We start from the raw sequence: 55,322 nt of genomic DNA on the forward strand, positions 1-55,322 counted from the left end.
GCCGGCAAGGCGCTCCCGCAGGACGTCATCGACCGGTCCCTGAAGAACATCGTGTTCACCGTTGACCCGCTGGCCGGAGCCTTCAACAAGCTGCTGCAGGACGGCGTGGACGCCGGCACCACCAAACTGGCCGACCTCAACGGCATCTTCGACCTCACCACGCTGAACGGCGTCACCGGGCAAAAGACCTCCGCGGCCGGACTCGGCAAGGACTGACCCTCAGGCCAGACCGGCAGTTCCAGTTCAATACAATCCAGTTCAATACAAAGAGGAGATCCGGCGGGAACATTCCCGCCGGATCTCCTCGCTGTTTGTGCTGCACCAGGGGTGAACCAGTCCGCCTGCTGTTCTGAATTCTGCGCCTACAGCGCGCCCTGAAGTTCGTCGAGGACGTAGGACGCCTCGTGGGCCTTCAGCAGATAATGGAAGACAATCGCCGCGGGCGCCGCCTGACTGCCGGTGTATTCCGCCGCCGTCCACGGTCCCCCGGCCACAGCCCCCGCCCAGGCATGGGCCTCGTCCCAGTGGACACCGGCCGGACCGCGCTCGGAAACAAGACGCAGGGCCACCGAAAATCCCACCTCAGCAGGGCCGCCCGAAGCCTGCCGCTGGGCAAAGCCCACGATGTCCACTGACACACCCGGCGTGGTCAAGGACGGCCGGGGCGCCATGGCCGTGGCGGCGCCGTCCAGGCCGCCGGTACCGATGTCCTGACAGGTCAAGGCACACACCTGGTCGCGGAACACAGTCAGTTCCTCGCTGCACTGTGCGCGGATCCTGCGAGCCAAAGCGGTGATCATCGGGACTCCGTTCTTGTCTGTACTTGTGGACCAAACCAACCACTCGGACGGTTAGTCCACAATGCACAAGGACACGGACGGACTCAGGACGCAACACGGCTTAACGAACGGCAGTATGGCGTAAAGAAACGCAGGGCGCAGGCCACCGGCGCAGGCAGCCGGCGGCCGGGATCTAGAGGCGCATTCGTGCCACGAAGCGGAACCTGTCGCCCCGGAAAACCGACCGGGTCCACTCAACAGGACTGCCCTCCGGGTTGAAGCCGAGCCGGTGCACCAGCAGCATCGGGGCCCCCATTTCGACATCCAGCAGCCGGACCTCATCGGGGCCGGCGAGCTTGGTCTCCACCGTGTCCTCCACTTCAATGATGCGGATTCCGTAGTCCTCGCTTAAGGCGGAATACAGCGATCCCCGGGTCTCCACGTTGTGCGCAAGGTCCGGCAGCGCTCCGGCGAGGAAGGCTGTTTCGTGGGCGAGCGGTTCGCCGTTGACCAGCCTGATGCGCTCGACGCGATGGACATCGGTCCCGGGATCCACTCCCAGTCTCCGGGCGGTGACGGGATCGGCGGCCACCGTGCTCATATCCAGGATTTTGGCCGACGCCGTGAGCCCCTGACTCGCCGCGTCGTCGGAAAACGAGGTGAGCTGGCGGACATGCGTGACTTTCGGCGGCGCGACAAAGGTGCCCCGCCCCTGTGTTCGGTCGAGGCGGCCCTCGGCCACGAGTTCCCCGATCGCCTGGCGGACCGTGGTGCGGGACGTCGAGTACTGCTCGGCCAACGCCCGCTCCGTGGGAATCAAGGTGCCCGGGGCTGCGTCCTCGATGAGCGCGAGGATCTGCTCCTTGAGCACGTAGTACTTGGGCAGCGCAGCGGCGTGGGTCTCCATGACTGCGATATTACCTATTGACAGGAAAATTGGTCTACGCCAAAATGGAGAAAATTGGTTTATACCAATTCAGGCACTCGCTTAATGAGAACCCAAACCCCTCCCCTAGGCAGACAAGGACCCAAAGATGTCGTTCCTGCAAGACCTTCGCCAGACGCCCCGTCTGGGCCTCCTGGTCGGCGGCACCGCCGCCACCATCGGGATCATTTACGGCTACGATCTTTCAAATATCGCCGGCGCCCTGCTCTTCATCACCAAGGAATTCCAGCTCTCCACGAGCCAGCAGGAACTGGTGACCACCGCCGTCGTCGTCGGTGAAGTCCTCGGCGCTGTACTGGGCGGCTGGCTCGCCAACCTCTTTGGCCGCAAGGCGTGCATGGTGGGAGTCGCCGGCGCCTATGCCGCCTTCGCCATCCTGAGCGCATTGTCTGCGGACGTCCCCATGCTGCTCATTGCCCGGCTCCTGCTGGGCCTGACGATCGGCATTTCCGTGGTGGTGGTGCCCGTGTTCGTGGCCGAATCCGCGCCCCCGAAGGTCCGGGGCGCCCTGCTCGTCGCCTACCAGGTGGCCACCGTCATCGGCATCATCGTCGGATACCTGGCGGCCTATGCCTTGTCCGCCACCGAAAACTGGCGCCTGATGCTGGGCCTGGCGGCCGTCCCTGCGGCAGCGGTCCTCGCCGTCACGCTCCGGCTCCCTGACACCGCCCGCTGGTACATGATGCGCGGACGCACCGAGGATGCCCGCCGCACACTGTCCTCCATCGAACCGCACACCGACGTGGACGCCGAACTGGCCGACATGCAGCGCGCCATCGGCGACGAACGCGGCGGAGGCCTGCGGGAAATGCTGCGCTCCCCGTACCTCAAGGCCACAGTCTTCGTGGTCGGGCTGGGCTTCTTCATCCAGATCACCGGCATCAACGCCGTGGTCTACTACAGCCCGCGGATCTTCGAAGCGATGGGCTTCACGGGCAACGCCGCCCTGCTTTTGCTCCCTGCCCTGGTCCAGGCCGCCTCGCTGGTTGCCGTCTTCGTGTCGCTGTCCCTGGTGGACAAGGTGGGGCGGCGGCCCATTCTCCTCGGCGGCATCGCGATGATGATCGTCGCCAACATCATTCTCGTTGCCGTCTTCATGGCGGGCCGCGACTTCGGCGGAGCCCTGACCGTCATCGGATTCCTGGGCGTCCTCCTGTTCACCGTCGGCTTTACGTTCGGATTCGGCGCGCTGGTCTGGGTCTACGCCGGGGAATCGTTCCCGGCACGCCTGCGGTCCCTGGGCGCCAGCGCCATGCTGACCTCCGACCTCGTGGCCAACGTCATCGTCGCAGCGTTCTTCCTCACGATGCTGCAGCGCCTGGGCGGAGCCGGGACCTTCGCCGTGTTCGGCGCCCTCGCCGTCGCCGGGTTCATCTTCGTGCACCGCCTCGCACCGGAAACCAAGGGCCGAAACCTCGAAGAAATCCGGCACTACTGGGAAAACGGCGCCCGCTGGCCGGAGCAGACCGGCAGCAAGCCGGCGGCCAAGTAATGCCCCGCGTCCTCGGCCTGGATATCGGGGGCTCTAAGACCCACGCCATCCTGGCGGGCAACGCTGTCAATGACAACGCCGACGACGGCGGGCAGGCTGTCGTCGAGTGCACCGGCGGCAGCGCGAACATCACCTCAGTCGGAGAGCCGGCGGCTTCCGCCGCACTGGACGGCCTCGCCCGCCGGCTCGGCGCCGGAAACCCTGACGGCCACGGAATCCACACCGTCTGCGCCGGCGCTGCCGGGGCAGACACTCCCGAGAGCCGGGACCGGCTCGCGGCCATGCTCTCGCGAAGGTTCCCGGAAGCCCGGATCCAGGTGGTCCACGACACCCGCATCATCCTCGCAGCGGAAAGCCTGGACGCCGGCACGGTCCTGATCTCCGGCACCGGTTCCGCCGCCTGGGCACAGAGCGCGGACGGCCGCGAAGCCAGGGCGGGCGGCTGGGGGTACCTGCTGGGCGACGAAGGAAGCGGCTACGCCGTCACCCGCAGCGCCGTTCGCAACGTACTCACTGAACACGACGCGGGCAAGCCTCCCGGGCCGCTGTCGGTGCGCATCCTGAAACGGACCGGCGCCGCCGAACCCCTGGCGCTGCTGGACCTCTTCTACCGCAACCCGGAACGCCGGTATTGGGCCGGCCTTGCCGGCACAGTGTTCGACGTGGCTGCCATGGGGGACGTGGCCGCCAACGCCATCGCCGAGGACGCCGCCCGGCAACTGGCAGCCTTGGCCGTCGCCGTCAACGAGCGGCTGGGCGGCCTTCCGGGATCCGATGGTCACGGGTCCGGCGCTCCCGGATCAGCAGGTCCACCCGTCCTCCTGGCCGGCGGGATGCTGGTCAACCAGCCGCTCCTGGCCGGCCGTGTCCGGGCGTTTCTGGAAGGACGCGGGCTGACCGACGTCAGGGTCCTGGACCGCGCCCCCGCCTGGGGCGCCGTGAAGCTGGCCCAGGAACTGGCCAACTCCACCGGCGCCGGCATGCCCCACCGTTCGAACCATTCCATCCACTCTCCGGCCTAAAACCATCGCTTCACCATCCATTCGATCAACAGGAGATCCCATGACACCGCCGAACATCACTTTGCCCGCAGCCGGTTCCACCCTTCAGGCGCCGGGGGCGCTGATGGCAGCTGAAATCCTCGAGCAGCCCGACGCCCTCACCCGCCAGCTCGACGTCAGCCGCGCCGACATCCGGCGTCTTGCCGCCACACTTCGCGCCTCAGACGTCCGTTACGTCCTGCTGGCCGCCCGGGGCACGAGCGATCACGCGGCCCTGTACGCGAAGTACCTCATCGAAACGGTGCTGGGGCTGCCCGCCGGGCTGGCCTCGCCGTCGAGCCTCACCGTGTACGGCGCTGAACCGAAGATGAACGGCGTCCTCTGGCTGGCGGTCAGCCAGTCGGGCGGGTCCCCCGACCTGGTGGACTCCACCGCCGCCGCGGCGCGCGGCGGCGCCGTCACCGTGGCCGTGACCAACGCGCCGTCGTCGCCACTGGCGGGTGCCGCCCAGCACCATGTGGACATTCTGGCAGGGCCGGAACGTGCCGTGGCCGCCACCAAGAGCTACACGTCCCAGCTGCTGGCGCTCTGGCTGCTCATCGATGCCTGGGCCGGCGGGGAAGGGGCCGACGCGTCGGTCCTGCCCGGCCACGCCGCCGACGTCCTCGCCGGACCGGAGATACTTGAGGTGGCAGACCGCTACCGGTTCGTCAATCACATCATCACCACGGGGCGCGGTTTCTCCTATCCCACGGCACGAGAGGCGGCGTTGAAACTCATGGAGACGTCCTACCTGGCAGCCCATGCCTTCTCCGGAGCGGACCTCCTGCACGGGCCGTTCGCGATGATTGACGAGGACCGCCCCGTCATCGCCATCGCTTCGCCCGGCGCCGGCGGCCGTGCCCTGCAGCCGGTGCTGGAACGGCTGGCTGAGCGCGGGGCAGACGTCTGCGTTGTCGGCGACCCCGCCGCAGCCCGGCCACTGAACCATCTGGTGCCCCTGCCGGCGGTGCACGAGCAGCTTGCTCCAATCCTTGAAATCCTGCCATTGCAGCGCCTGGCCCACGCCATGGCCGCTGCCCGCCACCGCGACCCCGACGCACCCCGGGGGCTGCGTAAAATCACGGAAACCTGGTGAGTACCACGCTCATTTCCGCAGCCCGTGTCATCGCACCCGGCGCGGTCCTCGAGCCTGGCTGGGTGGAAACCCGGTCCGGCCAGATCAGCGCGGTAGGTGCCGGGTCCCCTCCCCGCGAACCCGACGCAAGCTTTCCGGAAGGGACTGTGGCACCGGGCTTCATTGACGCCCACATTCACGGCGGCGGCGGCTTCAGCTTCAACGATCCGGACCCCGCCGCAGCAGCCGTCAAGATCGCCGCAGTACACCTGGAGCACGGCACCACCACGCTGATGGCAAGTCTCGTCACTGCGCCTTTGGCAGAGCTTAAGACGGCTGTTGCCGCCCTGGCGGGCCTGGTGGAGGATGGCGTGCTGGCCGGAATCCACCTCGAAGGACCCTGGCTCAGCCCCTCCCACCGCGGCGCGCACACCAAAGACCTGCTGCAGTTGCCGGACCCGGCCAGCATCGACCGGCTGATGCTGGCCGGCCGGGGCACGGTACGGATGGTAACGGTGGCACCCGAGCTTGAAGGGGGTCTGGCGGCGATCCGGCAGATCACCGGCCACGGCGCAGTCGCAGCAATCGGCCACACCGGTGCCGGCTATGACCTTGCCCGCCAGGCGATCGCCGCAGGGGCCACAGTGGGGACCCATGTGTTCAACGCCATGCGGCCCTTGCACCACCGTGAACCCGGGCCCGCACTGGCACTGCTGGAAGACCCGAACGTCTTTGCAGAGGTGATTGCGGACGGCGTGCACCTGCACCCGTCGCTGGTCCGCTTCATCTCGGGAAGCCCTGCCCGGGCAGTCTTCGTCACCGATGCGATGGCGGCGGCCTGTGCTTCTGAGGGGACGTACCAGCTTGGCGGGCTTGAAGTCCATGTCGCCAACGGCGAGGCGCGGCTGGCCAGCAACGGCGCCATCGCCGGCAGCGTGCTGACGCTGGACGCCGCCATCCGGCACGCGGTAAACCATGCCGGCCTCCCGCTCGCCGACGCGGTCCGCGCGGCAACCCAGAATCCGGCGGACATGCTGGGGCTCTCCGACGTCGGCCGTCTTGAACCGGGCAGGCGCGCGGACCTGGTGGTGCTCGATGAGGGCCTCAAGGTTGCCGCGACCATGAAGTCCGGCACCTGGTGCCGGCCCGCCGCTCCCGTCAGGCGCCGCCGTTCCGGACGTGCTGGATGAGCGCGTCGAGGATCGGCACCTGGCCTTTTACCAGCTTGGTGCGGGCGTCGGGCTCTGTGGCCCATTTGGCGTCGTCGATCTCCGGGAAGCTGCGGACTGTGCCGGATCCCTTCGGCCATTCCAGCGAAAAGGTGTTGCTCACGATTTCCCCGGGCGCGAAGTCGGACTCGGCTGTAAAGACGGTGACGACCTTGCCCGAGGGTTGCCGGAAGGAGCCCAGCTGGATGTAATCGGCGGAGGGTGGAGGCGCGCCCATCTCCTCGGCGAACTCACGCTTCGCCGCCACCATCGGGTCCTCGTCCTCGAGGTACTCGCCCTTGGGAATTGACCAGGCGTGCGCATCCTTATGGGCCCAGAACGGGCCGCCCATGTGGGCTATCCAGAACTCTAATTCGGATCTGACCGTCCGCCGGTACAGCAGAATGCCTGCGCTCCAGACCGTCATTGGCTAACCGCGGTCAGTCGTTCTCAGCTCCCTGGTTCAGGACCTGGAAGTCCGGGCCGAGGTTCACTTCGACTTCCGAACCGCTGTTCAGCTGGATCTCCACTTCATAGGCAGAGCCGGGGTCGCGGCCGCCCTCCACGTCGGTAACCGTGCCCGGCCCCACCTTGGCCAGGGCGGCCTGGATCGCCTTGTCGCGGTCGGTCTGGCTCAGCGGGCTCTGGGTGCCTCCGGTCGTGGCCTTGTCATCGTCGAAGGGGTTCCCGGCCGCCGCTGCAACCGTTGCTCCTCCAAGGGCTGCTGCAGCCAGCGCCCCGCCGACAATCCACGCTGTTCTTTTGCGCATGGCAAGGACTCCTCTCACGCTTTTTTCCAGTGTGCGCCCGATCCACGGCATGCACAACGACGGCTTTGTTGCTCAACGGCTGTAGACGCCGGTGATCGTCGCCGAACCGAGCAGGTGTTTCGCCAACTCAGTTCCCAGGCTCGCCGGCCGCGCACCCGCCCGGGTGTCGAGGTCCTCCACACCCAGCGCATAGACCGTGACAATGTAACGGTGCGGGCCGTGCCCGGGCGGCGGCGCGGCACCAAGGTAGCCCCGGAATCCGGCGTCATTCTTCAACTGCACCACGCCGTCCGGAAGCTGCTGTCCGCCCTCGGCCCCTGCCCCCTCCCGCAGCGAGGTGACGTCCGCCGGAAGGTTAAGAACGGCCCAGTGCCAGAACCCGCCGGCACCCGGTGCGTCCGGATCGAACACGGTAACGGCGTAGCTTCTGGTCCCTTCGGGCGCCCCGCTCCAGCTCAGCTGCGGCGATTCATCCTGCCCGCCGGCGTGCATCCTGCCGCTGCGTTGGGCGGGCGGCAGTGTTTCACCGTTCCGGAATGATTCGCTGCTGAGCCCGAACGACGGTACGTCCGGCAGGTCTGAAAATGGACCGGAGGATGTCATGGCTGCCTTTCAGATGGTGGGAACTTCTGCTTCCTCTGCTGCTTCTTCGATGCGGTTGAGTTCCGCCCTGGTGGGCGGGTTGGCGCCGGCACGGGACACCGTTACGGCGGCGGCGCGGCTCGCGTGGGCCAGGAGCGCAGCGAGGCCCTCGGCCGGCAAAGCCCGCAGGTCCGCCCGGTTCTGGGCGCCGTCCAGTCCGCGGTCCACCACCCCGGAGAGCAGCGCCGCCATGAAGGAGTCACCTGCCCCGACGGTGTCCGCCACTTCCACCTTGGGCGCAGCGAACTCAGTTTCACCTGCCGCCGTGATGCCCCACGGTCCGGCCGCACCGCGCGTCACCACCACCATGGCCGGCCCTTCCGAGCCGCCCAGCGACAGCCAGCGGCGGGCGGAATCAAGCACGTCCGCACCAGGGTACAGCCACGCGAGATCCTCGTCGGACGCCTTGACGATGTCTGAGAGGGTCACGAATTTCTCCGCCTGGCGGCGGGCGTAGTCTGCGTCGGTGATGATGCTGGGCCGGCAGTTGGGGTCGAAGCTGATGGTCGCCGCCGGGTGGGAATGTTCGACGGCGGCCAGTACGTCAGCGGCGCCCGGCGCCAGCATGGTGGCAATGGAGCCGGTGTGCAGCAGGGTGGTGCCCTGCAGCATGAAGGGCAGGCGCTCCGCGAGGCCGGGAAGCTCCCAGGCGAGGTCGAACGTGTAGGTGGCCGCGCCGTCGTCGTCCACTAAGGCGGTGGCCACGCTGGTGGGCAGGGAATCCGGGGTCTGCGGGAGCATGACGGAGCTGGCCTTCAGGTGCGCAGCGACGGATTCGCCGTAGGCGTCGCGGCCGTAGCGGCCGACGAACTGCACGGGATGGCCCAGGCGGGCGAGCCCCACGGCGACGTTGAGCGGGCTGCCGCCCACGTGGGCTTCGATTCCGGAGGTGCGCTGGACCACGTCAACGAGGCCCTCGCCTATAACTGTGAGCATGGTCATACTCTGCCAGAGAACGCCGCCCGGCGCTCTGTCCGTCCGGGCACAAACAGCGCGGCGGACTGTTGGGCCCGCCGCGCTGTTGCGGTCACTGGCTGTCTAGGACTTCTTCTTTCCCGGCAGCGCGAGTTTGAAGACCTTGGCCCACGAGGAACCCACCTGCTTGAGCAGCGGTCCCGTGGTGTACGGCAGGCCGTAGCGCTTGCAGATTTCCTGCACCTTCGGGGCAACCTCGCCGTACCGGTTGGACGGCAGGTCCGGGAAAAGGTGGTGCTCGATCTGGTGGGACAGGTTTCCGGTCATGAGGTGCATGAACTTGGAGCCGGAGATGTTGGCCGAGCCGATCATCTGCCGGACGTACCAGTCGCCGCGGGTCTCGCCTTCCACCATTTCCTCGGTGAACGTGTCCGCCCCTTCGGGGAAGTGGCCGCAGAAGATCACCGCATGGGCCCAAACATTGCGGACGGCATTGGCGGTCAGCGTGCCGTACAGCGCCTGCTTGCCCGAGCCGGTCAGCATGGCGACGGCCGGAGTGGCGGCGTAGTCCTTGGTGAACTGTGTGACTACCTTGCGGCCCAGGGCCTTGAGGTCACGCTGCATGGCCTCCTTGGTCTTCTTGCCCTCCTGGTAGTCCACCAGCTCGAGGTCGTAGATGGCGATTCCCCATTCGAAGATGGGAGCCAGGATGGCGTTGTACAGGGGGTTGCCGAGGTTGTGCGGCTTCCACGGCTGGTCGGCGTCCATGCGCAGGAGGTTGTATCCGACGTCGTTGTCCCTGCCCACCACGTTGGTCCAGCGGTGGTGGAGGTCGTTGTGGGTGTGCTGCCACGAACGGGCCGGGGTCACGAAGTCCCACTCCCAGGTGGTGGAGTGGATGTCGGGATCGCGCATCCAGTCCCACTGTCCGTGCAGGATGTTGTGGCCGATCTCCATATTTTCCAGGATCTTGGCGACGCTCAACAGCGTGGTGCCAGTGATCCAGGCGGCCTTGTTGCGGCCCATCAGGAGGGCTGCCCGGCCGGAGATTTCCAGGCCCCGCTGGACCTTGATAACGCGCCGGATGTAGGCGGCGTCGGACGCACCGCGCTTGGCGAGGACCTCATCCTTGATGGCGTCCAGCTCGCGGCCGAGCTCGGCCACCTGCTCGTCGGTAAGGTGAGCGGCCGCGGGCGGTCGCACGAGCGGGCTCCCCGACGTGGCCAGGGCTCCGGGACGGGGTTTGGCCGTCGGCCCGTTGATCGACGTCGATTCTGCGGCTGTGCGGTCAGATATTGCTGTCATGCTTTGTTGCTCCTCAGATCTCGAGGTTAACGGGCCCGGCGGCTGCCGAGACACACGTCTGGATTAGTTGGCCCGGCTCACCATGGACCTCGCCGGTGCGAAGGTCGCGGACGTGGCCGGCGCGCAGCGGCGTGAGGCAGCTGTGGCAGATGCCCATGCGGCAGCCGCTGGGCATGAGGACGCCGGCGTCTTCGCCCACATCCAGCAGCGGGGTGTTCCCGTCCGCCTCCACTTCGCGGTCGGAGGCTTCAAAGGTGACCAGTCCGCCGTCGTGCCCGGCCCCGCCCAGCAGGCTGGTGTTGAAGCGTTCGATGATCAGGTTGATAGGGTCTGCCGCAAACGGTCCCGGCGCCGCCTCCACGTGGGCGGCCGCTTCGGCGGACCACAGCGCCTCGGCGTCGTCCAGGAAGCCCTCGGGGCCGCACGCATAGGCGGCGCGCTGGCGCCAGTCCGGGCAGAGGTCCTCCAGCTGGGCGGGGGATCCGAAGTCCATGCGGCCGCGTTCGCCGGTGTACCAGTGGGTGACGCGGAAGTTGGGGAACTGGTCCGCGAGTTCGGAGAGCTCCTCATGGAAGATGCTGTCCTGCGGGGTCCGGGCCGAGTGGATAAGCACGACGTCGGCATCCGGGCGGTGCGGCACCAAGGTGCGGATCATGGACATGACGGGGGTGATACCGCTCCCCGCGGTGAGCATCAGCAGCGGCCGCGGGTGCTCCGGCAGGACAAAGTCGCCCTGCGGCGGCGCCAGGAACAGCACATCTCCGGGACGCGTGGTCCGGACCAGGACGCCGGACACCGCGCCCACGTCACTCACGGTGATGGCAGGGTCCTGCCCGGCGGGAGCGCTGAGCGAGTAGGAGCGCCAGTGGCGCACGCCGTCGAGTTCCACGCCGATCCGGGCCCACTGGCCGGCCTTATGGGCCTTCCAGCCGCGCCCGGGACGGAAGTGGATGGTGGCAGAGTCCGCCGTTTCCGGCACAACTTTGGTGACGACGCCGCGCAGCTGGCGGGCCGAAAAGACTGGATTAAAAAGCGCGAGAATATCCTCCGGCGCCAACGGGGTGGTCAAAACAGACGCGGCGCGCGCCAATTTACGGAGCCGAATCATGCTGTCCACCACCTGTTGGATTCACCCATTTGTATCTCCTAGTGAAACCGGTGATCGTAATATACAAAACTACCTCAACCCCCGCTATAAGAGTCCCGCAAGCCGGTGCCACTAGCAACCGGGCCGCCGGAACGTGAAAATTTACCCATCAGACATAAATAGTAAGTGTACTTACCGCGCGACGCTCAAGGCCCAGCAGAACCTATTGGCAGGGCTGGTACGCCGCCTCCAGAGTGCTGCTTTGCGATCTACCCCCTGGCTCTGCAACGAACAGACATCGGCGGAGTTCCCGCTCTCTGTCGGATGACCCTCTGCGCGTCATGGCGAAGCCCGGCCGCCGGGATGCGTTGCGCATCAGGTACCGGGGGCCGGGCTTCTGCCTGGACGTGCGTTGAGTCAGTCCTTTTGGACGGTCCGCGTCCGGACTGTCCGTGTCCGGACCAGGGCCGTCGCGCCCGCACCCAGCCCGAGTGCTCCCGCTGTGATGCCAAGGATGCCGAAGGTGTTGTCCGGAGCGGGCGTGACCGGCGCGGTTGCGGATGCGGCGGTGGTGTCGACGACGGCCTCTGCCGGGGCATGCTCGTCGGCTGCCGCGGTGGTGACGAAGGAGGGAACGGGATGGTTGGGTTCGGCCTGGCCGGGAGTTTCGGCCTCGTTCCAGTTGACGACGGTCCCGTCGGAGTACGCCTGTGCTACCGGCAGCGACACGGTGGTGCCCGCAGAGGGGAGCCGGCCAACGGAGATGGAGAAGGTCTGGTATTCGTGCTGCCCGAGCTGATGGGCGGCGTCCGCGGTCCAGGTGACAGTGGAGGCGGCCTTGGTGATCGTGGCCCCTTCCACGGTGACGGGTGCGGGGAGCTTCGCTTCGGCAACTTTGGCCGACCAGCCGTCCAGGGGCTTGACCGAAACCGACGTGAAGGGCGTGCCCGTGGGGAGGGTGACGGTGAGTTTGGTGGTCTTGGCCGTCTCGGATTCGTTGGGAACCTTGAAGGTCAGCTGGGAGAATCCGCCGGCGGAGGTGGACTCCGGATCGACGTGGACGTGGGCGGAGGCGGCACCGACGCCCAAGGCCATGAGGCCGGCTGCGGCGGCGAGGACGGTGACGGTTTTCAGGGCGCGCGGGGTTGCGGTGTTCATGACAAAGCCTTTCGGGGGTGCTGCCGCTCTCGGACGGAGGACAGCGCGGTGATGGGTGAAGGGAGTCTGCGTCCCGTGCACCCAGCCCCCGTTTTCGAAAGGTCAGGGCAGAGCGCACGGGGCGGCCGCGGGCGGCCCCCGGAGGCTGTTGGTCCGCAGGTTCCGCCAAGGCGCGGGCACGAAGGGCCGGCCTGCGGCCAGGGTCCGTTGGCGGACGGGAATGACCACCGAGGGTTGGGGCAGCTGCACGAGGGGGCGGAGCCAGGCCAGGAGTAACCAGAGTGCCACCTCGCCCCGGCGCAGCAGCCAGGCGGTCACCAGCAGTGCGAAGACGTGGCAGGCGAGCATGGGCGGCGAGTCGGAACCAATGCCGAGGTGAAGCGGCATGGAAGCCGGCCCGGCGGCAGGGCACCCCATGACCATGGCCTGTCCGTGATGTGACATTTGGCCAGCGAGCGACGGCAGGCAAACCGCCGGGGCTGAAAAGGAGGTGAAGGCGTCGTGGAGCAGCAGTTGCCCGGCTCCCAGCACGCCCAGCAGGGTCAGGAAAGAAAGCTCCCGCGCCGCAAGCCACGCCACAGGTATCAGCAGGAGCGCGGCCAGAACGGCAACGGTCCCGGGAGCGGGAAGCGCGCCGCCGCCGAGGACATGCCCCGCGGCGGCCACGGACATCGTCGCGGCCGTGATGAGGACCGCACGGAAGAGGCGCAGTGAATGACGTAGTTCCATCCGCGTCTCCTCCCCTGGGTCCACAACGGTATGACAAGGCTGACGGTAGGCAGGTCAGCGTGGAAAAACCTTGGACGGCTGATGGCCATTCGTTCCGGTGACCGCCCCGGATTGGTGGTTCGCAAAACTTGTGCGGGCCGTACACTGGGGCGGAAATACTCCCTGATGACAGAGGATGGTGCGCCATGGGTTTCCAGCATTGGAGGAAGCGGGTGCGCGTCCCTGTTGGCGGCCTCGTCCTTGCGGCGCTGGTGGCGCTCCTGTCGTTGGCCCCGCTGACGCCGGCTGCCGCGCACGATGTGATCGAGGCGGCGGAGCCCGCTGACGGATCCGTTGTTGCGGCGGTCCCGGCGGCGGTCCGGCTGACGCTCAACAATCCGCCGATCGCGCTGGGTTCAGAGATCCTGGTCAAGGACGAAAGCGGGACGAGCCAATCCGACGGCCCGGTGGTCATCGTGGACAACCACGTCGACCAGGCGGTGAAGCCCGGCGCGCCGGCTGGCCGGTACACGGTCGTGTGGCGTGTGGTGTCCTCGGATTCACATCCGATCGAGGGACGTTTCAGTTTCACGGCAGGACGCACGAACAGCACCGCGCAGCCCGGAACCGCGGAACTGTCCTCACCCTCCGCCGCTGCCCGGAAACCCGGCGAGGCAACAGGCTTTCCGTGGATCCCGGCCGCGGGGGGAACGGTGCTCGCCGCCGGGCTGCTCGTCACAGGCTTGTACGTGCGTCGTCGCCTGACCGGCAACGACACCGCTGAAGAGCCGTAGGCCCCCGGAGCGGTGCAGCGTCATGATTGCCGTCCGGCGCGGCCCCTGAAACGGGTCTGGCAGTAGAATTTGTGCCACCGCTGCTGTGACCGTTGATCTTCCGGAAAGGACCGCCGATGATGCCCCGTGCCTCGTTCCGGCTTTTCCGCACCGGGCTGATCGGGTCAATCGTCCTAGGTTTCGCGGCCGGTGGGCACCTGGGCGGCGGGGGCCTGCTTCCGCAACCGGCCATCCTGGCGGCTTTGTGTGCCGTGACCATGGTCCCGGTGGCTGCGCTGACCCGATTCCGGCTGTCGTTTCCGGTACTGACCGGCCTCCTCGGCGCCGGACAGCTCTGGCTTCACTGGGCCTTCAACACCCTGTCCGCCGCGTCGCCCCCGGCCGGGGTTCCACAGGCTCTTCTTGCCGGCCACGCCGCGCACCCGGGGACATCCCTGGTCCACGAGACGTTGATGGCCACGCCGATCCATTCGTCCGCGCCCGACGGCTTCATGTTTGCCGTCCACACTGTGGCGACGCTGGGCGCCGCGCTTCTCCTGGCCCGCGGCGAACAGGCCCTCGGGATCCTGGCCTCCTGGCTGCGCCCGTTGCTGCGGCCGCCCGAACCTGCCGCCATCGTTCCGGCCAGGATTCCCGGGCCCTGCACGGTGACCGCCATCCTTCGCCCGGCTCGCCTTGGGCTGCGGCTGCCCACCCGGCGGGGTCCTCCCGTGTTCGCGCCCGCCGCCTAGAGCCAGCCCCTTTCATCCACGGACAGGGGCCGACGGCGGCGCTTCGCCGCTGTCCCGGGCCGCCGCACCGGCCGCCCGTTCCTGATCCGTTTTTACTTGTGAAAGGCACTCCCGCCATGAAGACCTCCGTTCGCCGTACCCTCAAGACTGCTGCCGCCACCACCATGGCCGCAGGACTCCTGGCCGCCGGCGCCGCCGCCGCCACAGCGCACGTCACCGTCGATCCGTCCGCGACCGCCGAGGGCGGATTCACCAAGCTGACCTTCAGCGTCCCGAACGAGTCCCCCACCGCCAAGACCAACCGGCTCGAGGTCAAGCTCCCCACAGATACGCCGCTGACCTCGGTGTCGGTCAAGCCCATGGACGGCTGGAAGGCCCAGGTCATCACCGCCAGCCTGCCCAAACCGGTGAAGGTGGACGGGGCCACCATAACCAAGGCACCCTCAAGCGTCGTCTGGACTGCCGACACTGCACACCAGATCGGGCAGAACGAATTCCAGACCTTCACCCTTTCCGTGGGCAGGCTTCCCGGCGCCGGAACCACCGTGACCTTGCCTGCCGTGCAGGGCTACACCGACGGGACCACCGTCAACTGGTCCGACAAGGCAGAGGCCGCACACGATCACACCGCGACGGCCTCCTCAACGCCGGCGACAGAGGAGCAAGAGTCCCACCCGGCGCCGTCCTTTGTCACGACAGCAGGCGAAACGGCTGAGACGGCACATTCAGCCACCGAGGCCTCGTCAACGACTCCTGCCGCGGCAACATCGTCCAACGGCGGCGACGTCGCCGGCTGGGTCGGACTCGCCGCCGGACTGATCGGCCTCGCCGCCGGCGGGACCGCCCTGGCCCGCACGCGGACTGCCAGGACCAGCTGACCCGCTGACCCGCGCCGGCACTGCCCGCCGGCAATCGCTTCAACGAAACCGCCGCTGGCCTCGCCGGCGGCGGTTTCGCTTCCAGAAAGCGGTTCACCGCTGCACCTAAAGTCCGAGCAGCTCCTGCACGAGTTCCCGGCATTTCCGGTAGGACGAGGCCTTCGGGTCGATCAGCGCGAAGTGGTCGCCCGGGACTTTCACCACCTGGACCGGTGCCCCCGCGGCTCGGGCCGCCGCGGCATAGGCTTCGGACTGGCTCATCGGAACGGTGTCGTCGTCAAGGCCATGGACCGCGTAGACCGGCACGTCCAGCGGAACCGCGCTCATGGGGTCCGCATATTTGTGGCGCTTGGGATACTTTCCGGCCGAGCCGCCCATCAGGTTGGTCACAGCCCCGTTGCTGAGATCAAGCCAGTCGGCCTGGGCGAGGTTGAGCAGCCCGGACTGGCTGACCACTCCCGTCAGATGCACGGCCTCGCCATTGAGGTTCCGCAGGACCTGCCGGTCAGCGTCCGGGGTGCCAAGTCCTGCCAGCCGGTCCCGGCCGGCGGCCCAGACGGCGAGGTGGCCGCCGGCGGAGTGCCCCAGCGCCACCACGCGGCCAAGGTCAAGTCCGTGCTCGTCCGCGATTCCGCGGAGTTTGTCGATCCCCGCCAGCACGTCCTCGAAGGTGTGGGGCCAGCCGCCGCCGTTGCCTGCCCGGCGGTATTCCAGGTTCCAGGCCGCCATCCCGTGGGCCGCAAGGTCCTTGGCCAGTGGCTCGCCCAGCTCGGCACCGTACTGCGAGCGCCAGTAGCCGCCATGGATGACCACCACCACGCCGCGGAATGCCGGACGCCTGGGGTTCCGGGACGAGGACGGCGGCGGCGTTTCCGGCAGGAAGAGCTCGCCCCATTGGCTGGGGTGGTCACCGTACTGGTACTTCTGCCGCTTCACTGCATCCTCCTTGGGTCCCGGTGGGCAGGAGGCGACCAGCGCCTCCGGCGTCACCACTGCCGCGGTGCCCGGCAGTCCATGGGAAAGCGGGGTCCGACGGCGCACATCAGCCATGTGCCGAGCCTACAGTGACGCCGCTCCCGGCGCGCGGAAGGGTGAGCCGCCCGGCCGTCCGCGCGTTGAAGACCGCCGACAACCTGACCGACGACGGCAGCAGCGGGTGGTGTCACACCTGCGACTGTCGCACGCCCTTGATAGTTTGGGAGCATGGCAAGCAACTGGGATCGCCTGGACGTCAGTCAGCGCGACTCCGTGCAGGAAAACGTGGAACTCTATGAGCGCGTCCGGCCTGCCCTGAAGCTTGTCACCCGCGAGGTCCTGCTGACTCTCCGGACCATGCTTAAGGACACCGAGGTCACGCCGCTGTTCGTCACCGGCCGCACCAAGACCGTGGAGTCCTTCCGGGAAAAAATCTCGCGGACTGAGGAGTCCCTGGAGCCGGATGGCCCGAGGGTGCTGAAGTTCCCCGATCCGTTCCGCACGCTCAATGACATGGTGGGCGTCCGCGTCATCACCAAGCTGCCCACGGAAAACGCCGTGGTGGCCAACCTCATCAAACGGCAGCGCCAGCTGTTCGACTGCCGCGGCGACCGCGAGAAGGACATCGGCTCCATTGAGTCCGGGACCTACGGCTACTCCAGCCGCCACCTGATCCTGCGGACCATCCAGAACGAGGCCGTCAAGGAGTACCAGCACGTCTTAAACTCCGAAGCACAGCCCAACGGCAGCTACTTCTTCGAATGCCAGATCCGCACGGTGTTTGCGCACGCGTGGAGCGAGATCGAGCATGACATCCGCTTCAAGGCCGAGGACCCCCGGGCATGGACTCCGCATTTCGACCGCCAGTTCACGGCCACGGCCGCCATGCTGGAAACCGTCGAGAGCGCCTTCGCGGACCTGCATGAACGCTACGAGGAGGTCCGCGGCTACTGGGATCTGGAGGGTGAGGGCGCGGCGCAGCTCACGCCCAACCGCATCCGCGACGTCTGGCGTACGCTGCTGCCGCACGTAGACCGAAAAGTGGATGACGACTGGGGCTGGGCCGCCGAACTCATGGCAGCCCACGGCCTGAACCAGACGGTCCAGCTCGCCGGCCTCCTCAGCGCCAACCGCATCACTGAGGTCCGCAAGGCCCTGGACCACCGCTACTCCCCCGGCCCGGACCGGCTGCTGGATGACCTCCTCCTCTGGCAGTACGGCACCAAACACATTGACCTCACTGCAGAGGCGCCCGACGCCGTTCCACACCCGCGGCGCGACAGCCTCCTGCGGCGGCTGAAACAGATCGAGCGCTACCGCCAGACCAAGAAGTAGGGACCCATGAAACCCGAACAGCTCCAGTCCGTCCGGGCAACACTCCGCTCCCCGCGCCGCCTCAAAACCGAGGCGCTGGCAGGCCTCGTGGTGGCCCTCGCCCTGATCCCTGAGGCCATCGCCTTCTCGGTGATCGCCGGGGTGGATCCCCGGATCGGCCTGTTCGCCTCCTTCACCATGGCCGTGACCATCTCCTTCGTGGGCGGCCGGCCCGCCATGATCTCGGCAGCCACGGGTGCCGTGGCCCTGGTGATCGCCCCGCTGATGCGAAGCCACGGGCTGGACTACCTGATTTCCGCAGTGATCCTGGCCGGCGTGTTCCAGATCCTGCTGGCTGCCCTCGGCGTCACACGGCTCATGCGCTTCATCCCCCGCTCCGTGATGGTGGGGTTCGTCAACGCGCTGGCCATCCTCGTATTCATGGCCCAGCTGCCTGAACTCATCGGTGTCCCGTGGCTCGTTTATCCGCTGGTGGCAGCGGGGCTTCTGATCGTCGTCGGCCTTCCCCGAATCACGACGGCGGTGCCGTCGCCGCTGGTGGCGATCGTGCTGCTCACCGTCGTCACCGTCCTTACCGGCATCGAAGTCCCCGCCGTCCAGGACAAGGGGCAGCTGCCGGAAAGCCTCCCCTCGGTATTCATCCCCAACGTTCCCCTGACCTGGGAGACGCTCCAGGTGGTCGCGCCCTTTGCACTGTCCATGGCGCTCGTGGGACTGCTGGAATCACTCATGACAGCCAAGTTCGTGGATGACATCACGGACACTCGCTCCAACAAGACCCGTGAATCCTGGGGGCAGGGCGTGGCTAACATCCTCACCGGTTTCCTGGGCGGCATGGGCGGCTGTGCCGTGATCGGCCAGACCATGATCAACGTGAAGAGCTCCGGTGCGCGGAGCCGGATCTCCACCTTCCTGGCCGGCGTCTTCCTGCTGGTGCTGGTGGTGGTGTTGGGCGACGTCGTGGGGCTGATCCCCATGGCCGCCCTGGTGGCCGTCATGATTTTCGTTTCGGCTATCACCTTCGACTGGCACTCGGTGGCTCCGAAGACCCTGAAGCGCATGCCGAGGTCCGAGACCGCTGTCATGGTGATTACCGTGGCCACCGTGGTGGCGACGCACAACCTGGCGATCGGCGTCGGCGTCGGGGTGCTCGCGGCGATGGCCATGTTCGCCCGGCGCGTGGCCCACTTCGCCACCGTTGAACGGACCGAGGTGGAGCTGAACGGCAGGACCGTGGCCACGTACACCGTAGACGGCGAACTGTTCTTCGCCTCCTCCAACGACCTCTACACGCAGTTCGACTACGCCCAGGACGCCGAGCCGCGCATCTCCGGAGTGGTCATCGACCTGCACGCCTCGCACCTCTGGGACGCCTCCACCGTCGCCGTACTGGACGCGGTGACGGAGAAGTACCGGCGCCACGGCCGGGAGGTTGAGCTGATCGGCCTGAACTCTGCCAGCATCCAGATGCGCGAAAGGCTGGCCGGTAAACTCAACGCCGGGCACTAATGCATACAGCCCAAAAATCCCGCACATAACAGCGTGTCGTTACCTTAATGTGACTTTCGGCGTTCGCTCGCGTACCGTTGAAACCGTGCCTTCCTCACCGAGGAGGGCGCTCCCGCGCTGATTGCCTAACTCTGCCGCAGCCCGGGATCCTCTCGAAGACCATGTCCGGCAGAGACGGGGAAACCAATTTTCGGCCTGTTTCTACGGGCCTTGGGGTGAAGCCGCACAGTTCCTGATTCCGTTCAGGCGCGCGGCCGGGTGTCTCCCATCCGAATCCGACAGCTCACCTCGCAGGCATCGGGAGAGGCTCCTTCATGTCGTCACGCACTACCCCTGCCCGCCGCACAGCGGCCAGCCGTTCAAACCGCTTCGCTTCCGTCTCCCGCGCTGTCACGGCCAACGCCGGAGGACTGGGACGCCAGGCCGCCGTCATCCTCGCAGCATCGGGACTTGCCTTCACCGGCAGCATGGCAGCGAACGCCGCCAGCGCCCCGGCCCAGAAGAACGCGGCCCCGGCCGCGGCCCCCGAAGCCGTCAGCCACGTACAAGCGCCGCTGAGCGCGGACGCCAGCGTCAAGATCGACTTCGAGCGCCCCGCCGTGAAGTCCACCCCGGCACCCGTGGTGGAAGCGCCCGTGGTTGAAGCACCGGCCCCCGCAACCCCCGCTGCTGCCCCGGCACCTGCTGCCGCTCCGATTGCTGCACCTGTTGCCGCTCCGGCACCGAAAATCGCGCCGGCTCCGAAGATCACCGTCCAGGCCGCCCCGGCCCCCGCAAAGGCTCCTGCTCACGCAGCAGCAGCCGGCAGCGTGAACGCCTCGATGGTCTCGGCGGCCTACGCACAGCTGGGGATCACCCAGGACTGCACCGCGATGGTGGAGAAGGCCCTGGGCGCTTCCGGCATTCCGGTGGGCGACCTCGCTCCGATGCAGTTCATGAACTACGGATCCGTCGTCTCCACCCCCCAGCCCGGAGACATGGTTGTGCAGTCCGGCCACGTGGGAATCTTCGTCGGCGGAGGCAAGGTCCTCAGCGGCGGCATGAACGGTGTCAACGAGACCGTGGTGCACCCGCTGTCCTGGCTGACAGCCACGGGTCCGGTCACCTTCGTGCGAGCCCACGCCTAACAGCCCGCATTCGCTGTGCGCATCACCGCGCACTCCAGCCGCGCGCTGCAACGAGCCGCGCGCTGCAACGAGCCGCGCGCTGGAACGAGCCGCGCGCTGGAACGAGCCGCGCGCTGGAACGAGCCGCGCGCTGGAACGAGCCGGTGTTCCGCTGCCTTGGGGGCAGCGGTGCACCGGCTCTTTCGTGCTCGGCGGGCCCGCCCCACTTAGCCCTGCACGCTGCGGTTGCGCCCCCGGGACTTTGCCTCGTACAGCGCGGCATCGGCGGCCGCGATCGGCTGGTCCAGGCTTGCCGTTCCGGCTTCGATCAGCGCGATGCCGTAACTGACCGTGGGCATCCTGGGCACATCGGGCAGGGCGCCGTCGGCGAGCCGACGGCTGATCTCCGCCGTGATGGTCTCGGCGCGGTAGGGGCTTGCCCCCGGTACCACCAGGATGAACTCCTCGCCGCCATACCTGCCCACGATGTCAGTTGAGCGGACGGTCGCGCGGCAGGCGTCGGCGAAGGCCCGAAGCGCCAGATCGCCGGCCGCGTGGCCGTAGGTGTCATTGATGGATTTGAAGTGATCAAGGTCCGCCAGGATCAGCGATCCAAAGCTCTCGGTCAGCGGGCTGCGGCGCAACTGCTTGGCTGCTCTGTCCAGGAACGCAGAACGGTTGAGAAGGCCCGTGAGGCCGTCCTGGGTGGCGACGGTTCGCAGCGCCCGCGTCTGCTGTTCGGTACTGAGCCCGGCCATGCTGAACGAAACCACCGCCAGGAGCACCATGGTGACAAGCGTGGTTATGGCGGACCCGAAGTAGGCGACAAACGTTGGGCTGTTCGGGCCCTCGGCGATAAACACGACCAGCCGGCCCAGGTAGAACGCCGACACGCCCGCAGCCACGATGGCCATGGGTATACGGACCCTTGAATAGCCCGGCTCCAAGCGCCACAGTTCGCGTGCCGTGAGGCCGATCATCAGGGACATCGACGCCAGGAAAACGGCGCCGCCGGACCAGATGTTCGAACCGGGGTGATCAACAGCGGAAGCTATTCCCGCGGAGACGGGCACGGCGGTGAGGAGCCAGAAGTTGTATCCCGGCGTTCGCAGCGAACGCGCGCCTGCCCAGGCACTGGACGCACCGGCAACGAGCAGGATATTCCCCAACGTATTGGCCCACCACTGCTGGGGCGTGCCGTTGAGGAGAAAGCAGGCGGAACCCGAGAGAAACAGCAGCAAGGCGAGGCACCACCACCCGCTGTACGGGGAGCGCGTACTGCGGAAAGCCGAGAAGTAAAACAAGAGACCCAGGGCCAGAGCCATCACGGCAAAGGCAACCCGCAGTGTTGCCGTGTCGAGCACCATGCCGCATCTCCCCCGAATCCCCATTCGTTGCTGACCCAGTATCGCACCGCTGAAGGCTCAACTATCAGGACGCTTACCAAAATTTTTGTAAGCGCCGACACATTTGTCTGACATCTGTTCACGAATTTCCCCGACGCGCAATTCAGTGTCAGCATTATTGGATGCTTGAGGCAACAACAAAACCCGAAACCGCTCCGCTCGCCGCTCCGCTCGCCGCTGACGCCGCCGTCGAGCCCCTGAACCCGGCGCTGGCCGCGGAGGCGAAGATTGCCCGCGTCGCCGTGACCGTTTTCCCCCTGCTGGTGCTCGCCGCCGGCGTGGCGGGCTTCCTTCTCCCCGGTGCGTTCAAACCGCTTGGCCCCGGCGTTCCTTACCTGCTGGGCATCATCATGTTCTGCATGGGCCTGACGCTCACGCCGCCGGATTTCGCGGCGGTGGCCAAGCGGCCTTGGGCGGTGGTGCTCGGCATCGTTGCCCACTACGTGATCATGCCCGGAGCGGGCTGGCTGATCGCACAGCTGCTTCACTTGGAGCCCGCGCTTGCCGTGGGCCTGATCCTGGTGGGTTGCGCACCCTCCGGCACGGCTTCCAACGTGATGGCGTTCCTGGCCAAGGGCGATGTTGCGCTCTCAGTGGCCGTCGCCAGCGTTTCGACGCTCATCGCCCCGATCGTCACTCCGGTGCTGGTGCTCTTCCTCGCCGGATCGTTCCTGAGCATCGACGCCGGGGGCATGGTTCTCGACATCGTCAAGACGGTTTTGTTGCCGGTCATCGCCGGGCTGCTGGCGCGGCTGTTCCTCAAGAACCTGGTCGCAAAGGCACTGCCGGCACTTCCGTGGGCGTCCGCCGTCGTAATTTCCCTGATTGTGGCAGTGGTAGTGGCTGGCAGCGCCAGCAAGATCGTGGCCGCCGGGGGCATTGTGTTCCTCGCCGTGGTTCTGCATAACGGCTTCGGGCTGGGGCTGGGACACCTCGCCGGGAAGCTGGGGCGCCTGGACGACAAGGCCCGCAGGGCGCTGGCTTTCGAGGTGGGCATGCAGAACTCGGGCCTGGCTGCAACGCTCGCCACCGCTCACTTCAGCCCGCTGGCGGCGCTGCCGTCGGCCGTCTTCTCGCTGTGGCACAACATCTCCGGTGCGATCGTGGCCGCGTGGCTCGCCCGGAAGCCGCTGCGCGATTCCTAGAGGCGAAACGGACGCTTAAGCAGACGCCGCCAAGTGCGGACGGTTCCCGGGATCCGCGGCGGGTTTGCGAAGCGCCTTCAGCGCCCCTGCCCAGGCGACCACCTGGCCGAAAAGCCTTTCCAGGTTCTTTTCCGCCATCTCCGAGGGCGTGAAGGTCCGGTAGTTCTCAAATTCCGTGGCCAGCGGCAGCGCTACCTGGGCGCGGACGTCGGCCATCTGGAGTTCAGCAGCCACGCCCCGCAGGTGCTCCACGGCGCGGATTCCACCCGCGCTGCCGTAGCTGACGAAGCCGGCCGCCTTGTTGTTCCATTCCTCGTAGACGTAGTCCAGGGCGTTCTTGAGCGCACCGGGAATCGAGTGGTTGTATTCGCCGGTCACGAAGATGTAGCCGTCAAACCGGGTCACTGCGTCTGCCCACGCTTTGGTGTGCTCCTGGTCGTGGTGGCCCAGGGACGGCGGGAGCGGTTCGTCGAGCAGCGGGAGGTCGTAGTCGGCCACGTCAAGGAGTTCGAACCGGGCGTCAGTGCGTTTGGCGGCGCGCGCCATGACCCAGTCCGCCACCGGCTTTCCCAGCCGGCCCGGCCGGGTGCTTCCAAGAACGATCGCGATCCTTGTCATGGCAGGTCTCCCCTCCGGAACTGTTTGCTTGCCACATTGACTAAACAAATGGCCGGGGGCGGTTCTTCCCGGGGCTTCCTCCCGACGCTGGGCAGCGCGGTGACCTCCGGGGATATTGACGTCCGCGGACGGCGCTGGCAACGTCGTTACCACCGGCCACGGGGAAGCGGCCGGTTTCGTAGAGGCGGTCGGTCCTGGGGAGGCGGTGCAATACAGATGACCGATGGGGCGGATGCGGGAATCCGGGTGGTGCCCGCCAATGAAACGCCTTGGGATGACCTTCAGGCGGTCATGGGCCAACGCGGCGAGGCCTCCAGATGCCAATGCCAGTGGTTCAAAATCCGGGACAAGGACTGGCGCTCAGTTCCCGTCGAGGAACGCTCCCGGCGGCTCCGCGCGCAGACCGGCTGCGGAAGTCCAGAGAAACTTGCCACGACCGGGCTCGTCGCCTACCTCGGCGGCGAACCCGCCGGCTGGTGCGCGGTGGAGCCCCGCCCGGCATATGTGCGCCTGCTCCGGATGCGCGTCCCGTGGGCAGACCGGACCGAAGACAAAAACGACGACGCCGTCTGGGCCGTGACCTGCTTCGTCACCCGCACCGGCTTCCGGCGCCGCGGCATCAGCCGCGCACTGGCGAATGCCGCCGTCGACTTCGCCCGCGAGCGCGGCGCCCGTGCGATCGAAGGCTATCCGATGATCACCCAGCCGGGGCAGGAGTTCAGCTGGGGCGAGCTCTACGTCGGCAGCCGAAGCATCTTCGCCGAGGCCGGATTCACCGAGGTCAGCAGGCCCACCCCCCCGGCGGGTAGTGATGCGGATCGACTTCTAGCTTTCCGGCTGGTGCCCGCCGGCGTAGGCTTCGCCTTCGGCCCCCCGGTCAAGTAAGGCGAAGCCCATGCCCGGAAGCACCAATAGCTAGACGTAGCTCGGCTGCTCCAGGCTCCGGAACTCAGAGCCTTGGAAGACCAGCGGATCGCCGCTGTTGTCCCGGACCGATGTTCCGTGGACGCGAAGCAGGACAACCGAGTGGTCGCCGGCCGGGACTTCGCTTTCCACCGAGCAGTCGAGCCAGAGCCCGGCGTCGTTCAGGAATACTGCCCCCGGCCCGGTGGTGGTGATGTCGACGCCGGCGAAGCGCTCCGCCGATTTCGACGCAATCTGGCGGCAGACGTCGCGCTGGGAGGCAGCGAGCACCGAGACTCCGATCCGTCCGCCTGCCCGGACAAGCGGCCAGGTGCGGGAGCTGTTCTGCACGGCAAACATCACCAGCGGCGGGTCCAATGACACGCCCACGGTGAAGGTCGACGCCACAATTCCCTGCGGAGCCCCGTCCACGAGGGTGCACAACGCCGCTACGGCTGACGGGACGTGGCCGAAGGCTTCGCGCAGCGAGGACGGGTCCAGATCACGCTTCAAAGGCTCACGGTTCAAGGGCTCACGATTCAGAAACAAGGAGTTCTCTTCCCGTCAGTTCGGATAGGTCAACGGCTTCCGCGAAGGTGTTCGCCGGCCGGGCCAGCCCGTAGTGTTCACGGAGCGTGCGCCCGGTGTACTTGCGCCGGAACAGCCCGCGTGCGCGCAGGATGGGGATGACGTGGTCCACGAAGGCGTCCAGCCCGGAGGGAAGCACCGGCGGCATGATGTTGAACCCGTCCGCCGCGCCCTTCTCGAACCATTCCTGGATCGCGTCGGCCACCTGCTCCGGCGTGCCGGAGAACGTGCGGTGGCCGCGGCCGCCGCCAAGCCTCCCAATGAGCTGGCGGACGGTCAGCCGCTCCCGCCGCGCAAGCTCCACGATCAGCGTGTACCGGCTCTTGGCCCCCTCGATCTCATCCTCCGAGGGGAGGTCTTCCGGCAGCTGGGCGTCCAGCGGGAGGGACTCCGGAGAAACCCTCAGGACGCCTGCCAGCTGCTTCCGCGCGTGCTCGGGGTGGATGAGCTCGTCGAGCTGGCGTTCCAGCCGTCGTGCTTCCTGCTCGGTGGAGCCGATGATGGGGACGATGCCCGGCAGGATCTTGATCGTCTCCGGGTCCCTTCCCACGGCGGCGGTCTTCCTTTTCAGGTCCGCATAGAACCGCTGGGCTTCCGCCAGCGTCTGCTGCGCTGTGAAGACTGCCTCGGCGTAGCGGGCCGCGAAGTCCTTTCCGTCCTCTGAGGAACCGGCCTGGACGATCAGCGGATGGCCCTGCGGCGGACGGGGCGCGTCCAGCGGTCCCTGGATCCGGAAGTACCGGCCGGTATGGTTCACGGCATGGACACGGTAGCTGTCCGCCCAGACGCCGGCTGCCTTGTCCCCTACCGGCGCCTCGTCCTCCCAGCTGTCCCAGAGCTTCCGCGCAACGTCCAGGAATTCGGCCGCCCTCTCGTAGCGTCGCCAGTGCGCCGGCTGGTCTTCCAGCGAGAAGTTCCGCGCGGCGGCCTCGCCGGCTGTGGTCACCACGTTCCAGCCGGCCCGGCCGCCGCTGATGTGGTCCAGTGAGGCAAATCGCCGGGCCAGGTTGTAAGGATCGTTGTAGGTGGTGGAGGCGGTGGCGATCAGCCCGATCCGGTCCGTGACGGCCGCGATGGCGCTGAGCAGCAGCGTGGGCTCGAGCGTGCCGTAGGGTCGCTGGCCAACATCACCATGGAGCACCGGCGAATCGGCGAAGAAGATTGAATCGAACGTTCCGCGCTCGGCAGTCCGGGCCAGCTGCTGGAAGTGCGCCACCTGCGTGCCCGCGAAGCTGTCGCTTTCCGGGAGCCGCCACGATGCCTCGTGGTGTCCGGTGCTCATGAGGAACGCGTTCAGGTGCAGCTGGCGTCCGCCGTCGGCGTCGCGCTTGGATGGTTTTGTCATGGCTTGGTTCCTTTTCGAAGAGTCTGACGCCGCTCAGGCGGCCTGGGATCCGACGGCGGTGCGCCAGCGGGAAAAATGACGTTCGACGGCGACCAGCAGGTAGTTGACCAGCAGGCCGAGCAGCGAAACGGTCAGGATCCCCGCATACATGTCCGGGATGAGGAAGCTCATCTGCGAATTCACGATCAGGTAGCCCAGGCCGGCCTTGGCACCCACCATTTCGGCCGCGATGAGCACCAGGATGGAGGATGTCCCGGCCATCCGGATGCCCGTGAAGATGGTGGGCACGGCAGAGGGCAGGATGACCTTCTGGAAGAGCTGGAAGTTGGACAGCCCGAGGGACCGGGCGGCGCGGATGAGCAGCGGATCCACGGTCCGCACGCCGGCGATGGTGTTCAGCAGCACCGGGAAGAATGCGGCGTAGGCCACGATGCTGATCTTTGATATTTCCCCGATCCCCAGGAGCAGTGTGAAGACCGGCAGCAGCGCCAGCGCGGCCGTGTTCCGGAAGACTTCCAGCAGGGGATTCAGAAACTGGTCCAGCGACCGGTACCAGGCGACCAGCAGGCCAAGGGCCACGGCTGCCACCACGGCGATGCCGAAGCCGCTGGCCGAGCGGGTGAGGCTCGCTGCCAGGTGGTTCTGCAGCTGTCCGTTCTCGACGAGGCGGGCCAGGGCCTGAAGCACCACATGCAGCGGCGGAAGGAATACGCGTGTCGAGGCGGGCGCCAGGTAGATGGGGCCAAGTTCCCAGAGCAGCAGGAACAGGATGATGGCGCCGGAGCCCCAGATGCCCCGGCCAGCGCGTCTGGCACCTGAGCGGAACCGGGCTGCGCCGGTATTCGGAGCCCAGGAACGCGGCTTGATTCCCCGTCTTTTGGTCGCCGGGGACGGGGCCGGCGCGGCAAGGGTGTTTGGATCTTTTGTCAGTGTCGGAGTGCTCATCATGCTGCCTTTCCGGTGGAGACGTTCCTTGCTTCGTCCGGCGCTGAGCCGTCCGGCTGGATCTTGGCGTGCCCGGCTTCCTGTGCCCGCCGGACTTCGTCGTGAAGCAGCGACCAGACCTTGTGCCGGTGCTCAACGAACGCTGCGTTGGAGCGGACATCCTCATCTCCGGACCGGTCTCCGACGTCGATGTCAACGATCTGCTTGAGCCGGCCAGGCCGGGAACTGAGCACCGCCACGCGTTGTCCCAGGTAAACGGCTTCGTCAATGCCATGGGTGATGAAAATGATGGTCTTGCCGGTGGTGGCCCAGATGCGCAGCAGTTCCGTCTGAAGCTGCTCGCGCGTCTGTGCGTCCAGTGCCGCGAACGGCTCGTCCATGAGCAGGACGTCCGGCTCATAGGCCAGGCTGCGTGCGATGGCCACCCGCTGTTTCATCCCGCCGGAGAGCTCATGGGGGTACCGGTCCTCAAAACCACCCAGGCCTACGAGGTCCAGATATTCGCGGGCCTTTTCTGCACGCTCCTTGCGGCTGTAGCGCTTGCCGTCGCTGCCCGTTCCTTCAAGCCCGAAGGATACATTCGCTGCCGCCGTGCGCCACGGGAAGAGTGCGTACTGCTGGAAGACGACGGCGCGGTCCCGGCCCGGTCCCGTGACTTCCCTGCCGTCCACGAGGACTCTGCCGGTGTCCGGTTTGGTCAGGCCGGCAAGGAGGTCAAGGAGTGTGGTTTTGCCGGAGCCGCTCGGGCCTACGAGGGTAATGAATTCGCCGGCGGACATGTCCAGGGAGATTCCGTCGAGTGCCGTCAGGACGGACCCCTCGGGGTTCTCCTTGGTCGGCCGGACAGTGAATTTCTTGGTGATGTTCTCGAGGCTTATTTTCGGTGGGGGGCCGGTACCGGAGGTCATGTCGGGGGTTCCCTTCAGCAGGTCGTCTGAGATTCGTGATGGTGCCGGTGGTTGGCTTCTGTCCACCATCAGAACAGAGATGAATGCGCGCCTGAAGGGCCTGTTCACGCGGGGAAACCGGGCGTAATGCGCTTCCGCCCGGAGCCGTCCGGGCGGTCACGGGCCGGGGCGGACACACAGGGCAACAGTCCGTAAGAAGGGCGACGCGCAGCGACTTCTGAGCCGCTGAGTTCGGGCGCTCCGGCCCGCCAAGGGGCCATTGTGACGCCGGGACTAAGTACCGCTACGGCATGTGACAGGAGCCGTCGTAAAACGCGCCACCCCGGGGCTGGCTGGGCAAGGGAGGCGCCCAACGTTGATTGTTACGCGGCAGCGTCGAGGCACAGCGTCAGCTTGAGCGCGGACGAACACTTGAGGCCCCGTTCGCGCCTAGGTGCGGGCGATCCGGGAGGAGAAGGCGTCGACGGCGGACGGAACCGCACGGTAAACGTCCAGTGAGGTGCCGCGCAGCGTCAGCCGTCGCGGTGCTGCGACACGGACGCCGTCGGGCGGTGCGTTCCCCACCAACCGGTCCACGAGCATGGCGACGGCCCGTTCGGGAATCGATTCCGAACCCGCGGCGGATGACGCCTGCTGGGCAGCGCCGGGAACCAGAACATCAAAACCGGCCGGCTGCATTGCCGTCGAAATGACGACTTGCGCGACTCCTCGCCTGGCCAACTCCGTGACGGTGCCGTCCTCACGGGCGTCCCGCGGCAGGCCCGCCACAATGATCCCGTCCGCGCAGCCCGCGAGCATGAACTGCCGCCACGCCTCGCCGAGCATGATGACCGACTGGTAACCGTGCTTCGGGAGGATGGCCGAGGCAGCCGTGGCCAGCGCACGGTCCGGAGGCCATTCCAGGTCACCGACGGCAATGGCGATCACGTCGGTCCGGCCCAGCCGCATCCCGCGGGCCGCTTTGTTGGCCACGTAGCCCAGGCCGGCTGCGGCGGCGAGTACACGGTCCTGGGTTGGTTGGCTGATCCTGGTGGTGCCGCCGTGTCTTCCGGACAGCACGTAGGACACAGTGGTCAGGGAAACCCCGGCCTTGTTGGCAACGTCGCGGATAGTGGGGTTCGATCCAAGCTTCATTTTGCGGCCGTCATTTGTGCGGGTGGTCGGTAATGGGTGCGAGCTGTTCCGGATCCCACTCCGGCTCGATGGCCATGTCCACACCGGTTCCCGTCGTGGACCTCGGGCCCACTGTAACGGTGGACGCCGCCGCGTGGGCCGGCCGTGCGATGCCGGTACGGACACTTTGGACGATTTCATCGCCCAGGAGCGGTCCCGTGTAGCTGATGCTGAGCTGTCCGTCCTTAATGGCGGTGTCATAGTTCCCCAGCGCGTCGGAGACGATTCCCTCCCTGTCCACGGCCGCCGACAATGCCGTGGGGTTGGCGGAGCCCACGCTGAACCGGAGGTCGTGGACCAGGGCCGGGAGGACGAAGAAGTTGTTGACGCCAAGTTTCCCGGTGCCCTCTTGGGTGGCGCGGTTCACGATCGCGCGGCCGTCGTCGAGCGTGGCTGTGGCGGGGAGTGCCACGATGACTTCGGGCACCACCTGCTGGAGCACCGCGGGCTCGAGCACGTCCGGGGAGATGTTGGAAAGCTTGGTGTTCCCCGCGGCCGCTTCCAGCTTCTTGCGGATGCCCGCGACGTCGGCGTCCAGCTCTGAGTGGACGGCGATCACCACGCGGCGGCGCACCATCAGCCCGTCATTGCTGACCACCGGCCGGCCGTTGCCCAGGTCCTGCCCCTCCTCCGCCTGGGCCAGCACCTGGTCTGCTGCGGCGGCCGCAGACGAAGAGGCGGCTGGGGCCGGGGTGGCTGAGGGGCTGGACTGGACCCCGCCGGTGCAACCGCTGAGCGAGAGGGACAGCAGCACTGCCGGGGCGATGAGGAGAATTCGGTTCATGTCACGTTCCTGCCGGGTAGGCGGCCTTGTACTTTGATGCGTAGGACCCTTCGGGCTTCGTTTCCCAGACGGGCTTGTCGGCGTTGATGGGGTCGTTGTTCCTGAGGTCTCCGACCGCGAACTGGACCATCATGTCGTGGTCCTCGTGGACCAGGTTGTGGCAGTGGACCATGTAGCGGCCGCCCAGGTGTTTGCCGGTGTCGAACTGCATCAGCACGGTGACCGATTCGTTCTCGCCCGCATAGAACACGTCCTTGGGACCGCCTTCCCAGGCGAACGGCTTGCCGCCGTTCGTGTTCCGGCCGATGATCTTTCCGTCGATCAGGTGGATGTGGACCGGGTGGAACCAGCCGCCTGATTCGTTGACGATGGTCCACTGCTCCACCTGCATGCGCTGTGGGTTCGCGAAACAGCGGGTGAAGTTGGACTTCTCCACGGTGTCCCACGTTTCGCCGTTGATGGTCCACTCTCCGCCCTTGCGCTGAACCCGCAGGATTCTCTTGGCCACGGCCATGTCGGGGGTCAGTGCCATGGTTTCGATCCCGCCCGCGGCCTTTGTGGGGTGTGCGCCGATGTCCAGCGTCGAGGGGATGGCGCTGATGCTCCTGGATCCTGCCGGGGAAGGGGAGTTGGCCACGACCTGGAACTTCATCACCTTGCCGGTGTTGGCGAAGTTCACGTTGTTCTTGTTGCTCAGGTTCCGCAGCTCCACGGTCTGCCCGGGCTTGTACTTCCGGAAGTCGATGAGCACCTCGTACCGCTCGGCAGTGCCCTGCCGCCACGACGGAACCGCCTGGACCTTCGGCGTCATCCCGGCGTCGGTGCCCACCACGTAGAACGGATCACCGGTGGACAGGGCGAACCGGTAGGACCGGGTGATCGAGCCTACCAGGAAGCGGAAGCGATAGATCCTGGGCTTGACCTTCATGGTGGGCCACGGCACGCCGTTGACCGTGATGATGTCGCCCCACAGCCCGGCATGGCCGTTGTCGTTGTAGCCGAGGGAACCGTCCGCGTTCAGCATCACGTCAGAGACCAGGATCGGCACGTCGAACTCGCCCTGCGGCAGCTGCGCCTGCTCATATTTGTCCGACAGGGCGTAGATGGCCGCGATGCCGGAGTACACACCCTGCGCGGTGAGCATGTGGTTGTGATCGTGGTACCAGAGCGTCCGGGCAGCCTGCCAGTTCGGGTAGTGGTAGTTCTTCACCTTGCCCGGAGCCGTGCGGTCATTGGCATACCCGTCATACTGCGGCAGCGAGGCCGAGCCATGGAGGTGGGTGACGGTGTTGAACGGCTCCGTGTACAGCAGGCCTTGCGCCGGCAGGCGGTTGCTGATCCGCACCTCGGTCCGGGTGCCCTGAGGAACGCGGATCGTCGGGCCTGGAAACGTCCCGTTATAGCCGGCAATCGTGGTGGAGAGTCCCGGGGCTATCTGGGCCTTGCCCAGCTTTTGCGACAGGGAATACTTCGCGAAGAGCTGGCCGCTGGGGTCCCTGCCGGTCGAGTAGGGGAGCAACTCGGGAGGCCGGCGGAACGTTGCAGTGTACGGAACCGGCGTGTTGCTCGCCGAGAGCCTGCTGGGAGTGGTGATCGGCGTCGATCCCGCATCGTCCGCGCCGCCCTTTGCCGGCACACCGGCCAGGGCGGCGCCGCCGTTGGTCCCGGTGAGGGCAACAGCGCCGCCAAGCATGCTCAGTTTCAGCACGTCTCTCCGTGTTGCCATGACTTCCTCCAAGAATTGTGCGGTGTTCGAAGGAACACCGGCCGCGAGTTTCCTGCACAACTGCCTGTGGTGTGGAACACAGCCATCGTGCGCCAACGGACTTCTGAAAACCTTGGGGGAGGAATTCGGTGTGCAGGCGTGCCCACCCGAATTGGTGGTTTAGATTGGGGACATCCGCTGGCGCGGACAAAGCCGTGCGGCAATGCCGCGCATTTATTTGGGGGATTAATTGACGCTTTTTCCATCGCACCGGGCTCCGTCACGCCGCGCTCCGTCGCACCGGGCGCGGCGGCTGGCCACTTTCATCGCTGCCGCCGTGGTCACCATCCTGGCGGCGGCCAACGTTCCCGCCGCCCAGTCCGCTACGGTCCCCGCGGCCCAGGTATACGCAGCCCAGGTTTACAACGCCTGCTCCCGGCTCACCGCAGGGCAGGTGCAGTTCAACACGTACGGCGCCCCGCGTGTCACGTTTGCCACCGCCACGGACCGGAACCGCACCCAGGTGGCGATTACCAGCTGCGTGAAAACAGCATCCGGGTACAGCACTGAATGGCAAACCACAGGATTCGCAGGCATCAACGGCTTTTCCGCACCTGGAAAGGCGTGGGAAGACACCAACCGCTCACCCACAGGGTCCTTTACCGTCACCGAGGCCCTGGGACGGCGGAATCCGGGCACGGCTTTGAGGTACCGCACCATCAAACCGTCCTCGCGCTGGGGCGGCGAGCGCGGGAGTACTTACAACCAGTATTTTGAAGGCGCCGGCGGGCCGGCCGACGAAAACCTGTGGACCTTCATGAACCAGGGCTACTACGAGCAGGCCGCGGTGATTAATTACAACCGCCTTCCCGATGCCTCCACCATCCAGGGAGCCTCGTACGCCATCTTCTTCCACGCCGGCAACGTTCCGTCGGCTGGCTGTATCTCCACCACCCTCTCCACCGTGACCCGTCTCCTCCGGACCAGCCGGCCCGGGGACCGAATCGTCATGGGCGCGGTGGGCGACGTTTTCCGTTCCGCGTCAAGGACAGGGCCCTCGGACACTGCCGGCAAGTCGCTTGCCTCTATCCACAGCAGCTCCGATGTTCTGGCCGTGGCATCGGATGGAACCTTGTGGAACTACCCCGCCCTGGGCAATGGCGGCCTCGGCCAGCGCGCGGCCATCGGCAAAGGGTGGGGATCCGCGCGCTCCGTCTCAAAGATTGACTGGAACCGTGACGGCACCCTGGACCTGCTGGCGCAGTGGCCCAACGGAACGCTGACCGTTTACCCCGGCCGGCCGGCTGGCGGTTTCGGCGCCGCGTTTACCGCCGGGGCCGGCGGGTGGCAGCAGCTGACCATCACGGCCGGGACCTGGGACACCTCACGAAGGTATCCGGGTGTTCTGGCGCGCGACGTCGCGGGCAAGCTGTGGCTATACGACAACCCCGCAGGCCGCGGGCTTGGCACCCGGCGCCTGGTAGGCAGCGGATGGGGCAACGTTTCCAACTTCACCATCGCGGACTGGGACAACAACGGCCGCCCGGATCTGCTGGCCTCCGGCCGGGACGGGATTCTCCGCCTCTACCGCCAGGACGGGAGGGGCAACTTCCTGAGCGAAGCCCGCCCGCAAATCGGCACCGGCTGGAGCGCCCGCAGCATCACCGCCAATTACAGTTTTCAGGGAGCCGGCACCCGCGGCCTGACCGTTTTGTTCCACGACGGCGCGCTGCGCTACTACCCGCTGGGCCAGGGCCGGTGGGGAGCACCGGGCACCATCGGGACAGGCTGGGGCGGCATCCGCACGCTCGTCCGCTGATGCGTGCGGCTACCCGATCATTGCCAGCACCGCTCCCGCGGTGACCACCCCGCCCGCTTCGGCACGGATGCCGGTCACCGTTCCGTCGCGGTGCGCCGCGATCCGGGTTTCCATCTTCATCGCTTCAAGAACGACGACGGCGTCCCCCGCCGAAACTTCGTCGCCCGGCTCTACGAGCCACTTCACCACGGTCCCGGCCATGTCGGCGCGCAGCTCCCCAGGGTCGGCGGCATCCGTGCCCGAACGGTCAGCACCGCCGCCGGACCCCGAACCAATCGAAACCCCGGCCGGAAGCGCCCCACCGGACAGTGCCCCACCGGACAGTGCCCCACCGGACAGTGTCCGGGCAGAAAGTGCCCAGCCGTCCAACAAATCCGCCGGCAGGCCCACCGCCATGCGGCGGCCGTCCACCTCCACGGTGATGGTGCGGCGTTCGCCGTCGGGCGCTGTGGTGCTGTAGCCCGGATCGGCCGGGATCCGGTCCGCGAAGTCGGTCTCTATCCAGCGGGTATGAATGCCCAGGCCGGTTTCGGAGGTGAAGTCCGGGGACTCGAGGACCGCCCGGTGGAACGGCAGCACGGTGGACACGCCGGTGATGCGGATTTCCGCGAGAGCGCGGCGGGCCCGGCGCAGCGCCTGCTGGCGGTCCGCGCCCGTGACGATCAGCTTGGCCAGCAGGGAGTCGAACTGCGGCGCGACGAACGAGCCGGAGCGGACGCCGGTGTCCAGGCGGATGCCCGGACCGGTGGGACCGGAGAACTCGGCAATGGTTCCGGGTGACGGCAGGAAGCCGCGGCCCACATCCTCGGCGTTGAGCCGGAACTCAAAGGAATGGCCGCGCGGTGCCGGGTCCTCGGAGTAACGCAGGCGTTCTCCCGCCGCGATCCGGAACTGCTCCTGGACCAGGTCGATCCCGGTAGTTTCCTCGGTGATCGGATGCTCCACCTGCAGGCGGGTGTTGACTTCGAGGAACGCCACGGTGCCGTCCGTGGCCACGAGGAATTCCACTGTCCCGGCGCCGGAATAGCCGGCTTCCCGGCAGACTGCCTTGGCGGCGTCGTAAATCTGCTTCCGCTGGTCACCGCTGAGGAACGGCGCAGGGGCCTCCTCTACCAGCTTCTGGTGCCGCCGCTGGAGGGAGCAGTCGCGGGTTCCTACGACGACCACGTTGCCGTGGGTATCCGCCAGGACCTGCGCCTCGACGTGGCGGGGACGGTCCAGGTAGCGCTCCACGAAGCATTCACCCCGACCGAACGCGGCGACGGCTTCCCGGACCGCAGAGTCGAAGGCTTCCTCCACTTCGTCCAGGGCGCGGACCACCTTCATGCCGCGCCCTCCGCCGCCGAAGGCTGCCTTGATGGCGATCGGCAGGCCGTGTTCTTCGGCAAAGGCGCGCGCTTCCGCGGCCGAGTCCACCGGACCGTCGCTGCCGGCCACGAGCGGCGCACCGGCGCGGACGGCCGTCTCCCGGGCGGTGATCTTGTTGCCAAGCAGCAAGATGGCCTCCGGCGTCGGGCCGATCCACGTCAGTCCGGCATCCAGGACTGCCTGGGCGAAGTCGGCGTTCTCAGAGAGGAAGCCGTAGCCGGGATGGATGGCGTCCGCGCCGGACTGGGCGGCAGCGGCGAGCAGCTTGGGGATGTTCAGGTAAGTGTCCGCGGGCGAGTTCCCGCCCAAGGCGTACGCCTCGTCCGCGGCGGCGACGTGCACTGCGTCAGCGTCGACGTCCGCGTAGACGGCGACGGAGCCCAGTTGGGCGTCGTCGCAGGCCCGGGCAATCCGGACGGCGATTTCTCCGCGGTTGGCGATCAGGACCTTGCGCATCAGTTACTCGCTTTTCGTTCGGAAGTGGTTTCGGGGGCCGCTGCGGCGGCTGGGATCTCGGCGGAAGGGGAAACGCGGGCTGGAACGTCTTTAGCAGGAGCCCAGCGGAAGCGGATCTTGCCGCCAATCGGGATCTGGGCTGCGATGTCGAGCTGGTGGTCCACCACGACGGCGATCACCGGGTAGCCGCCGGTGATTGGATGGTCGGCGAGGAAGAGTACGGGCAGGCCCTCCGGCGGGACCTGAAGGGCTCCGGCAACGGTGCCCTCACTGGGGAGTTCGCCTGCGCGGCTGCGCTGCAGCGGCGTGCCGTTCAGGCGCATGCCCACCCGGTTGGACTGCGGCTTCACCTCCCACTCCTGGCCGGCAAAAGACGCCAGCGCCTCCTGATCGAACCAGTCGGCGCGCGGGCCGGGGACGACGTCGAGCACGGTCACCCCGGTGCCCGGGAACTCCGGCTGCAGCTCGGGGGTCCCGACGACGCCGGATTCGGTCTCGCCACCGGCGGCAAGGACCTGGCCGGCGGCAAGCGGCGCCGGGCCGATGCCGGACATGGTGTCGGTGGAACGGCTGCCCAGCACGGGCGCTACGTCCACTCCTCCGCGTACGGCGAGGTAGCTGCGGAAACCACTCTCCGGCGCGCCGATGGTCAGGGTCTCGCCGTCGAGCAAGGCGAAGGGGGTGGCTACCGGAACCGAGCGCCGGACGGTCCCGGAATCCTCGTCTGAAGCAGAGTCGTCCGAAGCAGAGTCAACGGTCAGTTCCGACGGCGCGCCGGCGACGGCGAGGACCTGGTCCCCGACGGCCGTCACCGTGAGTCCGCCGGCGACAGTCTCAACGGCAGCGGCCGACGGCGCGTTCCCCACGAGGCGGTTGGCCCGCCGCAGCGAGGCCCGGTCCAGCGCTCCGGCGGCGGAAACCCCCAGTGCGGAGTGGCCGTAGCGGCCGAGATCCTGGATCAGGCTGTAAAGTCCCGGAGAAACGATCTGCAGGCCGGATGGAACGTCCTGCGGCTCCGCCGCGGCAACGGTAACGGCTTCATCAGCCAGTGTTACTGCGTCCCGGACGGCACGGAACTGCACCCGGTGGCCGGGGCTCGCCAGCGCGGGCTGTTCACGGTCCAGGTCCCACATTTTCGCGCCGGTGCGGCCGATGAGCTGCCAGCCGCCCGGGGACCGGCGCGGGTACACGGCGGAGTAGTTGCCGGCCAGGGCCACCGAGCCGGCGGGAACGGCGGTGCGCGGTGAGCTGCGGCGGGGCACTTCGAGGACCTGGTTCTCCCCCACCATGTAGCCGAAGCCAGGGGCGAAGCCGGCGAAGGCCACAGTCCAGATCTGCCCGGTGTGAGCGGCTATCACGCCGTCCGCTCCGAGGCCGGTCAGCTCCCCCACTTCGGTGAGGTCTTCGCCGTCGTACACAGTGTCAATGACCACCAGGTCGCCGTCCCGCTGGGGCGGCGCGGTGAGGTCGAGTTGCAGCAGCAGCGCGGCGATGCGTCGTGCAGCTGCCGGCGAATCCGCCGTCAGCAGGACCGTCTCGGCCGCGGCCAGAACGTCCTGCTGGCCCGGCAGCGGGTTCTCCAGAAGCAGTGCCTGCAGGGCGAGGACGTCCCGGGTGCCGGAGAGTTCGGCGAGCACCGCCCGGGTCCCCACCGCACGCACGGACCTGACCTTCTGAACGGCCGCCTTTTGTGCTGCCACTGTTTCCATAGCCGCTTCCATCGTTGCCGGTGCCGTGAATGGGATCTGAGCCACTTAGGCGCGCGATTCCTGCAGCAGCCGTTCTTCCTCGGCCGTCTGCGGGTTCCGGCCGAGCGCCAGGCCGATGACGGTGACCACGGACGCCACCAGCAGGTACACCGCGATCAGTAGCCAGTCGCCGGACGCTGCGTAGAGGGCGGTGAAGATCAACGGTGCCACGGCGCCGCCGATCACTCCGGCCAGCGTGTAGGCCAGCGAGCTGCCGGCGTAGCGCAGCCGGGCCGGGAACTGCTCGGTGATGTACGCCGCCTGCGGGCCGTACATGAACGCGTGGAAGGCCAGGCCGATCACGACGCCGAAGGTGAGCATCAGGACGGACCTGCCCTGGATCATCAGGAAGAACAGCGGGGTGTAAGCAGCGGTTCCGACTGCGGCAATTCCGTAGACGAGGCGGCGGTTGAAGCGGTCCGTGAGGGCCCCGGCTGCGGGAATAAGTACCAGCTGGAAGGCGGAACCGATCAGGATGGCGCCGAGGACATTGCCGGTGGTCATGCCCAGTTCCTTGGTGGCGTAGACCGCCACGAAGACGGTGAAGAGGGCGTAGAGAACATCGGGGCAGACCCGGGACAGGGCGGCCGCGACCAGGGCACGCGGTTCCTTGGTGAAGACCTCCTTGATGGGGGCCTTGGGCTGTTCACCGTGGGCAAGGATGGCCTTGAAGACCGGGGTTTCCTCGAGCTTGAGCCTGATGAGCAGGCCGAAGACCACGAGGAGTGCGGAGGCCAGGAAAGCGACGCGCCAGCCCCAGGAAAGGAAGGCCTCGTTGCTGAGGGTCGCTGCCAGCACGGCCAGGACTCCGTTGGCCATCAGGTTGCCGGCCGGCGGGCCGATCTGCGCGGCCGAAGACCAGAAGCCGCGCTTGTGGGCATCGCCGAACTCGCTGGAGAGCAGGACGGCTCCGCCCCATTCGCCGCCGACGCCGATGCCCTGGGCCAGTCGCAGCAGCACCAGGATGACCGGGGCGGCGACGCCGATGACCGAGTAGTCAGGCAGCGCACCGATCAGCACCGTGGCTGCGCCGATCAGCATGAGGGTAACTACCAGGACTTGCTTGCGGCCGATCTTGTCGCCGAGCCGGCCGAAGATCACACCGCCGATGGGGCGGGCGAGGTAGCCGACGGCGAACGCCGAGAAGGAAAGGAGCAGCCCGACGAACTCGTCATTGCCGGGGAAGAAGATCTTGGGGAAGACGAGGGCGGAAGCCACCGAATAGATGGCGAAGTCGTAGTACTCAAGGGACGTGCCGGTGAGGCTGGCGACGTAGGCCTTGAGTGCTCCGGGCGGCATCCTCTTGGTTTGCGGCTTCTTTGCCGGGGACGGCGTTCCGGGTGTGGACCCGGCCGGTGATGGGTTTGAGGCGGTCATTAGATACTCCGGGGTTGGGGTGTTGGAGTGCTTGGAAGGGTTATTCGGCCATGCTGCGGCAGGCAGGCCGGGCGGTCAGGCAAAGGCGGCGACGGTGACGCCTGCTGCGGTCAGGGCTGACTTCACGGCTGTGGCCATGGCAACGGCTCCGGGGGAATCGCCGTGCACACAGATGCTTTCTGCGCGGATTTTCAGGACGGAACCGTCCACGGTGCGGACGGCGGAATCAGTGGCCATCTGTAGGACATGTTCCGCCACTTCTGCGGGATCATCAAGGACAGATCCTGGCAGGGAGCGGGACACGAGCGTGCCGTCCGGGTTGTATGCCCGGTCGGCGAAGGCTTCCGGGACGGCACGCAGGCCGGCGGCTTCCGCCAGGCGGAGCACCTCCGAGCCGGGAAGCCCCAGAATGGGCAGCTGGGCGTCCACCGATTTCACAGCGTCGACCACGGCCTGTGCCTGCGCCGTGTGGTGGACGATCGCGTTGTAGAGCCCGCCGTGCGGTTTAACGTACTGGACGCGCGTGCCCTCCGCCGCGGCCAGCGCCTGCAGCGCGCCGATCTGGTAGACGACGTCGTCCGCGAGCTCGTTGGGCGCTATGTCCAGAAAGCGGCGGCCAAAACCGGCAAGATCGCGGTAGCCCACATGTGCGCCGATGACGACGCCGGCGGCGGCCGCCTGCCGGCAGGTCTTCCGAATAACGCTGGGATCACCGGCGTGGAAGCCGCAGGCCACGTTGGCGCTCGTGACGGAGCGGAACATCGCCTGGTCATCGCCCAGGGTCCACCGCCCGAATGATTCTCCGACGTCGCTGTTCAGGTCGATCTTCGTCATTGTGATCCTCGTCTCATAGAAGCCTGAGTTCTAGGATGCACCACTTTGAGGAATTGTTCAACAATCCAACGATTAAACGATGTGGCAATCGTGTAAATTCAAGGCATGACGAGCCCAGCCCGCAACGCCCGGAGTGCCTCCGCCCCAGCCGCTGCAGGCAACGGCGCATCGCTTGCCGGGGCACGCCTTCGGGTAGCCGTGCCCTCGGTGGCGGAGCGGGTTGCCCAGGAGCTGCGGCACCAACTTGCCGAAGGGCTGCTGCTGCCTGGCGCCAGGCTCACGGAAGCCGCGCTGGCCGAGGATCTAGGCGTTTCACGCAACACTGTCCGTGAGGCCTTCGCCGAGCTGGCCAGCGAGCGGCTCCTGGTCCGGCATCCCAACCGCGGTGTGTTCGTGGCGAGTCTTGGCGCCGGTGACATCCACGACGTCTACACCGTCCGCCGCGCCATCGAGGTAAGCACCATCCGGAACGGGGGCACCACGGAGCAGATTGCGGCCGTGCGCGCCGCTGTGGAAGAGGGCAAGAAAGCCGCGGCCGCGAATGACAATGAGGGGCTCGGCAGCGCCAACCAGCATTTCCACCGCGCCATTGTGGCCATGGCCGGAAGCCGGCGCCTGGACACAATCATGTCCCAGGTGCTCGCCGAGATGCGCCTGTTCTTCCACAAGGCCACGGTGGACGCCGAGTTCTACAGCGGATACCTGAAGGACAACGAGCAGATCTGCGCCGCGTTGGAAGCCGGGGACGGTGAGCGCGCGTCAGAGCTGATGCTGGCGTACCTTGACCGGTCCGAGGCCCAGCAGGTCGCCATTCACGGCGTCTGAGAGCGCTGAGAGCGCAGGTGCTTGGCTAGCGCTTGCCCTTTTTCCGCGAGCCGCGGCCGCGGCCCTTGTCCGGGTTGGGGGCGTAGCGCTGGGCCACCTTGGGCTTCTTGGCGCCGGTGCCGCGGCGGTCCGGCTTGGGTTCCTTCTTCGGCTTCTCCTGCTGGGCGGACGGCTGCCGGGAGCTCTGGGCTGTGCGCCCGCGGACAATGCCGATGAACTCCTCAATCACCTCGTCCGTGGCATCGCTGAGCCACGCCAAGGCAATTTCGGTGCCGGGCGCCCCTGTGAGCCGGCGGGCCACGGTGTCCTTGACGTTGAAGTGCCTGGCCACGGACATGGGCAGGATGAGCAGGCCCGCCCCCGACGCCACCACCTGCAGGGCAGCTTCCGGCCCGCCGAGCCCGTCGGCGTCGAGGAAGGTCTCCTCCGCGAGGTCCTCCAGTGCCACTTCCTCGAACACCGAGATCTCATGGCCCTTGGGTGCCACCACCACCGGCTGTTCTTCATACAGCGGAATGACATTCAGGCCCTCGCGGTCCACGGGCAGCCGCACAAAACTGAGGTCGGCAGAACCGTCGCGCAGCACGGAAAGCTGCGTGCCGCCGTCGGACATGAAGCCGCGCAACGGAACATGCGGCATCCGCTCTTCCCAGCGGCGGATCCACTTTCCCGGCGTGACGCCGGCGACGTACGCGAAGCGAAGCTCCCGCTGGCCGGGTTCTGGCGGGGCGGGGGCTAATGTGGATTCATCTTCAGCGGGCACACGTTCACAGTACCGCCCGCGCTCAGTACCGCCAGTGCAGTACCGCCGGAGCTCAGTACCGCCAGTGCCCCGCGCGGTGCCCGCTCTCGGTTCACCGTTGGTCCCCTTCCGGTACGCAGCCAGATACCCTTGAAGCATGACCTCTGCTAACTCCCAGTCCATGAAGCCGGCCACCGTTGCCAAGAAGCTTGGCATCTACCTGCCCGCAACACCCCAGGAGTTCCAGGATTCAACCATCACGCGCGCCGATTTCGCAGAACTCCAGGCGAACCCGCCGGAGTGGCTGGCCGAGCTGCGCCGCAACGGCCCGCACCCCCGCCCGGTGGTGGCGCAGAAGCTGAATGTCTCGATCAGCGGACTGGCCCGCGGCGGCGTCGAAGAGGCCCTGACGACGGCGGAAATCACCGCGCTGCTGCAGGCTCCCCCCGCGTGGCTGGTCGCCGAGCGCTCCACCCACGCCGCGGTGCGCGCCGAGGCTCAGCGCGTCAAAGACGAGGCTTCCAAGAAAGACGCCAAGAAGGCGCGCCAGGCCTAGCTGGAGCTTCCGGCAGCACGAAAGCTGCCGTAACCCTTGCGATAACCCGGACTCCTGATCCCCCATCCCGAGGGGACGCGAGCGCGGCTGGGGGGCCTTGCCCCCCAGCCGGCCTGCCGCCCACAGAAGCCAGACGGGGCGCGGCCAAACCATCTGCCGCCGCGACGAACGGCCCCGCTCATCCGGTCCGCTCCCCCACCATTTGGGGGCCCAAGGGGGCCGCAGAAATGGCGGGGGGAGACGCTCGAAATGCCCGCGAAGAACAGCGTTTCCCCAAGGCGGCCTATTGATTCTGTGATTGTGCGTGAAGGTATCGCGCACCTCGGATCGATGAGGTCATCATGAAATCAGCACAACACGAGCCGGAAGCGCGCACTTCACGCCTTCCCGGTACCCGCAGGGCCGGAATCATTGCAACCGTTTCGGCCGTGGTCTGCGCAACGTCCATGTTCACCATCCCGGCCGCCAGCGCGGCCGTGCCGACCTTCCCCGACAACCTCCTGGTCTTTCCCAACCGCGACTTCGTTACTGTCGAGGGTTACCAGAGCCACAAGGGCGAGACAGCAACCGTGGAGGTCACCCGCGCAGGAGTCGGCGTCATTGGTTCGGCGAAGGGCGTGGTCTCTGGCGGAGACGTTGCCTTTGAAGTCAACCACCCCGGCGGGTACTGCTGGGGGGCCGGTACGGGGCTGAACGTTACCCCCGATATCCAGCCGGGCGATACCGTCTCCCTCAAGTTCGGCGCCACGGCCGCCGGCGACACTCGCGTCCTGGACACCTATGTCACCGCCGACTCGATCCTCAGCGGCAGCACTGTTACGGTCAAAGGACACGTAGGCACCGGCGTCAACCGGGCTCAAATGGAACAGCGCATCATTGAGCCGGCCCTGACCGCCACCACGATCGCCCGCCGCGATATTCGCGCCGTCCCCGGCCTCCTCACCGCGGCCCCCAAGGGCGGCTACTCCTCCAGCCTTGAATTCGATGTCGACGGTCCCAACACCTTCACCGCAACCTACGTTTTCGATGACCCCGCCAACGCCGAGATCGCCGCGAACGCCGGACTCGGTGAGCGCGCCATGGCTTGGGAACTGGAGGACGCCGCGGCCAACCGACAGGGCGTGACCATCGCCGAGTTCGGCGAACCCGGCGGCCCGGGCATGGGCGGGTGCCCCAACGGTCCCCTCCAGTCCGGCCCTCCAGGGCCAACCAGCGTCTCTGCCGCGAAAGTGTCCGGCGGACTCAAACTGACCTGGACCCCCGCTGTAGCTATCCCGGGCACACCGGCCATCACTGGCTACCGGGCAACCGCGGTCGCCCAGACCGTGACCGCCAACGAACAAGTAGAAATTGGCAAGCGCATCACCGGCCAGGCAGCCTCCGGCACCACCATCACCGGACTGGCTGCCGGAGAGAACTACGACGTCTACGTCGTGGCCGAAAGCAGCACCGGAGACACCTTCCCCGGGGTCCACGCCATCCCGCAAACTGACACCACCGCCCCGACAGTGACGGCCACGCCCAGCGGAGGCACTTTCTCCACGGCCCAGAACGTCACCCTGACCGCCAGCGAGGCCGGAAGCAGCATCTTCTTCACCACCAACGGAACAGAACCCGTCCTCCCCGGCGGCGTCACTTCCGATGCCGCAACCCTTTACACCGGCCCGGTTAACATCGCCCAGACCGGCACACTCAAGTTCGCCGCCATCGACCCCTCGGGCAACGTGTCCCAGGCCGGCACACTGAACTTCTCCATCACCAACGACCCCGTACCGGCCGCCCCGGCCTTCTCAGGAGCACCCGTCGTGGGCCAGGGTACGGCAAGCCTGACCTGGACCGCACCGGACGCGGGCGCGCCCGGCCTGACCATCACCGGGTACACGATCCAGGCCTACACAGCTGACGGCACCGCGTTCGGCGCCCCCAAGACGGCTCCCGGCACGGCCACGTCCCTGGTCTATGACGGACTCGCCGGCGACACCGCCTACCAGTTCACCATCAGGGCCAGCAACATCAACGGCACCAGTCCCGAATCGGCCAAGACCGCGTCCGCGACCGCCCAAGGCGCCGTCGTGGCCATCGCCGGCCCGGACCAGAGCGTCGCCCGCCGCACCACAGCCACCACCGTGGCACTGGACGGCACCGGATCCACCACAACGGGCGCCAAGTACGAATGGGAACAGGTACTTTCCGGGGCAACTGATCCGAACCAGGTGACGATTACCGGCGGCACCACGCTGAAGCCGACGTTCAGTCTGCCGGTCTTCAAATCACCGATGACGAACAGTCCGCTCACTTTCAGGCTGACGGTTACGGTTGGCACCACGGTCCGGACAGACGAGGTCACCGTGACACCGGTAGCGGACACGGTAACGATCGGTATCGCACAGTGGAGGGCAGGCGATCTCAGGATCAGCGGCACCAGCAGTGTGGTCGGCGGCGTCATTACCATCCACTCCGGAAGCCCAACCGGCCCCGTGCTGGGCCAGGTAGCCGTCACTGCGGCGGCCGCACCGGCGACCGGTGGCGACTACAACCTCCGGCTACGCAACGCCGCAGCCGGAGCCAGCAACCCCGGCAGAGTCTGGATTGAGTCCACCGTAGGTGGAACGGCCGGGCCAGCCACCGTCGTGAACCGCTAGGCCACGTCGGGCATCACCAACAATCGCGGAGAGGCTGCAGAGTTTCAGGCAGCTCCGCCACCCAGTCCGGTGGCTGCCGGCAATGCGCCGGTAGCCACCGGACTTTTGTGCGCTCCGTAAGTTGTACTTCAGGCGCCGGCTCTCCCCGGGAATACTTGGCAGGGCAGTAGAGTTGATGCCTGCGAATGGGCGCCAATCCGGCCCCCATGCGAAGGAGTGAAACCACCATGGCAACCGACTACGACGCACCGCGCGTCAATCAAGAGGATCAGCCGGGGACCGAATCGATCGAAGCGATGCAGTCCCAGCGCGGCGGATCCCAGACAGCCCTGCTGGACGTCGAGGAAGCCGACACCGCAGAAGGCATCGACCTTCCCGGGGCCGACCTCTCCCACGAAGAGCTGCTCATCCAGGTCATCCCGGTGCAGGAGGACGAGTTCACGTGCATGTCCTGCTTCCTGGTCCATCACCGCAGCCAGCTCGCGCGGGAAAAAGACGGAAAAAAGTACTGCTCGGAGTGCGAAGGGTAGGACGCCCGTTGTTCACCCGGTCCTGATCGTTGGGCCCGGAACCCTCAGGAAATCTGCAGCCCTCCGTTGATGTCATACGTCGCTGCCGTGATGTAGCCGGCGTCCTCGCCCATCAGGAACACCATGAGCGCGGCGATGTCCCGCACGGTGCCAACCCGGCCCATCAGAATGTCGGCGGACATGGCGGCCTTGCGTTCATCCGTCAGCGTTCCGCCCATGATGTCCGTGTCCACCGGCCCCGGAGCGACGCAGTTGACGGTGATGCCGTGCTGGCCCATTTCCCGGGCCAGGGCTCGGGTGAAGCCGATGATGGCCGCCTTCGAGGCGCTGTACGCCACCTTGGAGTAGGTGCCTCCACCACGCTGGGCCGAAATGGAGGAGACGCTGACAACTCTGCCGAGCTTGCGCTCGATCATGCCCCTGAGCACACGCTGGGTAACCAGGAACGTGCCGGTCATGTTGATCTTGAACACGCGCTCCCACGCCTCGAGCGTCTCATCCATGAATTCCGTGGGCGAACTGATGCCGGCAAGGTTGGCCAGGCCAACGATCGGCGGCATGCTGGACTCGATCTCGTCGATGGCGGCGTTGACGGCCGCCGGGTCGGAGACGTCCGCGCCCGCCCCCGTGGCCTTGACGCCGTAGACGGCGGTGATTTCCTCTGCCGCCAGCCGCGCCGCGTCGCCGTCGATATCCAGGATCGCCACCGACCACCCCTGGCTGGCAAGCATTTCCGCCGTCGCCCGTCCGATGCCGCGCGGAGACGCGGCGCCGGTCAGCACCGCGGTTCGCTCGGCCGGCAACGTTTCGTGATGCGTCATGTCCCTTAGCCTCTCGTCGCCTGTTGTCAGTACTTGGTGTCGTCGAACTCGTCGGCAGCAACCGCTTCCTCACCAACGGCTGCACGGGTACCGGGCTTCACATGACCTTCCGGCCGCCTGCGTCCGTAGAGATAGGTGGCAACTGCCGTGATGGCCAGGACCGCCGACAGGAACACGAGGCCTGAGCGGTTGTCGCCCGTGGCGTCGTTGAACAGCCCCACCGCGTAGGGAGCCACGAAACCGCCCAGGTTCCCCAGTGAATTCACCATGGCAAGACCGGCGGCGGCCGCGGCTCCCACCAAGGCCGTGGAAGGCATCGCCAGGAACGGGGCAATGGCCGAGTAGATGCCCATGGCCGCCAGGGTCAGCGCCATCAGGGCGAGAATAGCGTTCACCTGCACCAGGAAGCCGGCAGCCAGGAGACCTACGGCAGCGAGGACCATGCTGATGCTGGCGTGCAGCACGCGGTTACCCGTCCGGTCGGAGCGCCTGCCCCAGAAGTACACAAAAACCGCCGCAATCGTGTACGGGATCGCCACGATGAAACCGACCTGGGTGGTGCTGAACTTGCCCAGGGCGGCAACGATGGTGGGCATCCACAGACCGAGGCCGTAGATTCCGCAGACCAGGCCGAAGTACAGCGCGGAGTACGCAATCGTCCGGGGGTCCTTGAGGCCGGCCAGGAAGTGGTGCGGCTGGCCCTTCTGCTTGTGGGCGAGCTCCTCGTCCATGGTCTTGGTCAGCCATTCGCGCTCCTCCGCCGGCAGCCACTTCGCATGGCCCGGGCGGTCCGTCATGAGGATCGGGGTGAGCAGGCCGAGCAGGATGGCCGGAATGCCTTCAATGATGTAGAGCCACTGCCAGCCGTGCAGGCCCGCAATGCCTTCCATCTGGAGGAGCAGGCCCGACACAGGGGCGCCCAGGGCGTTGGAGACCGGCTGCGCCAGGATGAAGATACCCAGGACCGTGACGCGCTGGGCGGCCGGGAACCACAGGGTCAGGTAGAAGAGGATGGCCGGGAAGAATCCGGCCTCGGCCGCGCCCAGCAGGAAGCGGACGACGTAGAACGTGGTTTCCCCGTTCACCAGGGCCATGGCGGTGGCAAAGACGCCCCAGGAGATCAGGATCCGGGCTATCCACTTTCGGGCGCCGAATCTGTACATGCCGCCGTTGCTGGGAATTTCCAGCAACGCATAGCCGAGGAAGAAGATGCCTGCACCGAGCCCGTACGCTGAAGCACTCAGCCCGATGTCCTCGCTCATGGTCAGCTTGGCGAAGCCCACGTTGTTCCGGTCCAGGTAAGCCACGAAATAGAGCAGGACGATGAGCGGCATGATGCGCCCGCGTACCCTGCGCAGTGTTCTGTGGCCCAGTTCGTCGAGATGATTGGCAGGATTCATGGAAGTCATGGTGCACCTCGCAGTGAGAACGGGCCCGCCGGGGTTCCTCAGCGGAACAATTAAGGTTTACCACTCTGCAACGTAATAGTCACCACGCTTAGTTGGTGCCGCGGTGATGGAATGCGACCACGTGGCCAGATGTCTTATGTCCCCGATTTCAGCCACTCCAGCAGCCGCTCCAGCGGCCACGTGGTGATGATCCGGTCCGCCGGCACCCCGTTCAGTTCCGCCCGCTCGGCTCCGTACTGCAGAAAGTCCAGCTGGCCGGGCGCGTGCGCATCGCTGTCGATGCTGAAGAGGCACCCCGCATCGAGGGCCAGCTGCATGAGGTTGTCGGGCGGATCCTGGCGCTCGGGCCGGGCATTGATTTCGACGGCGACGCCGGCTTCCGCGCACGCCGCAAACACGCGTTCGGCGTCGAATTCCGACTCCGGACGGGTGCCGCGCGAGCCCTGCAGCAGGCGCCCGGTACAGTGCCCCAGCACGTTGGTGTGCGGGTCCCCGATGCCGCCGAGCATCCTGTCCGTCATGGTGCTCCGGTCCGCGCGGAGCTTTGAGTGCACGCTGGCCACCACCACATCGAGCCGGTCCAGCATCTCCGGAGACTGGTCCAGCTCGCCGTTTTCGAGGATGTCCACCTCGATTCCAGCCAGCAGCCTGAACCCGCCGGGCCCCGGACCGGCGTGGACCTTGTTAACGGCGGCCACAACCTCGAGCTGTTCGCTGAGCCGCTCGGCACTCAACCCGTTCGCAATCTTCAGGGTCGGCGAGTGGTCCGTCAGGGCAAGGTACTCGCGGCCGAGGGTGCGGGCGGCATCCGCCATGAGGCCAATGGGCGATCCGCCGTCGGACCAGTCGCTGTGGCTGTGCAGGTCTCCCCGCAGCAGAGGTCGCAGCCCCTTGCCGCCGGCGGCGAGAGGTTCCGCGCCGCTCTGCCTCAGCTTTTCCAGGTAATCCGGCACTCCACCGTCGACCGCCTGCCGGATTACCTGGAACGTCGTGTCCCCGATCCCCTTGGTCCGCTTCAGCCGGCCGTCCTGTGCCCGCTCCGTCAGCTCCTCAGGGGCGATGTCGCCAATGATGCCGGCGGCTTTCCGGAAGGCCTGGACCTTAAACGTTGGCGCGGCGCTGCGTTCCAGCCAGAACGCGATCTCATTCAAGGCGTCAACGGCGTCCATTCAGGTCTCCCACCTTTTAAGCCAGCGGTCTTGCGGCGAACGGCCTTCAGTCCTGGTGGAGCTGGACGAAGTTGCCACAGCCGTCGTCGAACACGGCCGAGATCCCGAAGGGGTCTTCCGACGGTTCGCCTTGGAACCGGACGCCCGCGGCGGTGAGCCGCCCATGCTCGGCCTTCACGTCGGGGACGCCGAAGACGATCGCCGGGATCCCGGCGTCGTGAAGTCCGGTCATGTAAGCGGCCGCGATTGGATTATCGCTCGGCTCCAGCAGCAGCCCCGCGCCGCCCGCGGCACCCGGATCCTTAACGATGAACAGGTTGTGTTCCGGCATGGCCATGAGAGTCTCGAAGCCGAGGGTCTCGGTATAAAACGAGTGGGCCGCTGCCGGATCCTGGACGTGGATGCTGCACATTTTGAGTCGCATGCCGCCAAGGCTACGCCGAGCGCCGCCCGCTGCAAACCGTTTGCCACGGCCAGTCGCTGGCGCGGCCCGGCGACCCATTGACCACCGGGGCCGCAGGGGATGCAATTGTAGTGGAGCCCGAATTACCGGGCCCCGTTGCTTGGAGGTGGTGGAGTGCCCGCCGTAACGGAAGCCGTCCTGATTGGGGCCCTGCAGCTTGTCTTCTGGGGTGCGGTGCTGGTGGCCGCCGCTTCCTGCACCGTCTTCGCCGTACGGCACCATGCCGGAAGGCCCGACGGCGACAGTTCAGACCCGCTGTTCTGGGACCTTTTCTGCGGGGCAGCCGTGATAATTCCGGCCCTTCTGATCCCGGCGGTGACATCACCGCTCGCTGGACTGGCGTTGGCCGCCGTCACCGGCGCCAGCGGCGTTGCCGCGTACCGCAGCAGCCCGCAGATTCTGGGCTGGTATGCCTCCCGGCGCCGCCAGCGGGAGGATTTGCCTGCCCGCCGGGCCGCCGTAGATCTCCACGATGCTGTCCTGAAGCGCTGGCAGCGGTACGAACTGGATCCGGCGCTGGCCATCGACTTCCCTGACATGGCGGACGTGGCACGGCCGGAAACCGCCGCATTCATCAAGGCGATGCGGGAAACGGAGCTGCTGCGGACGCTGGCTGGCCCTGGCTACGCGCCCGCCGTGGCACGGCTGGAGGACGCGCTGCGCTGTGCTGAAATTGCAGCAGGGGCAGAAATCGCGGCAGGCGCACACATCGCATCAGGCGCCGAAGTGGCGGGGGGAACCACAAAGTTACTGGCGGCGGGCATTCACAGGCCTGGCACAGCGGCCGCGAAGTAGGGACACAAGCCTGAATCAGAGTATTTTCCCAGGCCGCAGAGGCGGCCGGCCCGTTCGCCCGGGTCCGGAGAATAGGAGATTCACATGTCCAAGATCAACAAGGTGACGGCCGGCATCATCCTGGCCGCGGCAGCCGGAGGCGGTGCGATCGGCGCCGCCGCACTCCCGGCAATGGCCGACAGCGGCACGTCGTCGGCGGCGTCGTCCACAACGCAGGGCTACGGCGCTGCCGGGACAGACGGCGGGACCCGCGGGCCGCATCAGGCCAACGGCAAGACCGAGGAAGTCCTGACTGGCGACACCGCCGCCAAGGTCGAGGCCGCCGTCAAGGCTGCCCAGCCCGACGCGACCATCGAGCGAATGGAAACCGACGCCGACGGCGCCACGTACGAAGCCCACATCACCAAGGCGGACGGCACCCGGGCCACCGTCTTGCTGGACGCCAGCTTCAAGGTGACGGGCACCGAGGAGGGCATGGGCGGCCCGGGCGGTGGTGGCCGGGGCAACGGCACCCAGCAGGGCTACGACGACGCGGCCGCCAACAGCTAGCCCATGCTGCAGCGCGGGGTCACTCCGGCCCAATCCGGGCCGTTTATTGCGCGGCATGTGGCCCCGCGTTGCTGTCAGTGAGGGTCGGTGTCCGCATCCTTTGTCTCGGCAAGGCTCCCACACGGTGGCGTGCTGGGAACCGCCGGGCCAGACCTTCCTCCCGATGCCCCGAACCCGGCCTTAGGATGGGGCCATGTCAACCTATACGGTCACACGCAGCGCCCTCATTCCCGCCCCTGCCAAGGACGTTTTCCCGCTGGTCAACAGTTTCCGCGAATGGACCAAATGGTCCCCGTGGGAATCCGTGGACCCCACCATGAGCCGCACCTACTCGGGCCCGGAAGCCGGTGTCGGCGCAAAGTACGCCTGGAGCGGCAACCGCAAGGCGGGCTCCGGCACCATGGAGATCGTCGGCGCCCAGGAACTGGACAGCATCAACATCCGGCTGGTATTCACCAAGCCGTTCGCCGCCGTCAACCCCACCAACTTCACGTTCGTCCCCGAAGGCAACGGCACGCGCGTCACCTGGACCATGAACGGCGAGAACAAGGGCATCGGCAAGGTTTTTGCGTTGTTCATGAACATGGACAAGATGGTGGGCGGCGACTTCGAAAAGGGACTGGCCTCGCTGTCCTCCGCCGCGGCGTCGCACAACGCCTGAGACGGCGCGACACCCGGGCCCCAAAATCTGAGCCAGCGTGCCGGAGCCGGGCAGGGGCGCTTACTCCCCTGCCCGGCTGTCCGGCCTGTCCGGATCAGGCTAGCGCCCGGCGGATCCTGCCGGCTGGCGGCTCTGCGCCTCAAGGTAGCCGAACAGCTGCCGCAGGCCGAACGTCCATTCCGGCAGGTCCTCGGAAGCACCTACACAGTTAATCAGGGCACCGAGGTGGCGGCTGCGGATAGTCACCACATCGCCGTGCTTGTGCGTGAAGCCCTGCCCCGGTTGATCCCGGTCCTGAGTGGGCGCGAACAGCGTGCCGGTGAACAGGGCGAAGCCGTCCGGGTACTGGTGGTGCCTTCCGTGGGTAGCCGCCACGAGCTCCTCGAAGGGCCGGCTGATCCTCGCCACTGTGTTGCGGCCCTCCAGCCGGTAGCCGTCCGGGCCATCGACGCGCAGCAGGATCTCTTCCTCCCTCAAAGTGTTCAGTGTGAAGCTGTCGTCGAACAGCCGGATCAGCGGTCCCAGGGCACTGGAGGCGTTGTTGTCCTTCGCCTTGCCCAGCAGCAGGGCGCTGCGGCCTTCCACGTCGCGGAGGTTGACGTCGTTGCCGAGCGTCGCGCCCACCACTTTGCCTTGTGACATGGCAATCAGGACCAGCTCCGGCTCCGGGTTGTTCCACGAGGAGAACGCCGGGATGCCGATGCCCGCGCCGAGCCCCACCGAGGACAGCACCGGCGCCTTGGTGAAGACCTCCGGGTCCGGACCGATGCCCACTTCCAGGTACTGGGACCAGAGTCCCTCGGCGATCAGGACCCGCTTGGCCTCGGCCGCCTCCGGGGAGCCGGGACGGACCGCACCGATGCTGCCGCCGAGGGCCTTGCCAACGAGCTCCCGCATTTCGTCCGCCCGCCCGGCGTCGCCGGCGCAGCGCTCCTCGATCACCCGCTCGATCATGCTGTCCACGAACGTTACGCCGCAGGCCTTGATGACCTGCAGGTCAACCGGCGCCAGCAGGTGCGGCCGGCTGGTGTCCCCTGCCAGAGTGGCCCTCAGGACGTCTGACGTCGCCCACCGCGGTTGGCTCCGTTCCGGGTCCAGCATGGCGGCGCGCACCGTGGCGGCCGGGTCCGGCAGCTCGAGAAGTTCCGAAACCGTGCAGGCAACGTCCTGCAGGTCGAACACCGACTCACCACTGACCGCCGCCACGCGCGGGCCGCCCGTTTCGACGTCCCAGACACGGCCGATGAGCAGGGCCTGCTCCGCGTCCTCGGGCAGGACTGACGCTGACGCGTCGAGCGGCAGGGCGCTCACAGCCGACCCGCCTCTGGTGAACGGCCGGCCGCAGTCGGATGGTGCCACACGCCGTCCACCCTTTGCGGAACGCCCCAGGGGTTGCTGTCCTGCAGCGGTTCCGGCAGGCGCGCGGCGGGGAACGACTGGTACGCCACCGGCCGCAGGAAGCGGCGGATGGCCGCCGTTCCCACGGAGGTGGTGGAAGACGTCGCGGCCGGGTACGGCCCGCCGTGGTGCTGGGCGTAACTGACTGTGACGCCGGTGGGCCAGCCGTTCCAGAGGACGCGGCCGCTGATGTCGCTCAGCCGGGCTGCGAGCTCTGTGACGTCGTCGTCCTCTTCGGCCTGCAGCGTGGTGGTCAGCTGGCCCTCCAACAGTTCAGCCAGCCCGGCCAGTTGCGACTCGTCACCGTATTCGACCACCAGGCTTGCCGGGCCGAACATCTCCTGGCGCAGGATGTCCGGCTCCTTGCGCACTGCGTCGGCGGTGGTGTGCAGGACGGTGGGGGCGGGCGCCTCGGCGAAGTCGCCTTCGACGAGGACATCCACGCCCTCCGCCTCCCGGAGCGCCCGGACCGCGTCGACGTAACCGCCGTGCAGCCGCTGACTGAGCAGCTGCGACGGCGCGAACTCCGCGAGAGCCTTCCGGAGTTCGGCACCGGCGTCCGCCGCGTGCCCGGCGGGGACGAACAGGAGCCCGGGCTTTGTGCAGAACTGGCCCATTCCCAGGGTGAAGGAGCCGGCAAAGCCGGTGAGGATTTCCTGTCGGCGCGCTGCCCAGGCGCTGCGGGTGACGAAAACGGCGTTGATGCCGCCCAGCTCCCCGAAGAAGGGGATGGGTTGGGGCCGCGCTGCGGCCCGGTTGAACAGCGCCCGGCCGCCCGCCGTCGAGCCCGTGAAGCCGATGGCCTTCACCAGCGGGTGGTCCACGAGTGCTTCGCCGGCCTGCCGTCCGGTCACGACTGCGAAAAGGCCTGGCGGCGCCCCGGCGGCGTCCAGCGCTGCAGCCACTGTTTCGGCGGTGCGGGAAGCAAGTTCCCGGTGCGCGTCATGCGCCTTGTGCACGACGGCGCAGCCGGCTGCCAGCGCCGACGCACTGTCGCCGCCCATGACACTGAAGGCGAAGGGGAAATTCGAGGCGCCGAAGACTCCGACGACGCCGAGCGGAACGTTGTAGCGGCGCAGGTCCGGCCGCGGACCCATGCCCCAGGCCGGATCCGCGTGGTCGATCGTGGCGTCAAAGTGATCGCCCCGGCGGATTTCGTCCGCGAAGAGCCGCAGCTGGAAGACAGTGCGTTTCAGCTCGCCCTCCAGCCGCGGTCCGCCCAGATGCGTTTCCCGGCGGGCGATGTCCACGAGCTCCGTCGCGTCCCGCTCCAGGCCGGCCGCGACGGCCTCGAGCCATCCGGAGCGCGTGGCGGGATCCGCCGTGCGGCCTTTTTCAAAGGCGGCCTGCGCCGCCTCGACGGCTGTGTTGAGCCGGTCGACGTCGGTGGCCTCGCCCGAGGCAGCCGGTTCAACGGCGGTAGTCGGTTCGACGGCGGTAGCCGCCGCGGCCGTCATCGGCCAGCTCCGGCAGGGGCCAGGGATGCGCCCGTGACCGCGGCGCGGTTGCCCACTTCCTGCCAGCCCGCGCCGGCCGGGAATTCCCAGCGGACGCGGGAGGCGGCAAACATTTCGGCTCCCGTGCCCGGCAGCTTCGGCGCGGCGTAGCGGCCGTTGACGATCCGGACGGGCTCGGCGAAGTGTTCGTGAAGGTGGTCGACGTATTCGATCATGCGGCCCTCCTGGCTGCCGCTGACAGCGGCGTAATCGAAGAAGGAGAAGTGCTGGACCAACTCGCAGAGGCCCACGCCGCCGGCGTGCGGGCAGACGGGGACGCCGAACTTGGCCGCGAGCAGGAGGTTGGCAATGTTTTCGTTGACGCCGCCCACACGGGTGGAATCGAGCTGCAGGACGTCGATGGCGCCGGCCTGCAGGAGCTGCTTGAACACGATGCGGCTCGCCACGGCCTCGCCGGTGGCAACGCGGACCGGGGAAACGCCCTTTCGAATTTCGGCGTGGCCCAGGATGTCGTCCGTGCTGGTCGGTTCTTCGATCCAGTACGGGTTGAATTCCGCGAGCTGGTTGACCCATTCGACGGCCTCGGACACTTCCCACCGCTGGTTGGCGTCGATGGCTATCGGGAGGTCGCCCACTGCCTGGCGGGCCAGGGCCATGCGTCGGCGGTCATCGTTGATGTCGCCGCCCACCTTGAGCTTGATCATTGAGAAGCCGTCGGCAGCCGCTTCCTTGCTCAGACGCACCAGCTTCTCGTCGCTGTAGCCCAGCCAGCCCGGCGAGGTGGTGTAGGCCGGGAACCCGTCAGCCATGAGCGCCGCAATGCGGGCGGCCTTTCCGTCCTGGCCAGCGCGCAGGATGTCCAGCGCCTGCTGGGGGTTGAGGGCGTCCCGGATGTGGGTGAAGTCCACCACGTCCACGAGCTCTTCGGGGGCCATCTCGCTCAGCAGGAGCCAGAGCGGCTTGTTCTCGCGGCGGGCGCGGATGTCCCACAAGGCGCTCACCAGGGCGCCGCACGCCATCTGTGTCACGCCCTTCTCAGGCCCAAGCCAGCGGAGCTGGGAGTCATGGACGAGCCGCTTGGACGCGCCGCCGAGGTCATAGATCAGTTCATCGATGTCCCGGCCTACCAGCAGGCGGGCGTAGGCGTCGATCGCGGCCGTCAGTATCTCGTTGCCGCGGCCGCAGCTGAACACGAAGCCGTGGCCTTCATCGCCCGCGTCGGTGCGGATGACCACGTACGCGGCGGAGTAGTCCGGGTCAACGTTGACCGCGTCGGAGCCGTCGAGTTCCAGGGACGTCGGAAACCGCACGTCTTGGGTCTTGATGGAGGTAATGGAAGGCATGGATCTCTTCTCTCGGGGCAGTTCTGGAGGGGCGGTCATGATTTCCTATATGAATTTCGATAATCATATAGGAATCCTGTTCCCGATCAAGCCCCCGGGTTCGGCGCCGGACGGATTTCGTGCGCGGGATGGTGGTTTTCGGGCGCGAAAAAGCCCCGGCCCTGCGGGCTGGGGCTTTTTTGAACTGGTGATCCGCTTACCTGATGATCCTCTTACGGGGCGGGCCACTGTCCTCCAGCGGCGACAGTTCGGCATGCCCCTGAAAGGCCTGCGCAAACCTTTCGAAGGAATTGCGAATATGGCTGGCCATTGCAGCCTCGGCGCGCTCGGGTTCGCAAGCCTCGATAGCCTCCCTGACGGCCGAGTGTTCGGCCACCGTGATGG

The 55,322-nt window shown here is 67.1% G+C and carries 53 protein-coding genes, 1 pseudogene and 1 riboswitch (1 of these 55 running past the window's edge); of the genes and pseudogenes, 21 read left to right on the plus strand and 33 right to left on the minus strand.

Going from position 1 to position 55,322, the window contains the following annotated elements; translation table 11 throughout:
• Window positions 1–216 (plus strand): annotated as a pseudogene (locus tag LQ144_RS08665) (sulfonate ABC transporter substrate-binding protein); the annotation flags it as partial.
• Window positions 217–362: 146 nt separating this feature from the next.
• Here LQ144_RS08665 and LQ144_RS08670 read toward each other — a convergent pair.
• Both LQ144_RS08670 and LQ144_RS08675 read right to left on the minus strand, forming a co-directional pair.
• Window positions 363–800, minus strand: coding sequence for a hypothetical protein (locus LQ144_RS08670; RefSeq protein ID WP_230118157.1), 438 nt, complete (start codon window positions 798–800; stop codon window positions 363–365).
• Window positions 801–972: 172 nt separating this feature from the next.
• A complete protein-coding gene (locus tag LQ144_RS08675; RefSeq protein ID WP_230118158.1) occupies window positions 973–1,686 on the minus strand; it encodes a GntR family transcriptional regulator in 714 nt (237 codons plus the stop codon).
• A 127-nt stretch (window positions 1,687–1,813) separates the two neighbouring features.
• Between LQ144_RS08675 and LQ144_RS08680 the strand changes: the two genes are divergently transcribed.
• The 4 genes from LQ144_RS08680 to nagA are packed head-to-tail and all read left to right on the plus strand — an operon-like array spanning window position 1,814 to window position 6,525.
• A complete protein-coding gene (locus tag LQ144_RS08680; RefSeq protein ID WP_230118159.1) occupies window positions 1,814–3,217 on the plus strand; it encodes a sugar porter family MFS transporter in 1,404 nt (467 codons plus the stop codon).
• The gene (locus LQ144_RS08685; protein ID WP_230118160.1) at window positions 3,217–4,239 is read left to right on the plus strand and encodes a BadF/BadG/BcrA/BcrD ATPase family protein; all 1,023 of its coding nucleotides are present in this window, start codon (window positions 3,217–3,219) and stop codon (window positions 4,237–4,239) included. The genes LQ144_RS08680 and LQ144_RS08685 overlap by 1 nt, the downstream gene beginning before the upstream one ends.
• 40 nt (window positions 4,240–4,279) lie before the next feature.
• On the plus strand, window positions 4,280–5,356 hold the full coding sequence (locus LQ144_RS08690; RefSeq protein WP_230118161.1) for an SIS domain-containing protein: 1,077 nt from the start codon (window positions 4,280–4,282) through the stop codon (window positions 5,354–5,356).
• On the plus strand, window positions 5,353–6,525 hold the full coding sequence (gene nagA / locus LQ144_RS08695; protein ID WP_230118162.1) for an N-acetylglucosamine-6-phosphate deacetylase: 1,173 nt from the start codon (window positions 5,353–5,355) through the stop codon (window positions 6,523–6,525). Before LQ144_RS08690 ends, nagA begins: the two co-directional genes overlap by 4 nt.
• Here nagA and LQ144_RS08700 read toward each other — a convergent pair.
• The 8 genes from LQ144_RS08700 to LQ144_RS08735 all read right to left on the minus strand — a co-directional run bounded on the left by LQ144_RS08700 (window position 6,494) and on the right by LQ144_RS08735 (window position 13,149).
• Window positions 6,494–6,970 carry an NUDIX domain-containing protein gene (locus tag LQ144_RS08700; protein WP_230118163.1) on the minus strand — a complete coding sequence of 159 codons (477 nt, stop codon included), beginning with the start codon at window positions 6,968–6,970 and terminating at the stop codon, window positions 6,494–6,496. The two genes, nagA and LQ144_RS08700, sit on opposite strands and share 32 nt — an antisense overlap.
• Window positions 6,971–6,983: 13 nt before the next feature.
• On the minus strand, window positions 6,984–7,313 hold the full coding sequence (locus LQ144_RS08705; RefSeq protein WP_230118164.1) for a hypothetical protein: 330 nt from the start codon (window positions 7,311–7,313) through the stop codon (window positions 6,984–6,986).
• A gap of 72 nt (window positions 7,314–7,385) precedes the next feature.
• Window positions 7,386–7,916: a YbhB/YbcL family Raf kinase inhibitor-like protein gene (locus LQ144_RS08710; RefSeq protein ID WP_230118165.1), complete on the minus strand. Its 531-nt coding sequence runs from the start codon at window positions 7,914–7,916 to the stop codon at window positions 7,386–7,388.
• A gap of 9 nt (window positions 7,917–7,925) precedes the next feature.
• The gene (locus tag LQ144_RS08715; RefSeq protein ID WP_230118166.1) at window positions 7,926–8,891 is read right to left on the minus strand and encodes a carbohydrate kinase; all 966 of its coding nucleotides are present in this window, start codon (window positions 8,889–8,891) and stop codon (window positions 7,926–7,928) included.
• 102 nt (window positions 8,892–8,993) lie between these two features.
• A complete protein-coding gene (locus tag LQ144_RS08720; protein WP_230118167.1) occupies window positions 8,994–10,175 on the minus strand; it encodes an acyl-CoA desaturase in 1,182 nt (393 codons plus the stop codon).
• A 13-nt stretch (window positions 10,176–10,188) separates the two neighbouring features.
• On the minus strand, window positions 10,189–11,283 hold the full coding sequence (locus tag LQ144_RS08725; RefSeq protein ID WP_230118240.1) for a ferredoxin reductase: 1,095 nt from the start codon (window positions 11,281–11,283) through the stop codon (window positions 10,189–10,191).
• Between the two features lie 396 nt (window positions 11,284–11,679).
• A complete protein-coding gene (locus tag LQ144_RS08730; RefSeq protein WP_230118168.1) occupies window positions 11,680–12,420 on the minus strand; it encodes a YcnI family protein in 741 nt (246 codons plus the stop codon).
• A gap of 102 nt (window positions 12,421–12,522) precedes the next feature.
• Window positions 12,523–13,149, minus strand: coding sequence for a hypothetical protein (locus tag LQ144_RS08735; protein ID WP_230118169.1), 627 nt, complete (start codon window positions 13,147–13,149; stop codon window positions 12,523–12,525).
• Window positions 13,150–13,334: 185 nt separating this feature from the next.
• Between LQ144_RS08735 and LQ144_RS08740 the strand changes: the two genes are divergently transcribed.
• The 3 genes from LQ144_RS08740 (at window position 13,335) to LQ144_RS08750 (ending at window position 15,531) form a co-directional block, all read left to right on the plus strand.
• The gene (locus LQ144_RS08740; protein WP_230118170.1) at window positions 13,335–13,922 is read left to right on the plus strand and encodes a copper resistance CopC family protein; all 588 of its coding nucleotides are present in this window, start codon (window positions 13,335–13,337) and stop codon (window positions 13,920–13,922) included.
• 116 nt (window positions 13,923–14,038) lie between these two features.
• Complete coding sequence (locus LQ144_RS08745; RefSeq protein WP_230118171.1) at window positions 14,039–14,653, plus strand: hypothetical protein; 615 nt, start codon at window positions 14,039–14,041, stop codon at window positions 14,651–14,653.
• A gap of 116 nt (window positions 14,654–14,769) precedes the next feature.
• Window positions 14,770–15,531 (plus strand): YcnI family protein, encoded by a 762-nt coding sequence (locus tag LQ144_RS08750; protein ID WP_230118172.1) that lies wholly within the window; start codon window positions 14,770–14,772, stop codon window positions 15,529–15,531.
• A gap of 105 nt (window positions 15,532–15,636) precedes the next feature.
• On the opposite strand, the gene LQ144_RS08755 is transcribed toward LQ144_RS08750, so the two are convergent.
• Window positions 15,637–16,467 (minus strand): alpha/beta hydrolase, encoded by an 831-nt coding sequence (locus LQ144_RS08755; protein WP_230118241.1) that lies wholly within the window; start codon window positions 16,465–16,467, stop codon window positions 15,637–15,639.
• Window positions 16,468–16,734: 267 nt separating this feature from the next.
• On the opposite strand from LQ144_RS08755, the gene LQ144_RS08760 reads away from it, so the two are divergent.
• The 3 genes from LQ144_RS08760 to LQ144_RS08770 all read left to right on the plus strand — a co-directional run bounded on the left by LQ144_RS08760 (window position 16,735) and on the right by LQ144_RS08770 (window position 20,477).
• Entirely contained in the window at window positions 16,735–17,841 is a 1,107-nt protein-coding gene (locus tag LQ144_RS08760; RefSeq protein WP_230118173.1) for a (p)ppGpp synthetase, read from the plus strand.
• A 6-nt stretch (window positions 17,842–17,847) separates the two neighbouring features.
• Window positions 17,848–19,350, plus strand: a complete 1,503-nt coding sequence (locus LQ144_RS08765; RefSeq protein WP_230118174.1) for a SulP family inorganic anion transporter — start codon at window positions 17,848–17,850, stop codon at window positions 19,348–19,350.
• 147 nt (window positions 19,351–19,497) lie between these two features.
• Window positions 19,498–19,661, plus strand: a riboswitch (cyclic di-AMP (ydaO/yuaA leader).
• A 3-nt stretch (window positions 19,662–19,664) separates the two neighbouring features.
• Window positions 19,665–20,477, plus strand: a complete 813-nt coding sequence (locus tag LQ144_RS08770; RefSeq protein WP_230118175.1) for an NlpC/P60 family protein — start codon at window positions 19,665–19,667, stop codon at window positions 20,475–20,477.
• A gap of 206 nt (window positions 20,478–20,683) precedes the next feature.
• Here the strand turns inward: LQ144_RS08770 and LQ144_RS08775 are convergent, their stop codons facing one another.
• A complete protein-coding gene (locus LQ144_RS08775; RefSeq protein WP_230118176.1) occupies window positions 20,684–21,823 on the minus strand; it encodes a GGDEF domain-containing protein in 1,140 nt (379 codons plus the stop codon).
• A gap of 161 nt (window positions 21,824–21,984) precedes the next feature.
• Here LQ144_RS08775 and LQ144_RS08780 point away from each other — a divergent pair, with 161 nt between their 5' ends.
• A complete protein-coding gene (locus tag LQ144_RS08780; protein ID WP_230118177.1) occupies window positions 21,985–23,007 on the plus strand; it encodes a bile acid:sodium symporter family protein in 1,023 nt (340 codons plus the stop codon).
• A 15-nt stretch (window positions 23,008–23,022) separates the two neighbouring features.
• On the opposite strand, the gene LQ144_RS08785 is transcribed toward LQ144_RS08780, so the two are convergent.
• A complete protein-coding gene (locus tag LQ144_RS08785; protein ID WP_230118178.1) occupies window positions 23,023–23,625 on the minus strand; it encodes an NAD(P)H-dependent oxidoreductase in 603 nt (200 codons plus the stop codon).
• A gap of 216 nt (window positions 23,626–23,841) precedes the next feature.
• On the opposite strand from LQ144_RS08785, the gene LQ144_RS08790 reads away from it, so the two are divergent.
• Window positions 23,842–24,510 carry a GNAT family N-acetyltransferase gene (locus LQ144_RS08790; RefSeq protein ID WP_230118179.1) on the plus strand — a complete coding sequence of 223 codons (669 nt, stop codon included), beginning with the start codon at window positions 23,842–23,844 and terminating at the stop codon, window positions 24,508–24,510.
• A gap of 30 nt (window positions 24,511–24,540) precedes the next feature.
• On the opposite strand, the gene LQ144_RS08795 is transcribed toward LQ144_RS08790, so the two are convergent.
• From LQ144_RS08795 to LQ144_RS08825, 7 genes are all read right to left on the minus strand, one after another.
• Window positions 24,541–25,041 carry a flavin reductase family protein gene (locus tag LQ144_RS08795; protein ID WP_230118180.1) on the minus strand — a complete coding sequence of 167 codons (501 nt, stop codon included), beginning with the start codon at window positions 25,039–25,041 and terminating at the stop codon, window positions 24,541–24,543.
• Window positions 25,042–25,060: 19 nt separating this feature from the next.
• The gene (locus LQ144_RS08800) at window positions 25,061–26,461 is read right to left on the minus strand and encodes an LLM class flavin-dependent oxidoreductase (protein WP_230118181.1); all 1,401 of its coding nucleotides are present in this window, start codon (window positions 26,459–26,461) and stop codon (window positions 25,061–25,063) included.
• 33 nt (window positions 26,462–26,494) lie between these two features.
• Entirely contained in the window at window positions 26,495–27,406 is a 912-nt protein-coding gene (locus LQ144_RS08805; protein WP_230118182.1) for an ABC transporter permease, read from the minus strand.
• The gene (locus LQ144_RS08810; RefSeq protein WP_230118183.1) at window positions 27,406–28,314 is read right to left on the minus strand and encodes an ABC transporter ATP-binding protein; all 909 of its coding nucleotides are present in this window, start codon (window positions 28,312–28,314) and stop codon (window positions 27,406–27,408) included. Before LQ144_RS08810 ends, LQ144_RS08805 begins: the two co-directional genes overlap by 1 nt.
• Before the next feature lie 429 nt (window positions 28,315–28,743).
• Window positions 28,744–29,448: a LacI family DNA-binding transcriptional regulator gene (locus LQ144_RS08815; protein ID WP_230118184.1), complete on the minus strand. Its 705-nt coding sequence runs from the start codon at window positions 29,446–29,448 to the stop codon at window positions 28,744–28,746.
• 10 nt (window positions 29,449–29,458) lie between these two features.
• Window positions 29,459–30,271 (minus strand): hypothetical protein, encoded by an 813-nt coding sequence (locus tag LQ144_RS08820; protein WP_230118185.1) that lies wholly within the window; start codon window positions 30,269–30,271, stop codon window positions 29,459–29,461.
• 1 nt (window position 30,272) lies between these two features.
• Entirely contained in the window at window positions 30,273–31,997 is a 1,725-nt protein-coding gene (locus tag LQ144_RS08825) for a multicopper oxidase domain-containing protein (protein WP_230118186.1), read from the minus strand.
• A 229-nt stretch (window positions 31,998–32,226) separates the two neighbouring features.
• Here LQ144_RS08825 and LQ144_RS08830 point away from each other — a divergent pair, with 229 nt between their 5' ends.
• Complete coding sequence (locus LQ144_RS08830) at window positions 32,227–33,795, plus strand: FG-GAP-like repeat-containing protein (protein WP_230118187.1); 1,569 nt, start codon at window positions 32,227–32,229, stop codon at window positions 33,793–33,795.
• A 9-nt stretch (window positions 33,796–33,804) separates the two neighbouring features.
• Here LQ144_RS08830 and LQ144_RS08835 read toward each other — a convergent pair whose 3' ends face one another.
• The 4 genes from LQ144_RS08835 to LQ144_RS08850 all read right to left on the minus strand — a co-directional run bounded on the left by LQ144_RS08835 (window position 33,805) and on the right by LQ144_RS08850 (window position 39,578).
• Entirely contained in the window at window positions 33,805–35,619 is a 1,815-nt protein-coding gene (locus LQ144_RS08835; protein WP_230118188.1) for a biotin carboxylase N-terminal domain-containing protein, read from the minus strand.
• Complete coding sequence (locus LQ144_RS08840; RefSeq protein ID WP_230118189.1) at window positions 35,619–37,328, minus strand: 5-oxoprolinase/urea amidolyase family protein; 1,710 nt, start codon at window positions 37,326–37,328, stop codon at window positions 35,619–35,621. Before LQ144_RS08840 ends, LQ144_RS08835 begins: the two co-directional genes overlap by 1 nt.
• 45 nt (window positions 37,329–37,373) lie before the next feature.
• Complete coding sequence (locus tag LQ144_RS08845) at window positions 37,374–38,666, minus strand: MFS transporter (RefSeq protein ID WP_230118242.1); 1,293 nt, start codon at window positions 38,664–38,666, stop codon at window positions 37,374–37,376.
• Between the two features lie 153 nt (window positions 38,667–38,819).
• On the minus strand, window positions 38,820–39,578 hold the full coding sequence (locus tag LQ144_RS08850) for a 5-oxoprolinase subunit PxpA (protein WP_230118190.1): 759 nt from the start codon (window positions 39,576–39,578) through the stop codon (window positions 38,820–38,822).
• Window positions 39,579–39,683: 105 nt separating this feature from the next.
• Between LQ144_RS08850 and LQ144_RS08855 the strand changes: the two genes are divergently transcribed.
• Complete coding sequence (locus tag LQ144_RS08855) at window positions 39,684–40,403, plus strand: GntR family transcriptional regulator (RefSeq protein ID WP_230118191.1); 720 nt, start codon at window positions 39,684–39,686, stop codon at window positions 40,401–40,403.
• A gap of 25 nt (window positions 40,404–40,428) precedes the next feature.
• On the opposite strand, the gene LQ144_RS08860 is transcribed toward LQ144_RS08855, so the two are convergent.
• Window positions 40,429–41,166, minus strand: coding sequence for a LysR family substrate-binding domain-containing protein (locus tag LQ144_RS08860; protein WP_230118192.1), 738 nt, complete (start codon window positions 41,164–41,166; stop codon window positions 40,429–40,431).
• 136 nt (window positions 41,167–41,302) lie between these two features.
• On the opposite strand from LQ144_RS08860, the gene LQ144_RS08865 reads away from it, so the two are divergent.
• The 3 genes from LQ144_RS08865 to LQ144_RS08875 all read left to right on the plus strand — a co-directional run bounded on the left by LQ144_RS08865 (window position 41,303) and on the right by LQ144_RS08875 (window position 44,873).
• Complete coding sequence (locus LQ144_RS08865; RefSeq protein ID WP_230118193.1) at window positions 41,303–41,701, plus strand: DUF5997 family protein; 399 nt, start codon at window positions 41,303–41,305, stop codon at window positions 41,699–41,701.
• A 341-nt stretch (window positions 41,702–42,042) separates the two neighbouring features.
• A complete protein-coding gene (locus tag LQ144_RS08870; RefSeq protein WP_230118194.1) occupies window positions 42,043–44,343 on the plus strand; it encodes a fibronectin type III domain-containing protein in 2,301 nt (766 codons plus the stop codon).
• 227 nt (window positions 44,344–44,570) lie between these two features.
• Window positions 44,571–44,873: a DUF4193 domain-containing protein gene (locus LQ144_RS08875; RefSeq protein ID WP_230118195.1), complete on the plus strand. Its 303-nt coding sequence runs from the start codon at window positions 44,571–44,573 to the stop codon at window positions 44,871–44,873.
• 44 nt (window positions 44,874–44,917) lie between these two features.
• On the opposite strand, the gene LQ144_RS08880 is transcribed toward LQ144_RS08875, so the two are convergent.
• The 4 genes from LQ144_RS08880 to LQ144_RS08895 all read right to left on the minus strand — a co-directional run bounded on the left by LQ144_RS08880 (window position 44,918) and on the right by LQ144_RS08895 (window position 48,696).
• The gene (locus LQ144_RS08880; RefSeq protein WP_230118196.1) at window positions 44,918–45,694 is read right to left on the minus strand and encodes an SDR family oxidoreductase; all 777 of its coding nucleotides are present in this window, start codon (window positions 45,692–45,694) and stop codon (window positions 44,918–44,920) included.
• Window positions 45,695–45,720: 26 nt separating this feature from the next.
• The gene (locus LQ144_RS08885) at window positions 45,721–47,103 is read right to left on the minus strand and encodes an MFS transporter (protein ID WP_230118197.1); all 1,383 of its coding nucleotides are present in this window, start codon (window positions 47,101–47,103) and stop codon (window positions 45,721–45,723) included.
• A 134-nt stretch (window positions 47,104–47,237) separates the two neighbouring features.
• On the minus strand, window positions 47,238–48,272 hold the full coding sequence (locus LQ144_RS08890) for a PHP domain-containing protein (protein WP_230118198.1): 1,035 nt from the start codon (window positions 48,270–48,272) through the stop codon (window positions 47,238–47,240).
• A gap of 46 nt (window positions 48,273–48,318) precedes the next feature.
• Window positions 48,319–48,696 (minus strand): VOC family protein, encoded by a 378-nt coding sequence (locus LQ144_RS08895; RefSeq protein ID WP_230118199.1) that lies wholly within the window; start codon window positions 48,694–48,696, stop codon window positions 48,319–48,321.
• Between the two features lie 153 nt (window positions 48,697–48,849).
• Between LQ144_RS08895 and LQ144_RS08900 the strand changes: the two genes are divergently transcribed.
• The 3 genes from LQ144_RS08900 (at window position 48,850) to LQ144_RS08910 (ending at window position 50,740) form a co-directional block, all read left to right on the plus strand.
• Window positions 48,850–49,530 (plus strand): hypothetical protein, encoded by a 681-nt coding sequence (locus LQ144_RS08900; protein ID WP_230118200.1) that lies wholly within the window; start codon window positions 48,850–48,852, stop codon window positions 49,528–49,530.
• An 84-nt stretch (window positions 49,531–49,614) separates the two neighbouring features.
• Window positions 49,615–50,079: a hypothetical protein gene (locus tag LQ144_RS08905; protein ID WP_230118201.1), complete on the plus strand. Its 465-nt coding sequence runs from the start codon at window positions 49,615–49,617 to the stop codon at window positions 50,077–50,079.
• Window positions 50,080–50,272: 193 nt separating this feature from the next.
• On the plus strand, window positions 50,273–50,740 hold the full coding sequence (locus tag LQ144_RS08910) for an SRPBCC family protein (protein WP_230118202.1): 468 nt from the start codon (window positions 50,273–50,275) through the stop codon (window positions 50,738–50,740).
• Window positions 50,741–50,839: 99 nt separating this feature from the next.
• Here the strand turns inward: LQ144_RS08910 and LQ144_RS08915 are convergent, their stop codons facing one another.
• The 4 genes from LQ144_RS08915 to LQ144_RS08930 all read right to left on the minus strand — a co-directional run.
• Entirely contained in the window at window positions 50,840–52,051 is a 1,212-nt protein-coding gene (locus LQ144_RS08915) for a fumarylacetoacetate hydrolase family protein (RefSeq protein WP_230118203.1), read from the minus strand.
• Window positions 52,048–53,595: an aldehyde dehydrogenase (NADP(+)) gene (locus LQ144_RS08920; RefSeq protein ID WP_230118204.1), complete on the minus strand. Its 1,548-nt coding sequence runs from the start codon at window positions 53,593–53,595 to the stop codon at window positions 52,048–52,050. Before LQ144_RS08920 ends, LQ144_RS08915 begins: the two co-directional genes overlap by 4 nt.
• Entirely contained in the window at window positions 53,592–54,938 is a 1,347-nt protein-coding gene (locus LQ144_RS08925; protein ID WP_230118205.1) for an L-fuconate dehydratase, read from the minus strand. The genes LQ144_RS08920 and LQ144_RS08925 overlap by 4 nt, the downstream gene beginning before the upstream one ends.
• A gap of 196 nt (window positions 54,939–55,134) precedes the next feature.
• Window positions 55,135–55,322, minus strand: partial view of a GntR family transcriptional regulator gene (locus tag LQ144_RS08930; protein ID WP_230118206.1) — the end only. 541 nt of this gene lie beyond the right edge of the window; the window shows 188 of its 729 coding nt (coding positions 542–729); the start codon falls outside the window, past its right edge; the stop codon is at window positions 55,135–55,137.

Source organism: Arthrobacter sp. Bi83 (assembly GCF_918698095.1).
In the GTDB taxonomy this organism is placed as follows: Bacteria; Actinomycetota; Actinomycetes; order Actinomycetales; family Micrococcaceae; genus Arthrobacter.

What these genes read in the sequence shown, in the direction of transcription:
- LQ144_RS08670 (WP_230118157.1), bottom strand. Translation starts at nt 800, where the DNA reads ATGATCACCGCTTTGGCTCGCAGGATCCGCGCACAGTGCAGCGAGGAA.
- LQ144_RS08675 (WP_230118158.1), bottom strand. Translation starts at nt 1,686, where the DNA reads ATGGAGACCCACGCCGCTGCGCTGCCCAAGTACTACGTGCTCAAGGAG.
- LQ144_RS08680 (WP_230118159.1), top strand. Translation starts at nt 1,814, where the DNA reads ATGTCGTTCCTGCAAGACCTTCGCCAGACGCCCCGTCTGGGCCTCCTG.
- LQ144_RS08685 (WP_230118160.1), top strand. Translation starts at nt 3,217, where the DNA reads ATGCCCCGCGTCCTCGGCCTGGATATCGGGGGCTCTAAGACCCACGCC.
- LQ144_RS08690 (WP_230118161.1), top strand. Translation starts at nt 4,280, where the DNA reads ATGACACCGCCGAACATCACTTTGCCCGCAGCCGGTTCCACCCTTCAG.
- LQ144_RS08700 (WP_230118163.1), bottom strand. Translation starts at nt 6,970, where the DNA reads ATGACGGTCTGGAGCGCAGGCATTCTGCTGTACCGGCGGACGGTCAGA.
- LQ144_RS08705 (WP_230118164.1), bottom strand. Translation starts at nt 7,313, where the DNA reads ATGCGCAAAAGAACAGCGTGGATTGTCGGCGGGGCGCTGGCTGCAGCA.
- LQ144_RS08710 (WP_230118165.1), bottom strand. Translation starts at nt 7,916, where the DNA reads ATGACATCCTCCGGTCCATTTTCAGACCTGCCGGACGTACCGTCGTTC.
- LQ144_RS08715 (WP_230118166.1), bottom strand. Translation starts at nt 8,891, where the DNA reads ATGCTCACAGTTATAGGCGAGGGCCTCGTTGACGTGGTCCAGCGCACC.
- LQ144_RS08720 (WP_230118167.1), bottom strand. Translation starts at nt 10,175, where the DNA reads ATGACAGCAATATCTGACCGCACAGCCGCAGAATCGACGTCGATCAAC.
- LQ144_RS08725 (WP_230118240.1), bottom strand. Translation starts at nt 11,283, where the DNA reads ATGATTCGGCTCCGTAAATTGGCGCGCGCCGCGTCTGTTTTGACCACC.
- LQ144_RS08730 (WP_230118168.1), bottom strand. Translation starts at nt 12,420, where the DNA reads ATGAACACCGCAACCCCGCGCGCCCTGAAAACCGTCACCGTCCTCGCC.
- LQ144_RS08735 (WP_230118169.1), bottom strand. Translation starts at nt 13,149, where the DNA reads ATGGAACTACGTCATTCACTGCGCCTCTTCCGTGCGGTCCTCATCACG.
- LQ144_RS08740 (WP_230118170.1), top strand. Translation starts at nt 13,335, where the DNA reads ATGGGTTTCCAGCATTGGAGGAAGCGGGTGCGCGTCCCTGTTGGCGGC.
- LQ144_RS08745 (WP_230118171.1), top strand. Translation starts at nt 14,039, where the DNA reads ATGATGCCCCGTGCCTCGTTCCGGCTTTTCCGCACCGGGCTGATCGGG.
- LQ144_RS08750 (WP_230118172.1), top strand. Translation starts at nt 14,770, where the DNA reads ATGAAGACCTCCGTTCGCCGTACCCTCAAGACTGCTGCCGCCACCACC.
- LQ144_RS08760 (WP_230118173.1), top strand. Translation starts at nt 16,735, where the DNA reads ATGGCAAGCAACTGGGATCGCCTGGACGTCAGTCAGCGCGACTCCGTG.
- LQ144_RS08765 (WP_230118174.1), top strand. Translation starts at nt 17,848, where the DNA reads ATGAAACCCGAACAGCTCCAGTCCGTCCGGGCAACACTCCGCTCCCCG.
- LQ144_RS08770 (WP_230118175.1), top strand. Translation starts at nt 19,665, where the DNA reads ATGTCGTCACGCACTACCCCTGCCCGCCGCACAGCGGCCAGCCGTTCA.
- LQ144_RS08775 (WP_230118176.1), bottom strand. Translation starts at nt 21,823, where the DNA reads ATGGTGCTCGACACGGCAACACTGCGGGTTGCCTTTGCCGTGATGGCT.
- LQ144_RS08780 (WP_230118177.1), top strand. Translation starts at nt 21,985, where the DNA reads ATGCTTGAGGCAACAACAAAACCCGAAACCGCTCCGCTCGCCGCTCCG.
- LQ144_RS08785 (WP_230118178.1), bottom strand. Translation starts at nt 23,625, where the DNA reads ATGACAAGGATCGCGATCGTTCTTGGAAGCACCCGGCCGGGCCGGCTG.
- LQ144_RS08790 (WP_230118179.1), top strand. Translation starts at nt 23,842, where the DNA reads ATGACCGATGGGGCGGATGCGGGAATCCGGGTGGTGCCCGCCAATGAA.
- LQ144_RS08800 (WP_230118181.1), bottom strand. Translation starts at nt 26,461, where the DNA reads ATGACAAAACCATCCAAGCGCGACGCCGACGGCGGACGCCAGCTGCAC.
- LQ144_RS08805 (WP_230118182.1), bottom strand. Translation starts at nt 27,406, where the DNA reads ATGAGCACTCCGACACTGACAAAAGATCCAAACACCCTTGCCGCGCCG.
- LQ144_RS08810 (WP_230118183.1), bottom strand. Translation starts at nt 28,314, where the DNA reads ATGACCTCCGGTACCGGCCCCCCACCGAAAATAAGCCTCGAGAACATC.
- LQ144_RS08815 (WP_230118184.1), bottom strand. Translation starts at nt 29,448, where the DNA reads ATGAAGCTTGGATCGAACCCCACTATCCGCGACGTTGCCAACAAGGCC.
- LQ144_RS08820 (WP_230118185.1), bottom strand. Translation starts at nt 30,271, where the DNA reads ATGAACCGAATTCTCCTCATCGCCCCGGCAGTGCTGCTGTCCCTCTCG.
- LQ144_RS08825 (WP_230118186.1), bottom strand. Translation starts at nt 31,997, where the DNA reads ATGGCAACACGGAGAGACGTGCTGAAACTGAGCATGCTTGGCGGCGCT.
- LQ144_RS08835 (WP_230118188.1), bottom strand. Translation starts at nt 35,619, where the DNA reads ATGCGCAAGGTCCTGATCGCCAACCGCGGAGAAATCGCCGTCCGGATT.
- LQ144_RS08840 (WP_230118189.1), bottom strand. Translation starts at nt 37,328, where the DNA reads ATGGAAACAGTGGCAGCACAAAAGGCGGCCGTTCAGAAGGTCAGGTCC.
- LQ144_RS08845 (WP_230118242.1), bottom strand. Translation starts at nt 38,666, where the DNA reads ATGCCGCCCGGAGCACTCAAGGCCTACGTCGCCAGCCTCACCGGCACG.
- LQ144_RS08850 (WP_230118190.1), bottom strand. Translation starts at nt 39,578, where the DNA reads ATGACGAAGATCGACCTGAACAGCGACGTCGGAGAATCATTCGGGCGG.
- LQ144_RS08855 (WP_230118191.1), top strand. Translation starts at nt 39,684, where the DNA reads ATGACGAGCCCAGCCCGCAACGCCCGGAGTGCCTCCGCCCCAGCCGCT.
- LQ144_RS08865 (WP_230118193.1), top strand. Translation starts at nt 41,303, where the DNA reads ATGACCTCTGCTAACTCCCAGTCCATGAAGCCGGCCACCGTTGCCAAG.
- LQ144_RS08870 (WP_230118194.1), top strand. Translation starts at nt 42,043, where the DNA reads ATGAAATCAGCACAACACGAGCCGGAAGCGCGCACTTCACGCCTTCCC.
- LQ144_RS08875 (WP_230118195.1), top strand. Translation starts at nt 44,571, where the DNA reads ATGGCAACCGACTACGACGCACCGCGCGTCAATCAAGAGGATCAGCCG.
- LQ144_RS08880 (WP_230118196.1), bottom strand. Translation starts at nt 45,694, where the DNA reads ATGACGCATCACGAAACGTTGCCGGCCGAGCGAACCGCGGTGCTGACC.
- LQ144_RS08885 (WP_230118197.1), bottom strand. Translation starts at nt 47,103, where the DNA reads ATGACTTCCATGAATCCTGCCAATCATCTCGACGAACTGGGCCACAGA.
- LQ144_RS08890 (WP_230118198.1), bottom strand. Translation starts at nt 48,272, where the DNA reads ATGGACGCCGTTGACGCCTTGAATGAGATCGCGTTCTGGCTGGAACGC.
- LQ144_RS08895 (WP_230118199.1), bottom strand. Translation starts at nt 48,696, where the DNA reads ATGCGACTCAAAATGTGCAGCATCCACGTCCAGGATCCGGCAGCGGCC.
- LQ144_RS08905 (WP_230118201.1), top strand. Translation starts at nt 49,615, where the DNA reads ATGTCCAAGATCAACAAGGTGACGGCCGGCATCATCCTGGCCGCGGCA.
- LQ144_RS08910 (WP_230118202.1), top strand. Translation starts at nt 50,273, where the DNA reads ATGTCAACCTATACGGTCACACGCAGCGCCCTCATTCCCGCCCCTGCC.
- LQ144_RS08920 (WP_230118204.1), bottom strand. Translation starts at nt 53,595, where the DNA reads ATGACGGCCGCGGCGGCTACCGCCGTCGAACCGACTACCGCCGTTGAA.
- LQ144_RS08925 (WP_230118205.1), bottom strand. Translation starts at nt 54,938, where the DNA reads ATGCCTTCCATTACCTCCATCAAGACCCAAGACGTGCGGTTTCCGACG.